Below are 57,671 nucleotides of genomic sequence, written 5' to 3'. Positions count from 1 at the left end.
GTTGTGGGCCAGGTTGATCATGGCGTGCACCAGTTTGCGGTTCTCTTCGCGCTGCTCCATGCCGCCGACGAAGCTCTTGTCGATCTTGAGCAAGGCGATCGGCAGGCTGTTGAGGTGCACGAACGAGGAGAACCCGGTGCCGAAGTCGTCCAGGGAGAAGCGCACCCCCAGGCGGCCCAGGGCATCCATGGTCTGCTTGACCAGTTCGCTGCGGCGCATGACGGCGGTTTCGGTGAGTTCGAACTCCAGCCATTGCGCCTCGACACCCCGCTCGGCAATCAGCCGGCTCAAGGTCGGCAGCAACTGGCTGTCCTGGAACTGCCGGAACGACAGGTTGACCGCCATGTGCAACGGTGCCAGCCCCCGTTCGCGCAGGACCTGCATGTCCCGCAGCGCACGGGAAATCACCCAGTAGCCCAACGGCACGATCAGGCCGCTCTGTTCGGCCAGTGGCACGAACTCACTCGGTGGCAGCAAGCCGCGTTCGCCATGACGCCAGCGCACCAGGGCTTCGAGGCCGACGATGTGGCCGCCATCGAGGTCCAGCCGCGGCTGGTAATGCAACTCCAGCTCGTCACGGCGCAGTGCCCGGCGCAGTTCGCTTTCCAGGTCGGCAAGGCTGCGGGCATTGCGATTGATGCGTTCGTTGAAGATATGAAAGGTGCAGCCCTGGGTGCTCTTGGCCTGCTGCATGGCGATGTGGGCATGCCACATCAGCGGGTCGGCACCGGCCTGGGCGCGAGCATGGGCGACGCCCAGGCTGCAACCGATCAGCAGGCTTTCGCCGTCCACCCAATAGGGTTCGGCCAGGGCTTCGGTAATACGCTCGGCCATCCACTCGGCCCGTTGCGGTGCGCGGCGGGTGTCGATCAGCAACGCAAATTCATCACTGCCCAGCCGCGCCAATTGATCGCCGGCTTCGAGCGAACCCTTGAGCCGCGCCACCACTTGCAGGATCAAGCGGTCGCCGGCCTGGTGACCGAGGGCGTCGTTGGCGTGGCGAAAGTTGTCCAGGTCCAGGTGACCGAGGGCCAAGCCTCGGCCGTCGTTTTCCGCCAGGCGCGCCGCCAGCAATGTCTGGAAACCCTGGCGGTTGGCGATGCCTGTCAATGGATCCTGCTCGGCGAGGCGCTGCAGGGTGTTTTCCAGCACGCCGCGCTCGCGCACATGGCGCAGGCAACGACGCAGGGTCGCGCTGTCGAGGACGTCACGCACCAACCAGTCGCTGGCACCATCGGGGGCAACCGCCGGCTCGTGCTCGAGCAGCAGGATGGTCGGCAGGCTGCAACGGCCCGGCGCCGGTTGCAACGCCGCAACGGTCAGCAACACCGCGTTGCGATTGTCTTCGAACAGGCTGCTGACGGACTCCCAGCTCGGGGCGCTGATCAACACGACCGAGGGCCCCAAGGGCACCAGGCACTCGCGCAGTATCGCTGACCACTCTGGCTCTTGGGCCAATAACAGCAAACGCAAGGGTTCGACAGGCGTTGACAAGCTGACTCCCTAGACTCTGCAAGGTGGTAGGCGCCGGGCATTATGACCTGCCGATGGGCAATGACCAATGCCAACGGTTCTCAAACACGCGCTTTCGGTGGTTTTTCCCGCTCGAAATGCTGCGCGGGACCCAATTGGTTCCCCATCCTGCGTGAAAGTGGCAGAAGCGGCAAATGACAATCCTGCGTGCGTCACAAGTCGGACAGAGCAGCACAATTCTCAGAGCCTGTTAAAATGCCGGCCCATTTCGCAAACGACTCCCTGACTCTGTCATGTCCCGACTCAATCCCCGGCAGCAAGAAGCCGTGAACTATGTCGGCGGCCCTCTTTTGGTGCTCGCCGGTGCAGGCTCCGGCAAGACCAGCGTAATCACCCGCAAGATCGCGCACCTGATCCAGAACTGCGGCATCCGTGCCCAATACATCGTCGCCATGACGTTCACCAACAAGGCCGCCCGAGAAATGAAAGAGCGGGTCGGCGGCCTGTTGCGCGCCGGCGAAGGCCGCGGCCTGACGGTCTGTACCTTTCACAACCTGGGCCTGAACATCATCCGCAAGGAGCACGCGCGGCTGGGCTACAAACCGGGCTTCTCGATTTTCGACGAGACCGACGTCAAGGCCCTGATGACCGACATCATGCAAAAGGAATACTCGGGCGACGACGGCGTGGACGAGATCAAGAACATGATCGGTTCCTGGAAAAACGACCTGATCCTGCCCGCCGAAGCCCTGGAGAACGCCCGCAACCCCAAGGAACAGACTGCCGCCATCGTCTACACCCACTACCAGCGCACCCTCAAGGCGTTCAATGCGGTGGACTTCGACGACCTGATCCTGTTGCCGGTCAAGCTGTTCCAGGACCACGCCGACATTCTCGAGAAATGGCAGAACAAGGTCCGCTACCTGCTGGTGGACGAATACCAGGACACCAACGCCAGCCAGTATTTGCTGGTGAAGCTGCTGATCGGCAAACGCAACCAGTTCACCGTGGTGGGCGACGATGACCAGTCGATCTATGCCTGGCGCGGCGCGCGGCCGGAAAACCTGATGCTGCTCAAGGACGACTACCCGTCGCTCAAAGTGGTGATGCTGGAGCAGAACTACCGCTCCACCAGCCGCATCCTGCGCTGCGCCAACGTGCTGATTTCCAACAACCCCCACGAGTTCGAAAAACAACTGTGGAGCGAGATGGGCCACGGCGACGAGATCCGCGTGATCCGTTGCCGCAACGAAGACGCCGAAGCCGAGCGCGTGGCCATGGAAATCCTCAGCCTGCACCTGCGCACCGACCGGCCGTACAGCGACTTTGCGATCCTGTACCGCGGCAACTACCAGGCCAAGCTGATCGAGCTGAAATTGCAGCATCACCAGATCCCCTATCGCCTGTCGGGGGGCAACAGCTTCTTCGGGCGCCAGGAGGTGAAGGACCTGATGGCCTACTTCCGCCTGATCGTGAACCCGGACGACGACAACGCCTTCCTGCGGGTGATCAATGTGCCGCGCCGGGAAATCGGTTCGACCACCCTGGAAAAACTCGGCAACTACGCCACCGAGCGCAAGATCTCGATGTACGCCGCCACCGATGAAATCGGCCTGGGCGAACATCTGGACAGCCGCTTCACCGATCGCCTGGCGCGCTTCAAGCGTTTCATGGACAAGGTCCGTGAGCAGTGCGCCGGGGAAGATCCGATCTCGGCGCTGCGCAGCATGGTCATGGACATCGACTACGAGAACTGGCTGCGCACCAACAGCTCCAGCGACAAGGCCGCCGATTACCGCATGGGCAACGTCTGGTTCCTGATCGAGGCGTTGAAGAACACCCTGGAAAAGGATGAAGACGGCGAGATGACGGTCGAGGACGCCATCGGCAAACTCGTGCTGCGGGACATGCTCGAACGCCAGCAGGAAGAGGAAGAAGGCGCCGAAGGCGTGCAGATGATGACGCTGCACGCTTCCAAGGGCCTGGAATTTCCCTACGTGTTCATCATGGGCATGGAAGAAGAAATCCTGCCGCACCGCTCCAGCATCGAGGCCGACACCATCGAGGAAGAACGGCGCCTGGCCTATGTCGGCATTACCCGGGCACGCCAGACGCTGGCCTTCACCTTCGCCGCCAAGCGCAAGCAGTACGGCGAAGTGATCGACTGCGCCCCCAGCCGCTTTCTCGATGAGCTGCCGCCGGACGACCTGGCCTGGGAAGGCAACGACGACACGCCGACGGAAGTCAAAGTCGTTCGCGGCAACAGTGCCCTGGCGGATATACGCGCGATGCTAAAGCGCTAGAATCGACTACTTTTTTTCAACGACTTCAGGCGCTGAAGGCGTCATCAGAGGAGGCTTCATGGAAGCCCTGCACCAGAAAATTCGTGAACAAGGCATCGTGCTTTCCGATCAGGTCCTGAAAGTCGACGCTTTCCTGAACCACCAGATCGACCCGCAATTGATGAAGCTGATCGGCGACGAATTCGCCGCGCTGTTCAAGGATTCGGGCATCACCAAGATCGTCACCATCGAAGCCTCGGGCATCGCCCCGGCGATCATGACCGGGCTGAACCTTGGCGTACCGGTGATCTTCGCCCGCAAGCAACAATCCCTGACCCTGACGGAGAACCTGCTGTCGGCCACCGTGTATTCGTTTACCAAGAAAACCGAAAGCACCGTCGCCATCAGCCCACGTCACCTGACCAGCAGTGATCGGGTGCTGATCATCGATGACTTCCTGGCCAACGGCAAAGCCTCCCAGGCACTGATTTCCATCATCAAGCAGGCTGGCGCCACCGTCGCCGGGCTGGGGATCGTGATCGAGAAGTCGTTCCAGGGCGGCCGCGCGGAACTGGATGCCCAGGGCTACCGCGTCGAGTCGTTGGCCCGGGTGCAATCGCTGGCGGGCGGGGTCGTGACCTTCATCGACTGACCCAGTGCCCCCTGTGGGAGCTTGCTCGCGATAGCGGCGTACCTGTTACATAAAATGGGTCTGACAGACCGCCATCGCGAGCAAGCTCGCTCCCGCAGGGGTTTCAGGTTGATTGTTGCGCAGTAGCCTTGAGACCGGCCAGCAACAACCGCTGGAACAGCTCCTCCTTCAGCCCTTCAGGACTGGTCAGCTGCATCCGCTCCAGATGCCCGGCAAACTCCCAGGGCTCCGGCGCATCCAGCGCGGCTTTGCCCAACTCCAGGATCTCGGTGAGCTTGAATTTGCTCTTGAGCCAGTTCAGCGCCCGCAACAGGTCCCGCTCGACCCCATCGAAATCACAGCCCAGCGGGTATTCGGGAAACAGATTCGGATGCCGAGCCTGGATCGCCTGCAACCGCTCCGACGTGTTGTCGGCGAACCGTGGATCGAGGCGGAAATCCTTCGGCAACTTGCCGGCCTTTTGCGCCTGCTCGATCAGCCCGGGCTGGAAGCGTGAGTCGCTGATGTTCAGCAACGCCTCGATCACCGCGGCATCGGTCTTGCCGCGCAGGTCGGCGATGCCGTATTCGGTCACCACGATGTCGCGCAGGTGCCGGGGGATCGTGCAATGGCCGTACTCCCAGACGATGTTCGAGCTGATCTCGCCCCCGGCCTCGCGCCAACTGCGCAGCAGCAGGATCGAGCGTCCACCCTCCAGCGCATGGCCCTGGGCAACGAAGTTGTATTGCCCGCCCACGCCGCTGAGCACCCGCCCGTCCTCCAACTGATCGGCCACCCCGGCCCCCATCAGGGTCATGGTGAAGACGGTATTGATGAAACGGGCATCGAGGCGCTGCAGGCGCTTGAGCGGTTCCTGGCCGTAGAGCTCGTTGATGTAACTGATGCGCGTCATGTTGAATTCGAGAAGACGGCTCTGCGGCAACTCACGCAGGCGCTCGTAAAAACTGCGCGGGCCGAGGAAGAAGCCGCCGTGTATGCAGATGCCGTCGGGTTGTGCCGCCTCGTCGAGGGTCCCGGCGTTGGCTCGCGCCTGGGTCGGCTCGTCGGGGTAGACCTTGCGGCGGATGATCCCGGCCTCGGCCAGCACCAGCAAACCGTTGACGAACATTTCACTGCAACCGTACAGCCCTTTGGCAAACGGCTCGACCCCACCCTCGCGCTCGATCAGTTGCGCCCACTGGCTAAGGTTCAGGTCCGCCAGCAACGCCTGGTAACCGGCGTTATCGGCCTGACGCGCCAGCAGCGCCGCCGTCAACGCGTCGCCCATGGCGCCGATGCCGATCTGCAGCGTCCCGCCGTCGCGCACCAGGGTACTGGCATGTATACCAATCAGATGATCCTGGAAACCCACCGGCATGTTCGGCGTGGAAAACAGCGTGTGACTGTCCTTTTCGTCGACCAACAGGTCAAAAGCGTCGATGCCGACCTCCGCGTCGCCCGGCATGTAGGGCAAATCGTCGTGCACCTGGCCGACCAGGAGAATGGTCTCGCCGGCCGCCCGGCGCTTGGCGATCATCGGCAGCAGGTCGAGGGTGATGTCCGGGTTGCAGCTCAGGCTCAGGCGATCCGGGTGTTCCGGGGCGCTCGCCAACAGTTGCGCCACCAGGTTCAAGCCGGCGGCGTTGATGTCCCGAGCGGCGTGACTGTAGTTGCTGCTGACGTAGCTCTGCTGGGCCGATGTACTGTGCAGCAGGCTGCCGGGTTGCATGAAGAACTGCTGGACGCGGATGTTGGCCGGCAGGCTGTCCTGGTGCAGGTCGACCAGGTAATCCAACTCGGGATAGTCGCCGAAGACCCGTTCGACAAAGGGTTCGAGGAAGCGCTTCTGCAAACCATCGCCCAGGTTTGGCCGGCCCAGGCTCAGGGCGGTGTAGATCGTCAACTGTCGCTCGGGCAGCTGTGCGATACGCCGGTACAACGCGTTGGCGAACAGGTTGGGCTTGCCCAGCCCCAGGGGCATGCCGAGGTGAATATGCGCGGGCAGGCGCTCGAGCACGTCATCCACCGCCTGTTCGATTGAACACAACTGCACCATCGGACCCTCCGGGACATTCCATGAATGTGGGTTGGACCGAGCTTGCCGGGTCTTGGTTGCGATGAACAGTCCCATGAGGGGAAATTCTATCTGTAATCAGCTACTTGGAAGGGAGCATATAAAGCCCAAAACAATTGAATATTTCCAGCATTCAAAAAAATCCTACGCAACATCCTACAAACACCCAAGAAGCAAAGAATATTCTCACCTACAGATTGAGCACGCACTACTTAAACCCTTCAAAATTCACTCAATGTTATCGGCAGCCTCCGATTGATACTCATTGGAGGAGGATTAATATTTATTACTGAAAACATCAAAAAAAATCCAATAGTAAAAAACCGACCACTCATATCACCTTCAATCAATACAAAAGGAACACAAACATGAATACCTCCTGACATTCAACCTTTCACAACCGGCAAAGTCGCCCTCTGCACTTGACTCAGCTAATTACTTTAGAGGTATCCATATGCAAATTGATCTAAAAGCCATACAGAGCGCGAGGAAAATATTGCTCACTGACAGCACCCCGATTTTATCACTAGCTATTCAGGCTTATAGCAACCTAACTGCCGCATCAAGTGGGACACGGCCTTGCACAAGCTGCTGCTCCCAATGTTGGCACCAATGCTGCTGGGCTACTCACAGTTAATTGAAAATGGTGGCCGATGTCTTATCGGCCACCTATATCTACATCTACGGGACGCATCATGATAATACCTTTAGATTTCCTAACCAATTCCGCCTTAGCAAAATCAGTAGACATCAGTACCGACTGCCCCGTATGGCCGTATCTCGCATACTACACATATAAAAGTAAGCAAGCGTTCAATGAATTGCGTGAACTGTCAGACAACGACCAATCAGTCATCATTAATGGTTTTCTTCACAATTTGACCGCTCGAGTCACGGCGACAGCTAACAATGTTCTTTTCGCCGAACGAAGCATTTTGGAGAAAACAGCCCCCACAGCAAGAGTCACTGTAAAAGAGCATTATAAAATCCTCAGGAACACCACGAGTTATCTGCACGACATATTAACCGCCTATCCAGAACTGGACAGACTGCTAGAAACAATTTCCCATAATTTTTTTGAGCAAAGCTTGCGCCTGGCAAAACATCTCATATGTGACAAAAACGCCTTGAGTAAGATAGCTAATATTAATAGCTTTAATTCTCTGAAAAAATGTGAAGTTTCGGAAGGCGAAACTCATAACGGCTCCGCGACGGTGTGCATATTGACCTTCTGTAACGGGGAACGAATAGTCTATAAACCAAGGAATTTAGAGCTTGAGTCTTCGATGTCAGCGTTGCTGCGAAATTTATCGGATAATGCTGGCGGTGATTATAGCGAATGGACAATTCCTAATTATATAATCGGCTCAGATCATGGATGGACACAATATGTACCGCAGCTGCCCGCCCAATCTCAGTTGCAGGTAGCACAATTTTATAAACGATCAGGTTTCTTACTCGGATTCTGCACCGCCTTTACAGCTTCAGATATTACATCCGACAATCTCATCGCCCATGCGAGCAGTCCGATCCCTATCGATTTGGAGACAATTTTTTATAATGTTCTTAATATCGATAGTATTCCCAAGGAGATACGTTGGAATGCTACTCAGACCAGTATATTACCGAACTGGACTTGGAAGGGCACCGACGGGATAGGGGTGGATTTAAGTGCATTAGGTGGCTTAAACGAACAATATGTCAGTTTAAATCTATACCAGCATATAGAGGATAAACATGGCAACGATAGCTTTGGCATGGACGGAGTGAAAATTCTACCTGGAAAAAACGTTCTATACTTTAAGGGGCGAGTTGTAAAGCCTTGGGAGTACTATAAAGAAATAACCGAAGGATTCCATTGCGTCTTCCAGCTGATCGAGAAGAGAAAAGAATCGCTCATTAGCTCTATCAGCCGGCTCTCTGGTCTGCCCTGTAGATACGTACCCAGAGCAACAGCTACTTATCATTATGCCATTCAATGCTCACTTCACGCTTCTCTGATGAGTTCCAGCGAAAACCGAAGAGCTTTTCTAAAAAAAATCCTTGATAACGAGACCGCTCCCGCTATTGGTTTTTTGGAGGCAGAGATCCAAGCATGTATGAACTTAGATATCCCATATGCTAAAAGCCAAGTGGGGCAACTTGAATTTTTCGAACCTTGCTACCTAGGAAAGGGGCATTTGGATTCCCTCGAATACGTGGACGGATTAACCAATAGCGTTGATTACTTGAGAAATCTGTCAACGTGTCGAACAGCTTTCGAAACAAGCTTAATAAAGAACACATTGATTGCCATGCAGAATATGTATGAGCACGACAAGCGCTTGACCGACCATGAATTTCGTCAGCATGATTGCCTGGATAATATAGCTAACCAAAGCTTAGACTCGATACTACACGCCGTCCGACTAGCACAAAATCGAAACGTCGAGTTTATTAACACCCAGATCATCGATGAGTTATCGACAAATGGTTTATGGCTAGGGTTCCATGCGTCTCCTGGCGGATATGTAGAATACTCCGAATTAGGCGACGACTATTACTATGGTTTATCGGGTATCCTTTATGGATGCATATTGGCTGGTCAGTGGGTGGCCATTTCAAAAGATGCTACACACGATTTATTAAATCATGTATATACCAGAGTCCACACAAAACTGACTAACCCAGGCAGTCACTTGGGCGGTCTTCATTTCGGTTTGTCGTCCACCATCCTCCCCTTATACATAAGCCTGAAATTTTATAAAGACAACAGAAGCGATGTTTTGTTATCTATGTACAAAAGCTATTTGAATGACGTCATTACTGACAGTTGGTGGCAGAAATATTTCTGGGGAAACGACCTGCTTTCTGGATCATTTGGAACGCTAACAGTTATTACCAGACTTTATGAACTGACAAATGATTCGGAGTTTTCGTCATTAGGAAAAACTCTTTATAGCAAAATCGAAACCGAATTAAGCATAGTAAACGGACGAAACACGGTGACATTTGGAAAGTCGATAACCACTCGTGACGATGGATTACTCAGCGGCATTTCTCACGGCGTTATGGGCTGCGCATATGCCATTTTCTATTTCTATAACACCATCATGCAAAGCGAATCAATTCACTCAGTATTTTTGGACTTATTGAACTGGGAACTATCTGAGTTTGATTCTGACATCGACAATTGGAAGGACTATAGAAGAAGATCTGCCGACTCATCTCCAGGAGAATTTTCATGGAGCCATGGCTTACCCGGAAACTATCTGGCACTTCGTTACTTTGCATCTAAAGATATTCATGAGGCAATCACATTTCTAGACAAAAATCCACCAAACAAACTATTCACTTTTGATAGCTTATTGAAAAGAAAACGTCCCGTAAACGACTCGCTTTGCCACGGCGCGTACGGATTGCTAAATTTGATTAAGGAACTAAACCCTGAAGCCTTATCGGACTATCGAACGTATATTTGGGCCAACGTACTAAACTTGGCCGAATATGACACACGAGAGTTGAGAACAAGATCGGCGGATCCGTTAGGTTTATGGGTGGGAAAGGTTGGCTCGTTGCTAGGATCAATAGGATTGCTTAACCAGAAATTTAAATTCCCATTTCTCGCCCACGAAATGAAACTCATATGACAATGTTTTTGAATCTGCGAGTCATTTTAATTGGGATAGCCGGTGCTTTAATTGGCATCGCGCCCCCCTACCTCATAGGTCAAGCAATTAACTTTTATACCAAGCATGGAGAAATAGATACATTGATCATTTCTGTCGCCTGTGTACTAATTATCGCCACTCCCTGCGGGAGGCTGGCTTCACACCTATATATCCAAAAGCTTTCTACAGCCACCCGAAAAAGCTTAAAAACCAGACTAACCGAAAAAATCATCCTCAAAACTACCCTTGAAAACCATGGCGAAGCAATCGACTTAATAGATGGCGACGTAGAAGGCAGCATTTATCTATATCACAATATTTACTTAGACATCGCATCAAGCCTTAGCGCTCTACTTCTCGCTCTATTCATAGTGCTTCATTACAACCCATCATTAACTATCGCACCATTATCGGCAATCCTGTACATCGCCACATTCAAAATACTTACACGAAGAGCCTACTTAAGCTCATATAAAAAGTATGTTGAGACAAACACTCAACTGATTTCTAACATCAGCAACCTCAGAAATTCCTCTTCACTGTCAGACCTTGAACTTATTAAAGAAAACAACCGCCAGATCAAGCTTTTATCATTAATTTCCAGGGCAAAAATAGCCTTGCTCGAACTCGCCTCCAACCTTTCTTACTTAATAGGTATAATTTTATTATTCTATATTGGCTCCAATTCCATCGCGAACGATACATTATCTATCGGAGATTTTGTCTCCGCTGCTGTATATCTAGAACGAGTGCTCGTACCAACAGGCGCACTCGTAAGTATATATTATGCAACCGGTGAAGCACGCTATCGCCGGATGAGAATTGATCGGTGCCTTTCAGGAGCAACAGATGGGTAATGTGCTAAAGACGAATTCTTTAATTCTAATGCTGGTCAGCCTATGCCTTGTGTTATCAGCAAGCTGTCAATTGCTCATCCCATATATTATTTCTGAGGGAATAACAAAGATCACGGATACAGCTTATATTCTGGAATCACTAAAGAAACTGGCCTCTGCCTTTATTGCAAGAGCTATTTTGCAAGGCGCTGCTGATAGTTTGAATGCCTATGCCGAGACGAGTCTACGTATGAGCCTCATAGAACATATTTACAACCACCGTAGCTCTACGACACATAGCGCATTTATTACCCGCATCACGGAAGATACGGCGCGCATAGCAGCGGCAATTTCAAGCGCACTTTATCTGTTCGGCTCCGGCTTACTGGTTGTAACGACATCCTACTTACTTATAATAGAAACACCTTATTTTCTAATACCTTTACTGCTCATTTGGTCGCTGGCTGCACTGCAGCTGAAGAAATCGTCCCTTATTATCGCCAAGCTTTATCAAGCTGAAATATTGAAGGAGGAACAATACAAGCTTTCTTTCTTGACACTCATTAATTCAGCCAACATCGCTCGGTATCGCGACAACTATAGAAAACACTGTCAGCGGCTTAACAAGGCGGCGGGCGCCCGCCATGAGCATCAGAAATTAAATTTGATACTTTGCTCCATACCAGAAATTCTAATTGCGATCGCTACTGTATTCATTGTGATTTTTATTGCCTCGGCAACTCCGGAACTACTGGGATCAAAGTATATTTATTTACTGGGATACATTGGTTTATTCGCAATGGCAAGTCGCCAATCACTTGAGACCGCTCTTTCTCTGGTCGGAATCAATGAATCAGTAAAAAGGATATTCGAGGGCGCTCAACATGAATAATTTCTATTTGCGAGAAGTTCGATTAAAACCGGCGGCGAGCATTCCTCCTTGTTTGCGCAACCTGTTTCCAATAAACTTTACGCGACCTATCACCGTCATCATCGGGGAAAATGGATGTGGTAAATCTACTTTACTTGAAGGTATTGCGGTCAAGCTCGGCTGTAACCCTGAGGGTGGGGGGAAGAATTTTATATTTAAGACGGAAGACACGCACTCTGACCTTCATCGGGAACTGATACTATCAAAAGGACATATCAAGGAAAAAGATCTATTTTTTTATCGAGCAGAAACCTTCTATAACCTGAACACGGAAATTCGGCGCCTGGATGAAGAAAATAGCTTTTCACCGGAGATAAAGACCTATTATGGCGGCCGTGACTTACATACCATTTCCCACGGGGAAGCCATGGAGAAACTATTCCAGCTAAGATTTAATGATAAAGGACTTTATATTCTTGATGAGCCTGAAGCTTCCTTGTCGCCGCAGCGGCAATTAGCATTCATTTTACGAATTTTTGAACTTGCCAGCGAAGGCGCTCAATTTATAATTGCGACACACTCCCCCATAATAATGTCCATGCCAGGGTGCGAGTTACTTCAGATTAACGATGGGACTTTAGAAAAAATCGAGCCTGCCGAAACAGAGGCCTATAGCATCTACAAGGCTGTCTTGAACTCTTCAGGTGAGTATTTGAAAAAGCTGGTTCTTGATAAGCATCATGTCTAAGTGCTGATCAACCATCACCTCGAAATCAATGGTTGAGGTAGCCTTACGGCTCACCTCAACGATCTGTTTGATTTACAGGCCAGACATCTCTTTGATAGCGCCCTTGAGGTCGTCATCCGAGCAATCGGCGCAGGTGCCTTTAGGCGGCATGGAGTTGATGCCGGTAATGGCCTTGGCCAGGATGCCGTCGAGACCGCCCTGGTGATCGGCGCGTTCTTTCCAGGCGGCCTTGTCACCGATTTTCGGCGCGCCCAGCAGGCCCGTGCCGTGGCATGCGTTGCAATGCTTTGCAATCACATCAGCCGGTTTCTTGGCACCGCCAGCGCCGCCAGCGGCAGTGGCAACTTCCATACCCTTGCATTCCTTGCCCTGGACGCAGACCTGGCCGACGGGTTCAAGGCGCTTGGCGATTTCGTCGTTCGGCGCAGCTTGAGCGGTCGCAGCCCATAGGGCCAATACGGTTGCTGGTGCAGCCAGCATTTTCATAATTAGGTTCACGCGTACACCCTCAATGGTGGCTAGTCACGCCTGCGGCCACGGTTTGCAGGCGGGCGCAAGTATAGCGGTAAGCCTGTCACTCTGAAACAACCCCAAAGTCGCAAGGGTCTTGTTTGTCATGACAGCCCAACAGGTGGGCGCCTTTGCCACGGGGGCCTGGCGCCTCTTGGTCTAGAAATTGGCCGGCGTGGCTGCGCTGATCAGTCGCGCCGGCACGTCGAACGGATTACGGAAACGGTGGGGCTTGGTGCTTTCGAAATAGTAGCTGTCGCCCGCCTCGAGCACGAAGGTTTCGAGGCCTACCACCAGTTCCAGCCGCCCTTCCACCAGAATCCCTGTCTCCTCGCCCTCATGGGTGAGCATCTCTTCACCGGTATCGGCACCCGGCGGATAGATCTCGTTGAGGAAGGCAATCGCCCGGCTCGGGTGTGCCCGACCCACCAGCTTCATGGTCACGGCACCATCGGAGATGTCGATCAGTTCGTTGGCTTTGTAGACGATCTGAGTCGGTTTTTCCTGAAGGATCTCCTCGGAGAAAAACTCGACCATGGACATGGGAATCCCGCCAAGGACCTTACGCAACGAGCTGATCGAGGGGCTGACGCTGTTCTTCTCGATCATCGAAATAGTGCTGTTGGTGACGCCCGCGCGCTTGGCGAGTTCACGCTGGGAAAGGCCTTTGAGTTTACGAATGGATTGCAGTCGTTCACCGACGTCCAATGCTGGAGCCTCCAGGGAATCAGGTTGTGAGGAAAGTGAGCGTTATCATGGCGACAGCGTTCAGTATTTACAACACTTTGACCCGAATCCTGTGCGGTGAAGCGACTTTCGGTAAGTGGCGCTTCGTCTCAGCCCCCGGAATAGAGCCGTGGCACCCGCCGCAGGTTGCAGAAAATCTGGTAAGGAATCGTGTCGGCGGCCTTGGCGACGTCGCTGGCGAGGATGTTCTTGCCCCACAACTCCACGGTCGAGCCGAGTCCGGCCTGGGGGACATGGGTCAAGTCGACACACAGCATGTCCATCGACACCCGCCCGACCAGTTGGCTGCGCTGCCCATCCACCCGCACCGGGGTGCCGTTCGGCGCCTGGCGCGGGTAGCCGTCGGCATAGCCCATGGCGACCACCCCGACCCGGGTCGGTTGCGTGGTCACGAAGCGAGCACCGTAGCCCACCGGCTCACCGGCGGGCAATTCACGCACGCAGATGATCTTCGATTCCAGGGTCATCACCGGTTGCAGGCGCGAGGCGACCGTGTTGGGTTCGTCGAAGGGGGTCGCGCCGTAGAGCATGATGCCCGGCCGCACCCAGTCGCTCGGCATCTTTGGCCAGCCCAGCACCGCTGGGGAGTTGCGCAGGCTGACCTCTGCCACCAGCCCCTGACGGGCCGCCTCGAACACGGCCAGTTGCTCGGTGCTGCTGGAGTCGTGCAGTTCATCGGCGCGGGCGAAGTGGCTCATCAGGACAATCTTCGCCACTTTGCCGCTGGCCAGCAGGCGACGGTAGGCCGCCTGGTAATCCGCCGGATGCAGGCCGACCCTGTGCATGCCGGAATCGAGCTTGAGCCAGACCGTGATCGGCTGGCTCAGTGCGGCTTTTTCAATCGCTTCGAGCTGCCATAACGAATGCACCACGCACCAGAAGTCGTGCTCGACAATCAAGGGCAGCTCATCGGCTTCGAAAAAACCCTCCAACAGCAGGATCGGCCCACGGATCCCACCGGCCCGCAGCTCCAGGGCTTCTTCGATGCAGGCCACGGCGAACCCGTCCGTCGTGTCCTGTAGCGCCTCGGCGCACCGCACGGCGCCGTGCCCGTAAGCGTCGGCCTTGATCACTGCAAGGGCCTTGGCCCCCGTGACCTCACGGGCCAATTGGTAGTTGTGACGCAGGGCTTGGAGATCGATCAGGGCACGGGCAGGACGCATGGCGGCAGGCTTCTAGGCGGTCATGAAGAAAAAACCGGCGCGGGCTGGCAGGGTGGACCACCCACAGCGCCGGGAGAGGAATCGTTTGGGCCGGTATTAAGGCAGCGCAGCCACGACGGACAGCTCCACCAGGAGCTGCGGTTCACACAGCTTGGCCTCGACCGTGGCCCGGGCCGGGGCGACGCCTTTGGGCAGCCACTTATCCCAGACGGCATTCATGCCTGCGAAATGGGCCTCGATGTCCTTCAGGTAGATCGTCACCGATAGCAGCCGCGTCTTGTCGGTCCCCGACAACTCCAACAAACGCTCGATATTGGCCAGGCATTCGCGGGTCTGCTGTTCAATACCGGCGTTCATGTCGTCGCCGACCTGCCCGGCCAGGTAAACGGTGCCGTTGTGCACGACAACTTGGCTCATGCGGTCATTGGTGAGCTGGCGCTGGATTGACATGTTTTGCAGACTCCTGGGGTTTGCTGCCATAACGGGAAATATCGAGGCCTTCGGCGCTGATCTGCGGCTTTTTCTTCGCCATCAGGTCGGCCAACAGGCGACCGGAACCACAGGCCATGGTCCATCCGAGGGTACCGTGGCCGGTGTTCAGGAACAGATTCTTGAAGGGCGTGGCACCGACGATGGGCGTGCCATCCGGGGTGGTCGGACGCAAGCCGGTCCAGAAACTCGCCTGGGCCAGATCGCCGCCCTGAGGATAAAGGTCGTTGACGATCATCTCCAGGGTTTCACGCCGACGCGGGTTGAGGGAGAGGTCGAAACCGGCGATTTCCGCCATGCCGCCCACCCGAATGCGATTGTCGAAACGGGTGATCGCGACCTTGTAGGTTTCGTCGAGAATGGTCGAGGTCGGGGCCATCGCCGGGTTGGTGATCGGCACGGTCAGGGAGTAACCCTTGAGCGGATACACCGGCGCACGGATCCCGAGGGGCTTGAGCAATTGCGGCGAATAGCTGCCCAGGGCGAGCACATAGCGGTCGGCGGTTTCCAGCTTGCCGTCGATCCAGACACCATTGATGCGGTCGCCAGCGAAGTCCAGGCGCTGGATATCCTGGCCGAAGCGGAATTGCACACCCAGCTTCACCGCCATTTCCGCCAGGCGCGTGGTAAACATCTGGCAGTCGCCGGTCTGGTCGTTAGGCAGGCGCAAGGCACCGGCCAGGATGTCGGTGACATTGGCCAGGGCCGGCTCGACCCGGGCGATGCCTTCGCGGTCGAGCACTTCGAACGGTACGCCGGACTCTTTCAGCACGGCAATGTCTTTTGCCGCGCCATCGAGCTGGGCCTGGGTGCGGAACAACTGTGTAGTCCCCAGGCTACGGCCTTCGTAGGCAATGCCGGTTTCGGCGCGCAGCTCGTCGAGGCAGTCACGGCTGTACTCGGACAGGCGCACCATGCGTTCCTTGTTGATGGCATAGCGGCTGGCGGTGCAATTGCGCAGCATCTGCGCCATCCACAGGTACTGGTCGATATCGGCAGTGGCCTTGATCGCCAGCGGCGCATGCCGTTGCAGCAGCCACTTGATGGCCTTGAGCGGCACGCCCGGCGCGGCCCATGGCGAGGCATAACCCGGCGACACTTGGCCGGCGTTGGCGAAACTGGTTTCCATGGCAGGCGCTGGCTGACGGTCGACCACCACCACTTCAAACCCGGCACGAGCCAGATAATAAGCACTGACGGTACCGATGACGCCGCTACCCAAGACCAGAACGCGCATGTTGATGCCCTCATCGCGGATGAACCGCTGACGTTTGTTGTACACAGCTTAGATGGGCGCAGTGTAAAAAAGATCAGCCAGTGCTTTTCACTATATAAACACCTATATTTGGCGAGAATTCTCGGCAAAACCCCTTTTCATGGAGGCGCATCACCTGTGCGTACCAATACCCAGACCAAACGCGAGCTGGACAAGATCGACCGCAACATCCTGCGCATTCTCCAGGCGGACGGGCGGATCTCCTTCACCGAGCTGGGGGAAAAGGTCGGCCTGTCCACCACTCCCTGTACCGAGCGGGTCCGGCGCCTGGAGCGCGAGGGCATCATCATGGGCTACAACGCCCGGCTCAATCCGCAGCACTTGAAGGGCAGCCTGCTGGTATTTGTCGAGATCAGCCTCGACTACAAATCCGGCGACACCTTCGAAGAGTTCCGACGCGCCGTGCTGAAACTGCCTCACGTGCTGGAATGTCACCTGGTGTCAGGGGATTTCGACTATCTGGTGAAAGCACGGATTTCCGAGATGGCTTCGTATCGCAAGCTGCTGGGGGACATCCTGCTCAAGCTGCCCCACGTGCGCGAATCCAAGAGTTACATCGTGATGGAAGAAGTGAAGGAGAGCCTGAACCTGCCGATTCCGGATTGAGCCTGGCTCCAGACCGCCCTCGCGACTCGGTCTCCTGGCGACTAGACCAACACCTGCCGGGTGCTGGCCATGTACTCATGAATCTGTTTCTCGACCCGCGGATGAATCAGCTCCACCGGCCGCCGGCCATTGGGACACGGCAAGGTCGCCGTGGTGCCGAACAGCCGGCAGATCAGCGGCCGCTCGTCGTAGACGGTGCAACCATCGGGCCCCAGGTGCACGCAGTCCAAGGCTTCCATGGCCGCGTCCTGTTCGGCGCGGGTCTTGCGCGGCAGGCGGGCCATTTCCTCGGGCGAGGTGGTGACCGGACCGCAGCAGTCATGGCAGCCCGGCACGCACTCGAACGAGGGAATCTGCTGGCGTAGCGTGCGGATTTTTTGACTGTTGCAGCTCATCGAGACGATTACCGAGAGGGATAAACCGGGATTCTGCCTCAAAGGCCGCGTGCCAGACAGCGCCAACCGACCGATGTTGCCCAGGAAGGAATCCCCGGCTTATGCTCCGTAAAATTTCTCAAACACAACAATCAGGATTACGCACATGAACGCCCGTGTTCAGCAACCTGTCCCGAACCACGCGCACGCCGCCTCTTACTACGCCGCCAGCAGCCTGCCGCAACCGGACCATCCGCTGCTGCAGGGTGAGTTGCGGGCGGATGTCTGCGTCGTCGGCGGCGGGTTCTCCGGGTTGAACACGGCGATCGAACTGGCCGAGCGCGGCATGAGCGTGGTGCTGCTGGAAGCGCACCGGATCGGCTGGGGGGCCAGCGGGCGCAACGGCGGCCAATTGATCCGTGGTGTTGGTCATGGTCTCGACCAGTTCGCGCCGATCCTCGGCACCGACGGCGTGCGCCAGATGAAACTCATGGGGCTTGAGGCCGTGGAAATCGTCCGACAGCGCGTCGAGCGTTTTCAAATCCCCTGCGACCTCACCTGGGGCTACTGCGACCTCGCCAACAAACCCAGCGACCTGGAAGGCTTCGCCGAAGACGCCGAAGAATTGCGCAGCCTGGGTTATCGCCACCCGACCCGACTGCTGCAAGCCGACGAAATGCACAGCGTCGTGGGTTCGGATCGCTACGTCGGCGGATTGATCGACATGGGCTCGGGCCATTTGCATCCGTTGAACCTGGCCCTGGGCGAAGCCGCCGCGGCGCAGCAATTGGGGGTCCGGCTGTTCGAACAATCGGCGGTCACGCGCATCGACTACGGCCCTGAGGTGAGCGTGCACACCCAACAGGGCTTGGTTCGTGCCAAGACGCTGGTGCTGGGCTGCAATGCCTACCTCAATGGACTCAATCCGCAACTCGGCGGCAAAGTCCTGCCGGCCGGCAGCTACATCATCGCCACCGAACCCTTGAGCCAGGCCCAGGCACAGGCGCTGTTGCCGCAGAACATGGCGGTCTGCGACCAACGGGTCGCATTGGATTACTACCGGCTTTCGGCGGATCGCCGCTTGCTGTTCGGTGGGGCCTGTCACTATTCCGGCCGCGACCCGCAGGACATTGGCGCCTACATGCGTCCGAAAATGCTCAAGGTGTTCCCGCAATTGGCGGATGTGAAAATCGATTATCAATGGGGCGGGATGATTGGCATTGGTGCCAACCGTTTGCCGCAGATCGGCCGGCTCAAGGACCAGCCCAATGTGTATTACGCCCAGGCTTATTCCGGCCATGGGGTGAATGCCACGCACCTGGCCGGCAAACTGTTGGCCGAAGCCATCAGCGGCCAGCACAGCAGCGGTTTCGACCTGTTCGCCCAGGTCCCGCACATGACCTTCCCGGGGGGCAAGCACTTGCGCTCACCGCTGTTGGCGTTGGGGATGTTGTGGCATCGGTTGAAAGAGTTGGTTTAAAGAGCTTCACCAGGACTGACGACGCGATCGCGGGCAAGCCTTGCTCCCACAGGCCATTTCAATCTGTGGGAGCAAGGCTTGCCCGCGATAGCCATCTCCGGGCCGGCACCACTTCAAAGCCGCCAGAACGGTTTGAGCCCCTCCTCCAACGCCTGCTCCCGAGTCAGCCCGATGTCACGCAACTGTTCAGGTGTAAGTTCCAACAAGGCCTTGCGTGTATGCAGACGATGCCAGAACAGGGCCCAGCGGCTCAGGCCGGACGGCGGATTGCGCAATGACGCGCTGCGCAGCCCCTTTTCCTGCCCTGCCACCAGTTCCTGACTGTGTAACGTCAGCCGCACATCGCTCAAGCCGTTCATTTTGATCGCTCCTGTTTACTTGGGTAGCCAGAGGTTTCATGATGCGCGGACGGCTGAAAGCAATACAGATTCAACCTATTTCTTTTATAAGCATACAGATTCGGTATTTCCGCCACTGAATTGTCATTTTCCAACCCAACTGTATCGGTTGCAGTTGTCCATCTCATCGGGAGCGCACCATGACCCTCTACGTGAACCTCGCCGAACTGCTTGGCACCCGCATCGAGCAGGGCTTCTACCGCCCCGGCGACCGGCTGCCATCTGTGCGGGCATTGAGCACGGAACACGGGGTCAGCTTGAGTACGGTGCAGCAGGCCTATCGCGTGCTGGAGGACAGTGGGCTGGCGATGCCGAGACCCAAGTCCGGTTACTTCGTACCCGTGGGTCGCGAGTTGCCGGACCTGCCGGTCGTAGGCCGTCCGGCCCAGCGCCCCGTGGATATTTCCCAGTGGGACCAGGTGCTGGAGCTGATACGCGCCGTACCGCGCCCGGATGTGGTGCAACTGGGACGCGGGATGCCGGACATCAACTCGCCGACCATGAAACCGCTGCTGCGCAGCCTGGCGCAGATCAGCCGCCGGCAAGACATGCCCGGCCTGTATTACGACAACATCTACGGCAACCTCGCGCTGCGTGAACAGATCGCCCGACTGTCGTTGGACTCCGGCTGCCAACTGGGCCCCAACGACCTGATCGTCACCACCGGCTGCCATGAAGCCCTGTCGGTCAGCATCCGCGCCACCTGCGAACAAGGCGATATCGTCGCAGTGGATTCACCCAGCTTTCACGGGGCCATGCAAACCCTCAAGGGCCTGGGCATGAAGGCCTTGGAAATCCCCACCGACCCGCTCACCGGCATCAGCCTGGATGCACTGGAGCTGGCCTTGGAGCAGTGGCCCATCAAGGCCATACAGTTGACCCCCAGCTGCAATAACCCGCTGGGCTACATCATGCCCGACGCCAATAAGCGCGCGCTGCTGAACCTGGCACAGCGCTTCGACGTGGCGATCATCGAAGATGATGTGTATGGGGAATTGGCCTACACGTACCCCCGCCCACGCACCATCAAGTCCTTCGATGAAGACGGTCGCGTCCTGCTCTGCAGTTCATTTTCCAAGACCCTGGCGCCTGGCCTGCGCATTGGCTGGGTCGCGCCAGGCCGTTACCTGGAGCGGGTGCTGCACATGAAATACATCAGCACCGGCTCTACCGCGCCACAGCCGCAGATCGCCATTGCCGAGTTTCTCAAGGGCGGGCATTTCGAACCCCATTTGCGGCGGATGCGTACGCAATACCAGCGCAATCGCGACGTGATGATCGACTGGGTCAGCCGCTATTTTCCACCGGGCACCCGTGCCAGTCGCCCACGGGGCAGTTTCATGCTGTGGATCGAATTGCCCGACGGCTTCGACACGCTGAAGCTCAATCGGGCTCTGCTGGACCAAGGCGTGCAGGTGGCCGTCGGCAGTATTTTTTCGGCATCGGGCAAGTACCGCAACTGCTTGCGGATGAACTACGCTGCCAAGCCAACGGCCCAGATCGAAGAGGCCGTGCGCAAGGTCGGAGCCGCCGCTATCGCGCTGTTGAACGAAACCCAGCGCGACGTCGTCTGAACTTTATCCAGGGAAGCAGCACCCAATAGCCGATCAACGTGAACAAGCGGAACGATCCTACGTGAGATCCAGACCGATCCTGCCTGCGCTACTGTTAGTCGGCTCACTGCTGAGCGGCTGCGCCGGTCTTGATATCACCCGCGAGCCGTCCCAGGCCCTGCCGGCCACCGAATCCTCGTTCGGCCGCTCGGTCCAGGCCCAGGCCGCCGCCCATGAAGGGCGTTCGGGCTTTCGGCTGCTGTCGGACAGCACCGAGGCCTTCACCGCCCGGGCCGAGCTGATTCGCCACGCCCAAGGCAGCCTGGATTTGCAGTACTACATCGTGCATGACGGCATCAGCACGCGGATGCTGGTGGATGAACTGCTCAAGGCTGCCGACCGGGGCGTACGCGTGCGGATCCTGCTGGACGACACCACCAGCGATGGCCAGGATCAGATCATCGCCACCCTCGCCGCCCATCCGCAAATCCAGATCCGCCTGTTCAATCCACTGCACCTGGGACGCGCCACCGGCGTGACTCGCGGCCTCGGGCGCCTGTTCGACCTGTCGTTGCAACACCGCCGGATGCACAACAAGCTGTGGCTGGCGGACAACAGCATGGCCATCGTCGGCGGTCGCAACCTGGGCGATGAGTACTTCGACGCCGAACCCAACCTGAACTTCACCGACATCGACCTGCTCAGTGTCGGTCCGGTGGCCGAACAATTGGGCCACAGCTTCGACCAGTACTGGAACAGCGCCCTGAGCAAACCCATCGAACAGTTCCTGTCCCATCGCCCCACGCCCAAGGACCTGGCCAACAGCCGCCTGCGCCTGCAAGAGTCCCTGGAGCAGACCCACAAGGAAAACCACGCGCTCTACCAGCAACTGACCGCCTACAAGACCCAACCGCGCCTGGACACCTGGCGCGACCAGTTGATCTGGGCCTGGAACCAGGCGCTGTGGGACGCGCCCAGCAAAGTGCTGGCCAAGGACGAACCGGACCCTCAGCTATTGCTGACGACCCAACTGGCCCCCGAGCTGACGGGCGTCAGCAAAGAACTGATCATGATTTCCGCCTACTTCGTCCCCGGCCAGCCAGGCTTGGTGTACCTGACCAGTCGCGCCGATGCCGGCGTGTCGGTGAGCCTGCTGACCAACTCCCTGGAGGCCACCGACGTGCCCGCCGTGCATGGCGGCTATGCACCGTACCGCAAGGCCTTGCTGCAACATGGCGTGCGCCTGTTCGAACTGCGACGACAACCGGGCGACACTGGCGGCAGCCCGCATCTGTTCTACAGCAAATCCTACGGCGAATCGGATTCCAGCCTGCACAGCAAGGCGATCATCTTCGACCAGCAGAAATCCTTCATCGGCTCGTTCAATTTCGACCCGCGCTCAGTGCTGTGGAACACCGAAGTCGGCGTGTTGGTGGACAGCCCGGAACTCGCCAGCCAAGTGCGTGAGCTGGCCTTGCAAGGCATGGCACCGGCCCTGAGTTATCAGGCCAGGCTGGAAGATGGAACGCTTGTATGGACCACCGAAGACAACGGCAAGATCCACGACCTGGACCGCGAACCGGGCAGTTGGTGGCGCCGGTTCAATGCCTGGTTCGCCACGACCATCGGGTTGGAACGGATGCTTTAGAGACGGCCCGCTTTTGTGGCAAGGGATTTGGGTATGCTCAGGCCGCTTGAGTTGCCCCGAACGCCCCTTGGCGCAACAGCAGGATCACCAATCCGAACGCCCCGGCCGCCATGAACAAAGGCAGTGCATGTCCGCTGACCCATTGGCTGCCCGCCCCTGCCACCAATGGGCCAATCAGGCAACCGAGCCCCCACAGCTGCGCGACATGGGCGTTGGCCCGCACCAGCGCATCGTCGCGGTAACGCTCGCCGATCAGGATCAGCGACAGCGTGAACAAGCCGCCCGCGCTGGCACCGAACAGTACCCACAGCGGCCAGATCAACAGGGTATCGATCAACAGCGGAACCGCCAGGCTCGATAACGTCAACGCCACCGCGCACCCCGTCAACAGGGCCCGGCGAGACACGCGATCGGCCAGGGCGCCGATGGGCAACTGCAGCAAGGCATCACCGACCACCACGGTGCTGACCATCGCCAGCGCAATGTCGGCCGTGAAACCCTGGCGAAGGCAATACACCGGCAACAACGTGAGGATCATCGCCTCGAACGCAGCGAACAACGAGACTGCCCAGGCAATCGCCGGCAAGCCACGGCAAAACGTCCACAAATCGCCGAACGTGACGTTGCCGGCCTCGCTGCTCGGCGCACCGCTGCGGCCCAGCAACAGCAAGGGCGCGGCCAACAGCAGGCCGACGCCCACCCAGAACCCGTAGTCATGATCGGTCCCCAGCGCGCCCAGCAGCAGTGGGCCGGACAACTGGCTCAGGGCGTAGCTGCTGCCGTACAGCGCCACCAACCGTCCACGCCATCGTTCAATGACCAGTTGATTGATCCAGCTCTCACCCAGGATGAACACCAAGGTCAGGACCACGCCAATCATCAGGCGCAGCAGCAACCAGACCGGATAGCTGGGCAGCAGCGCCAGCAACCCGATGGACACCGCACCGCCCCAGAGGCACAGGCGCATCAACGCCGCCGTACCGAACCGCGCCGCCAGCCGGCTCGACACCTTGGCCCCGAGCAACACCCCCACGGCCGGCATGGCCGCCATCACACCAATGGCGAACGAGCCATAACCCCAGCCCTCCAGACGCAGCGACACCAACGGCATGCTCACGCCCAGGGCCAGGCCGACGCTCAGGACAGACGCCAGCACGGCGAAATAGGTTGCCCAACGCATTTCCACGCTCCTGTGGACAGTTATCAATCCGAACCATCACCCAAAACATTGTGGGAGCGAGCTTGCTCGCGATGGCGGCGCAACATTCAACAACTTCGTCGATTGTCGTACCGCTATCGCGAGCAAGCTCGCTCCCACAGGGGATTTGTGTTGGCCGCCACTTCCGTCCATCCCCGACCAATGTAGGAGCGAGCTTGCTCGCAATGACGGCGCAACATTCAACAACGTCGTCGATTGTCGTACCGCTATCGCGAGCAAGCTCGCTCCCACAGGGGATTTGTGTTGGCCGCCACTTCCGTCCATCCCCGACCAATGTAGGAGCGAGCTTGCTCGCAATGGCGGCGCAACATTCAACAACGTCGTCGACTGTCGTGCCGCTATCGCGAGCAAGCTCGCTCCCACAGAGGGAATCAGCGCTGCATGAGACCCCGGACAAGATCCGGGGCCGTCACTGTCAGAGCTTGATCCAGGTCGACTTCAGCTCGGTGTATTTGTCGAACGCATGCAGCGACTTGTCGCGACCGTTGCCCGACTGCTTGAAGCCACCGAACGGTGCGGTCATGTCGCCGCCGTCGTACTGATTAACCCATACGCTGCCGGCACGCAGGGCCTTGGCGGTCAGGTGAGCCTTGGAGATGTCCTTCGTCCATACCGCTGCGGCCAGGCCATACGGCGTGTCGTTGGCGATCTCGATGGCCTGCTCGGCGGTGTCGAAGGCGATGACCGACAATACCGGGCCGAAGATCTCTTCCTGGGCGATTTTCATGGCGTTGCTCACACCGTCGAAAATCGTCGGCTCGACGTACGTGCCGCCGGTTTCCTCAAGGATGCGCTTGCCACCGGCCACCAGTTTGGCGCCATCGCTATGGCCAGCCTCGATGTAGGACAGCACTGTATTCATCTGCTGGGTATCGACCAGGGCTCCGACGTTGGTGGCCGGGTCCAGGGGATTGCCCGGCTTCCAGCCCTTGAGGGCTTCGATCACCAGCGGCAGGAACGTGTCCTTGATGGAGCGCTCCACCAACAGTCGCGAGCCGGCGGTGCAGACTTCGCCCTGGTTGAAGGCGATGGCGCTGGCAGCGGATTCGGCGGCAGCTTGCAAGTCCGGGGCATCGGCGAACACGATGTTCGGGCTCTTGCCACCGGCTTCCAGCCAGATGCGCTTCATGTTGGATTCGCCGGAATAGATCATCAGTTGCTTGGCGATCTTGGTCGAACCGGTGAACACCAGCGTATCGACGTCCATATGCAGGGCCAGGGCCTTGCCGACGGTGTGGCCGTAGCCTGGCAACACGTTCAGCACGCCTTTCGGAATGCCGGCCTCGATCGCCAGCGCAGCGATACGGATGGCGGTCAACGGGGATTTTTCCGACGGCTTGAGCACCACCGAGTTACCGGTGGACAGCGCCGGGCCGAGCTTCCAGCAGGCCATCATCAACGGGAAGTTCCAGGGCACGATAGCCCCCACGACACCCACCGGCTCACGGGTCACCAGGCCCAGTTGATCGTGCGGGGTGGCCGCCACTTCGTCGTAGAGCTTGTCGATGGCTTCACCGCTCCAGCTCAACGCTTGGGCCGCGCCGGGCACGTCGATGTTCAGCGAATCGCTGATCGGCTTGCCCATGTCCAGGGTTTCCAGCAGTGCCAGTTCCTCGGCATGCTGCTTGAGCAAGCCGGCGAAACGGATCATGGTGGTTTTGCGTTTGCTTGGCGCCAGGCGCGACCAGACGCCGGAGTTGAAGGTGGCGCGGGCATTTTCGACGGCACGCTGGGCGTCGGCCACGTCGCAGCTGGCGATCTTGCCCAGCAGGCGGCCATCGACCGGGCTGAGGCAATCGAACGTTTCGCCGGACACCGCATCGGTGTACTCACCGTTGATGAAGGCGCGGCCTTCGATCTTCAGGTCGCGGGCGCGTTGCTCCCAATCGGTACGAGTCAGGGTGGTCATGCGTGTGTCCTCCTCTTATTGAGTACGAACGCCGCGCAATGCGCAGCGCTCAAAAGAATTCTGCCCGGCCAGCCTGTTTTCGGCGCTGTTTTCGGCATAGGGCACCCGCCACCCTAAACCAGCGGCCGGTCATGTTTCAATATATTTGACACATCAGTGGCAAACGGCCTTGCGATGTTCGTTTTAATAAACATAGACTCGAGGCCTTCCAAGCGATCACTGGGGATCACCCGCATGAGCATTCAGGACATCGTCGACTTCAGCCAGGCCAATACCACCGCCGAGCGTTATCGCCCGGACCCGGCCAAGGTGTTCAAGGGCGATCCCGAGCAAACCGTGTTCAACCACTACAGCAGCCCTTGTGGGCAAATGAACGCTGGCGTATGGGAAGGCGCCGTCGGCCAGTGGACGGTCAATTACACCGAGCATGAATACTGCGAGATCGTCCAGGGCGTTTCCGTGTTGCGGGACAACGATGGCAACGCCAAGACCCTGCGGGCCGGCGACCGCTTCGTGATCCCGGCCGGGTTCAAGGGCACCTGGGAAGTGCTGGAGCCGTGCCGCAAGATCTACGTGGTGTTCGAGCAGAAGGCCTGAGCCCGACTGAAAAAGCAGCTGACACTCCAGGGCTGGTCAATCACCCGCGAAACAGATGAGACTGCTGGCGGGCGTCACACATTTTATCGTCGCGACGGCTACGCACAGGACGTGCGGTCAGCCCGACGGGTGAACGCCCTGACCTATCATTTGCAAGGAGGCAAACATGCCCGTCTTACCCGATCAATGCGACCTGGCCATCGCCCGATACACCATCGGCCAAAAATGCACCCCCGAACTGCTTGAAGAGGTCCGCGCCCTGGCCAACGGGGCTCCCGTACGCGCCACGGGGCCGAAGTATCCTTCGAGCTGGGACCTGCGTCCGCGACGCATCAACCTGCACACCAATGCCGACAGAATCATTGTCAGCATCCACTGCGGCTGATCGGCAGCTTCGCCGACCCAACAAAAAAGGCCCGTATCTCGCGATACGGGCCTTTTTTGTAAGAGGGAAAAATCAATTACTTGATTTTGCCTTCCTTGTAGATCACGTGCTTGCGAACAACCGGATCATATTTCTTGATCTCGATTTTGTCCGGGGTAGTACGCTTGTTCTTGTCGGTAGTGTAGAAGTGACCAGTACCGGCGCTCGAGATCAAACGAATCAATTCACGCATGATTAGCTCCCTTAAACCTTGCCATCGCGACGAAGTTCGGCCAGCACGACACTGATGCCACGCTTGTCGATGATGCGCATGCCCTTGGCAGATACGCGCAGACGCACAAAACGTTTCTCTTCTTCAACCCAGAAGCGGTGATGCTGCAGGTTCGGCAGGAAACGACGACGGGTTTTGTTGTTTGCGTGGGAAATGTTATTCCCAGTCACCGGACCCTTACCGGTAACTTGACAGACTCTCGACATGCCTCAGCCCTCTAAAACCACATGCCCAACCCGGCATGGGTTGGCCGCTTAATCTCTCAGTCATTTGGCGCCAGGCGCCGCGTTTCTTTAAGGGTCTTACCGGCTACACCTACAGTGAAGGAACCGGGCCCCTAGAAAAGAGCGCTGCTTTATACCAGAAAGACCACCGTGCAACAACAGTCGATGTGATTTGTCTTCCTGAAGAAACATCGGCTCACCGCCCCGGACGGCAGGGGCAGAGGCTGGCACGGCCCCTGACCGCTCGTCGCTGCACACAGGTTTTTTTTCACATGCGCCAGGTTCTGGCCACCCATACCGTCGCCGCAGAGTGCCGGAAAATGCAAAAAGGGGATAGTCATTTGGCAGCGAGCCCACTAGGGTAGGCCTTTTCCAGACTGCACTCGCAGATGGGCCTCCGACTTGCACAGGAAACCGACCATGCGCCTCGCTGCCCTACCGTTGTTGCTCGCCCCTCTGCTGATCACCCCGCAGGCCTGGGCCGCCGCCCTGAGCGTCTGCACCGAAGCCAGCCCGGAAGGGTTCGATGTCGTCCAGTACAACTCCCTGACCACCACCAACGCCTCCGCCGACGTGCTGATGAACCGCCTGGTGGATTTCGATACCGCTAGCGGCAAAGTGGTCCCCAGCCTGGCCGAACGCTGGGAGATCTCTACCGATGGCCTGACCTACGTGTTCAAGCTGCGGCCACAGGTCAAGTTCCATCACACCGAGTACTTCACGCCGCGCCGCGACCTGACCGCCGAGGACGTGAAGTTCAGCTTCGAACGCATGCTCGACCCGGCGAACCCGTGGCACAAGGTTGCGCAAAGCGGCTTCCCCCACGCCCAATCCATGCAATTGCCGGCGCTGATCAAGAAAATCGACGCCCTGGACCCGCTGACCGTGCGGTTCACCCTCGATCACGCCGATTCGACCTTCCTGGCAACGTTGAGCATGGGCTTTGCCTCCATCTATTCGGCCGAATACGCCGATCAACTGATGCAGGCCGGCACGCCGGAAAAACTCAACAACCAGCCGATCGGCACCGGCCCGTTCATCTTCAGCCGGTTCCAGAAGGACGCCTCGATTCGCTACAAGGCCAATGACGCCTATTTCGGCGGCAAGCCCAAAGTGGACCCGCTGGTCTTCGCCATCACGCCGGATGCCAATGTGCGCCTGCAGAAACTGCGCCGCAACGAATGCCAGATCGCCTTGTCGCCCAAGCCGCTGGACGTGCAGGCCGCCCGGCAGGAGCCGACCCTGAGCGTGGCCCAGACCGACGCCTTCATGACCGCGTTCGTGGCGATCAACAGCCAGCATCCGCCACTGGACAAGCCTGAGGTGCGCCAAGCCATCAACCTGGCCTTCGACAAGGCCAGCTACCTCAAGACCGTCTTCGAAGGCACCGCCGAAGCCGCCAACGGCCCCTACCCGCCCAACACCTGGAGTTATGCCAAAAACCTGCCCGGCTACGCCCATGACCCGGCGAAGGCCCGTGACCTGCTGGCCAAGGCCGGCTTGAAGGAAGGCTTCCAGACCACCATCTGGACCCGCCCTTCCGGCAGCCTGCTCAACCCCAACCCCAGCGTTGGCGCCCAGTTGCTGCAATCCGACCTGGCGCAGATCGGCATCCAGGCGGAAATCCGCGTGATCGAATGGGGCGAACTGATCCGCCGCGCCAAGGCCGGCGAACATGACCTGCTGTTCATGGGCTGGGCCGGCGACAACGGCGACCCGGACAACTTCCTCACCCCGCAGTTTTCCTGCGCGGCACTCAAGTCCGGGACCAACTTCGCCCGCTACTGCAACCCGGACCTGGACAAACTGATCAGCGCCGGCAAGACCACCGGCGAACAAGGCGTGCGCGCCAAGCTCTACGAGCAGGCCCAGGCCCAGATCCAGCAGCAGGCCCTGTGGCTGCCCCTGGCGCACCCCACCGCCTTCGCGCTGACCCGCAAGGATGTGCAAGGTTATGCGGTGAGCCCGTTTGGGCGGCAGGATTACTCCAAGGTGAGCCTCAAGTAACCACAGCCCCTCTGTGGGAGCTTTGCTCCCACAAGGGATTATTCAAGCATGACCCTGCCTACATCCACCCATACTCCGCCATCGACAGCGGCTCCCCATCGCCAACAATGAAGTGGTCGAGCACCCGCACGTCGATCAATTCCAGGGCCTCCTGGAGCCGCTCGGTGAGCACCCGGTCGGCCTGGCTGGGCTCGGTGTTGCCGGAGGGGTGGTTGTGGCACAGGATCAACGCAGCGGCGTTGTGGGCCAGGGCGCGCTTGACCACCTGCCGGGGATGGACACTGGCGCTGTCGATAGAACCGCGGAACAGCGCCTCGAAGGTCAGCACCTGGTGCTTGGCGTTGAGAAACAGGCAACCGAACACCTCGTGGGGTTCGTGACGCAGCATGGACTTGAGGTATTCACGAACCGCGAACGGGCTTTCCAGCATGGTCTTTTCCCGCGCCCGTTCAGCCAAATGCCGCCGACTCATTTCCTGAGCCGCCTGCAGTTGGGCAAACTTCGCCGGCCCGAGCCCCATGTGACTACTGAATGTGATCTGATCCGCTTCAAGCAGCGCGCGCAGGCTGCCAAATTGAATCAACAGTTGTCGCGCCAGATCCACCGCGCTTTTGCCGGACACGCCGGTTCGTAAAAAAATCGCCAGCAGCTCGGCGTCCGAAAGACTCCCAGCCCCCAGCGCCAATAACCTCTCCCGCGGCCGCTCGGCCGCAGGCCAATCGCGAATACTCATGGCATCTCCCTGATTGTGGGCGCCGCTGTTCCGTAGCGGTCGCTGTGATATCGTAGCCCATCTTTTTTGCAGGCGATTTGCACCCTGGCAGCTGCTGCCAAGGGGTTCGCCCTGCACTGACCACTGAAATCGAAAGGCAGGCCTATGCAGCGGCTGTATCGGAAACGCATCGTTCTGGGCGTCGGCGGCGGCATTGCCGCCTACAAGAGCGCCGAGCTGGTTCGCCGACTCATCGACCAGGGCGCGGAAGTACGGGTCGTCATGACCCGTGGCGGCAGCGAGTTCATTACCCCACTGACCATGCAAGCCCTATCGGGGCACCCGGTCCACCTGGACTTGCTCGACCCGGCGGCCGAAGCCGCCATGGGCCATATCGAACTGGCCAAGTGGGCCGACCTGGTGCTGATCGCCCCGGCCACGGCTGACCTGATCGCCCGCCTGGCCCAGGGCATCGCCGACGACCTGTTGACCACCCTGGTGCTCGCCACGGACGCCGTGGTGGCCGTCGCCCCCGCCATGAACCAGGCCATGTGGCGCGACCCGGCCACCCAGGCCAACCTGCAATTGCTGGAAAGCCGCGCCCTGAAAGTCTTTGGCCCGGCCTCCGGCAGCCAGGCCTGCGGCGATGTCGGCATGGGCCGCATGCTCGAAGCCACGGACCTGGCCCAGTGCGCCGCAGACTGCTTCCAGCGCCAGGCCCTGACCGGCAAGCACGTGCTGATCACCGCCGGGCCGACCCAGGAAAACATCGACCCGGTGCGCTACATCACCAACCACAGCTCCGGGAAAATGGGCTTCGCCCTGGCCGAAGCCGCCGTGGAAGCCGGCGCCCGGGTCACTCTGATCACCGGTCCCGTGCACTTGCCAACCCCGGACCGGGTCACGCGCATCGACGTGGTCAGTGCCCGGGACATGCTCGCGGCCTGTGAAGCGGCCATCCCCTGCGACCTGTTCATCGCCTCGGCTGCGGTAGCGGACTACCGCCCCGAAGTCGTTGCCCCGCAAAAATTGAAGAAAGACCCTGCAAGCGGCGACGGCCTGCTACTGCAAATGGTGCGCAACCCGGACATCCTGGCCAGCATCGCCACCCGCCCCGACCGTCCGTTCAGTGTCGGCTTCGCCGCCGAGACCGAACACCTGCTCGATTACGCCGCCCGCAAGCTCAAGGACAAGAACCTCGACTTGATCGTCGCCAACGACGTCGCCAATCCGAGCATCGGCTTCAACAGCGAAGAAAACGCCTGCAGCGTGATCGACCGCCAGTTGCACGCCACGCTTTTCGCCCAGACCAGCAAGAGCAAGATTGCCCGCCAGCTGATCACTTTTATCGCCGAACGTCTGAACCAGGTTTAATGTCATGCACGCCTTACAAGCCAAGATCCTCGACCCACGCATCGGTAGCGAATTCCCGCTGCCGCAATACGCCACACCGGGCTCCGCCGGCCTCGACCTGCGGGCGATGCTCAAGCAGGACACGATCCTGGAACCAGGCCAGACCCTGCTGATTCCTACCGGCCTGTCGGTGTACATCGGCGACCCGGGCCTGGCCGCGCTGATCCTGCCGCGCTCGGGCCTGGGCCACAAGCACGGCATCGTGCTGGGCAACCTGGTGGGCCTGATCGATTCCGACTACCAGGGCGAATTGATGGTGTCGTGCTGGAATCGCGGCCAAACGGCCTTCAATATTGCCGTGGGCGAGCGCATCGCGCAGCTGGTACTGGTGCCGGTGGTCCAGGCCCACTTCGAACTGGTCGAGGAATTCGACGAGAGCCAGCGCGGCGCCGGTGGATTCGGGCATTCCGGCAGCCATTGACCGTGCGGTTCCGGGCTGGGCGTCCTGCCCGGCCCGTTTGTGAAGCTTCTGTTTCAGGACAAAAAATGCGCAATGGCTTTCTGCTAGGTTTCCCATCCGGAATCAATGTATTAGGCGAGGAAGACCGGGGTAACGCTGTCTCATGGCAATTTCCCACCACGAACTCTCTGTCAAAAACGCCGTCATACCCTTCAGCTTGAGCCTGCCGACGCCCAGCGTCGGCCTGTCCAGTCACTTTCCTGATAGAGCGCCCCGCCCATGAACACCCCAGCCGCAATCGCCCCGATCTTCCCTGATAGCATCTTCCGCGCCTACGACATCCGTGGCGTGGTACCGGAAACCCTCACCGCCGAAACCGCTTACTGGATCGGTCGCGCCATTGGCTCCCAGAGCCTGGCCCAGGGTGAACCGAACGTGTGCGTCGGCCGCGACGGCCGCTTGTCGGGCCCCGAGCTGGTCGAACAATTGATCAAAGGCGTCGCCGACAGCGGCTGCCACGTCAGTGACGTGGGCCTGGTGCCCACGCCAGCGCTGTACTACGCCGCCAACGTGCTGGCCGGCAAGTCCGGGGTCATGCTCACCGGCAGCCACAACCCGTCGAACTACAACGGCTTCAAGATCGTCATCGCCGGCGACACCCTCGCCAACGAGCAGATCCAGGCCCTGCATACCCGCCTCAAGACCAACGACCTGAGCAGCGGCCAGGGCAGCGTGACCAAGGTCAACATCCTCGAGCGCTACAACGATGAGATCGTCAAGGACGTGAAGCTCGCCCGACGCCTGAAAGTGGTGGTCGACTGCGGCAACGGTGCGGCCGGCGTAATCGCTCCGCAACTGATCGAGGCCCTGAACTGCGAAGTCATCCCGCTGTTCTGCGACGTGGACGGCAACTTCCCTAACCACCACCCGGACCCGGGCAAACTGGAAAACCTGCAAGACCTGATCGCCAAGGTCAAGGAAACCAACGCCGACCTGGGCCTGGCCTTCGACGGCGACGGCGACCGCGTCGGCGTGGTGACCAATACCGGCAGCGTGGTGTTCCCCGACCGCCTGCTGATGCTGTTCGCTCGCGACGTGGTGGCGCGCAATCCGAACGCCGAAATCATCTTCGACGTTAAGTGCACCCGTCGCCTGGTCCCACTGATCAAGGAATATGGCGGTCGCCCGCTGATGTGGAAAACCGGTCATTCGTTGATCAAGAAGAAAATGAAACAGAGCGGCGCCCTGCTGGCCGGTGAAATGAGCGGCCACATCTTCTTCAAGGAGCGCTGGTTCGGTTTCGACGACGGTATCTACAGCGCCGCGCGCCTGCTGGAGATCCTCAGCAAGGAAAAATCCACGGCCGAAGAACTGTTCGCGACCTTCCCGAACGATATTTCTACGCCGGAAATCAATATCCATGTGACCGAAGAGAGCAAATTCAGCATCATTGATGCACTGCACGACGCCCAGTGGGGCGAAGGCGCCGAACTGACCACCATCGACGGTGTACGGGTCGACTACCCACAAGGCTGGGGCCTGGTCCGCGCGTCCAACACCACCCCGGTGCTGGTGCTGCGTTTCGAGGCCGACAACGAGGCCGAACTGCAGCGCATCAAGGACGTGTTCCACACCCAACTCAAACGTGTTGCACCTGATCTCCAACTACCGTTTTGATTTTTTGAAGCACTACCGGAGCCCTGAATGACCCTCGAACGCGAAGCCGCCGCCAACACCGCCAAGGTCCTGTCCGAAGCGTTGCCTTATATCCGACGCTACGTCGGCAAGACCCTGGTGATCAAATACGGCGGCAACGCGATGGAAAGCGAGGAGCTGAAGACCGGCTTCGCCCGCGACATCGTGCTGATGAAGGCCGTGGGCATCAACCCGGTGGTGGTCCACGGCGGCGGCCCGCAAATCGGCGACCTGCTCAAGCGCCTGTCGATCGAGAGCCACTTCATCGACGGCATGCGCGTGACTGACGCACAGACCATGGATGTGGTGGAAATGGTCCTCGGCGGCCAAGTCAACAAGGACATCGTCAACCTGATCAACCGCCATGGCGGCAGCGCCATTGGCCTGACGGGCAAGGACGCCGAGCTGATCCGGGCGAAGAAACTCACCGTCACCCGCCAGACGCCGGAGATGACCCAGCCGGAAATCATCGACATCGGTCATGTGGGCGAAGTGGTCGGCATCAACACCGACCTGCTGAACCTGCTGGTCAAGGGCGATTTCATCCCGGTGATCGCGCCTATCGGCGTGGGTGCCAACGGCGAGTCGTACAACATCAACGCCGACCTGGTGGCGGGCAAGGTTGCCGAGGCACTCAAAGCTGAAAAGCTGATGCTGCTGACCAACATCGCCGGCCTGATGGACAAGACCGGCAAGGTCCTGACCGGGTTGTCGACCCAGCAGGTAGATGACCTGATCGCCGATGGCACCATCTACGGCGGCATGCTGCCGAAGATTCGTTGCGCGCTGGAAGCGGTGCAGGGCGGCGTCGGCAGCTCGCTGATCATCGACGGCCGGGTGCCGAATGCGATTCTGCTGGAGATCTTCACCGATACGGGTGTGGGTACGCTGATCAGCAATCGCAAGCGTCCTTAAGCGATACCGGTAAAAAAAGACCCTGCTCAACCTGGTTGAGCGGGGTCTTTTTTTGTCTGACTACCTACTGTGGGAGCGAGCTTGCTCGCGATAGCGGTGGGTCAGTCAATTAAATGCTGAATGATAAGCCGCTATCGCAAGCAAGCTCGCTCCCACAAGGCTTGGCGCAGGCCTTTTAGACACCGAACTGCGCGCGATAAGCCTCAACCGCCGGCAAATGCTGCTTGAGCTGCGAGTCGTCGGCCAAAAACTCCAGCACCTGGTTCAGCGACACGATGCTGATCACCGGAATGCCGAAATCGCGCTCCACTTCCTGGATCGCCGACAACTCACCGTTGCCGCGCTCCTGACGGTTCAGGGCGATCAGTACACCGGCCGCCTTGGCGCCTTCCTGGGAAGCGATGATCTGCATCACTTCGCGAATGGCGGTGCCGGCGGTGATCACGTCGTCGATGATCAACACATCGCCGGTCAGCGGCGCGCCGACCAGGCTGCCGCCTTCGCCGTGGGCCTTGGCTTCCTTGCGGTTGAAACACCAGGGCAGGTCGCGGCCGTGGTGTTCGGCCAGGGCGACGGCGGTGGTGGCGGCCAGCGGGATGCCTTTGTAGGCCGGGCCGAACAATACATCGAACGGGATGCCGCTTTCGACGATGGCCGCCGCATAAAAACGGCCCAACTGCGCCAGGGCGGTTCCGCTGTTGAACAGGCCCGCATTGAAGAAGTACGGGCTGGTGCGCCCGGACTTGAGGGTGAATTCACCGAAGCGCAAAACCCCGCGATCGATGGCAAAGCGAATGAAATCGCGCTGATACGCCTGCATGAAAAAAGCCTCAAATACCGCGGATTTAGCTAAATAGGTACACGGCGTGTATCATACACGCACGTGATTTTTGGGGCCATTTATGCGGATCATCAGTGTGAACGTCAATGGTATTCAGGCTGCAGTGGAGCGTGGTTTGCTCAGTTGGCTGCAAGCACAGAATGCCGACGTCATCTGCCTGCAGGACACCCGCGCCTCCGCCTTTGAACTGGACGATGCAGCCTTCCAACTGGATGGTTACTTCCTTTATGCCTGCGATGCCGAAGTCCCCGCCCAGGGTGGCGTGGCTTTGTACTCGCGGCTGCAACCGAAGGCTGTCATCAACGGTCTCGGTTTCGAGACGGCGGACCGCTACGGGCGCTACCTGCAAGCCGATTTCGACAAGGTCAGCATCGCGACCTTACTGCTCCCTTCGGGGCAGAACGGCGATGAAGATTTGAATCAGAAATTCAAGTTGATGGACGACTTCGCCCGTTACCTGGATAAACAGCGGCGCAAACGTCGCGAGTACATCTATTGTGGCTCGCTGTACGTGGCGCAACAGAAGCTGGATATCAAGAACTGGCGCGACAGCCAACAATCCCCGGGTTTCCTGGCGCCGGAACGGGCCTGGATGGACGAGATCATTGGCAACATGGGCTATGTCGATGCCCTGCGCGAAGTCAGCCGCGAAGGCGACCAGTACAGCTGGTGGCCGGACAACGAGCAGGCCGAAATGCTCAACCTCGGTTGGCGTTTCGACTACCAGTTGCTGACGCCTGGGCTGCGCCGCTTCGTACGCAGCGCCCGCCTGCCGCGCCAGCCACGGTTCTCGCAGCATGCGCCGCTGATCGTGGATTACGACTGGACGCTGACCATCTAAGCGTATCGGCGACAGCCTTCAGGCCGACCGCCCCAAAAAATGCCCGTATCGCAAGATACGGGCATTTTTCATGGAGCGCGCTAGCGCCTCGATCATCAAGCCGCGGCAAAAAACGGCAGGGCCAGGTACAACTTGATGACGATGACGTTAATGATGTCGATGAAGAACGCCCCCACCATCGGCACCACCAGAAACGCGATCTGCGAAGGTCCGTAGCGCTGTGTCACGGCTTGCATGTTGGCGATGGCCGTTGGCGTGGCGCCCAGTCCGAAACCACAATGCCCCGCCGCCAATACCGCGGCATCGTAGTGACTGCCCATGAGCCTGAACGTCACGAAAATCGCAAACAGGGCCATGACCAATGTCTGGGCCGCCAGAATGATGAAGATCGGCAGGGCCAATGACGCCAGGTCCCACAACTTGAGTGACATCAAGGCGATCGCCAGGAACAGTGACAAGCTGACATTGCCGAGCACGGACACTTCTCGCTCGAATACTTGATACAGGCCGAGTGCCGAAAGCCCATTGCGCAGGATCACGCCCACGAAAAGGACACAAACGAACGTCGGCAACTCGAATGCGGTGTCGTGGAGCTGTCCATTCAGGAGCGTGCCGGCCAACAGGCTGACCGCGATCAGGGCGAGCGTCTCGATAAACGAAAATGGCGTAATCGAGCGTTCCTTGTTTGGCTGTTCGAAGCCCTTGGGTACGCGGGGCTTTTCTGGCTCGAGGCTGCCGGGCGATTGCACACGTTTGATGAGCAGGCGCGCAACCGGCCCACCGATCAGGCCACCCAACACCAAGCCAAACGTCGCAGAAGCCATCGCAAGTTCGGAGGCGGAAGCCAGACCGAACTTCTCGCTGAACACCGTCCCCCACGCCGCGCCGGTGCCGTGACCGCCCGCCAAGGTAATCGAACCGGTCAGCAATCCCATCAACGGATCGAGCCCCAGTGCTTTTGCGAGTCCGATGCCCATGGCATTCTGGACCACCAGCAGACCGGTGACCGCCAACAGGAAAATCCCCACCACGCGCCCGCCTTTCTTCAAGCTGGCGAAATCCGCGCTCAGGCCAATCGTGGCAAAAAACGCCAGCATCAAGGGTGTTTGCAATGAAGTATCAAAACGCACTTCAACTTCAAGCCCCCGTAACGCCAGGAGAATCAGGGCAACTACCAACCCTCCCGCCACGGGTTCGGGAATATTGTAGGCGCGTAGAAAGCCGACACGTGTAACAAGACCGCGCCCCAGCAAAAGCACTAAAGAGGCGGCGACAAGGGTTCCATAGAAATCGAGCTGAAACATAAGTGTTTATTCTTTGAATATATCTATTCAGGGCGAACTTTTTACCTGGGCACGCCGCTTGAACAGGTTGATTGCCTCAACACTGATTGGCTTTGAATTCAAGGACCTTCAATGGTCTGAATATATCGAAATATTTCTAAAGGAATATAACTTGGGGCAACTCTATCAATCGATCAGTGCTATTGCCAAGGACATAGACCGCCTTGAAACTTCATGAGTTGTGACTAAAAGTTTAAGAGCGGTACATGTATGCGCACGATAACGCGCCGGGCAATTTTAATGCCCTGCATTGAGAGAAACATTTCTGCTTAAAAAAGAATGCCCCGATAAATCGGGGCATTCCATGAGTCATGACATTGGTCGTTATTTGACCAGCCGCCAGGTGAACGGATACCGATACGGCTGCCCTTCATTGGCCTTCACGCCACCTATGATGGTCAGCACCAGCGCACCGATGGCCACCAGGCCGAACAGGAAGAAGCCAATCACCACGATCATCAGCAGCAGGCAAATCGCCGAAGCAATCGCCACAGTGATCTGGAAGTTCAGCGCTTCCTTGCCCTGGGCATCGATGAAAGGGTCGGATTCACGCTTGAGCTGCCAGAGTACCAACGGCCCGATCAGCGTGCCAAACGGAATCCAGATCCCCAGCAAGGCGGACAGGTGACAAAACATCGCCCATTGACGCGCCTCTTGGCTCGGCCGGGGCAGCAGGATTTGCTCATCACTCATGACGCTCTCCTTGTTGTCTTGAAGCGGGAATCGATCAGTCGGCCAACGCGGCCTTTTGCAATTCGAAGATCTCGTTCATGCCTTTCTTCGCCAACTCCAGCATAGCGTTCAAATCTTCCGGCTGGAACGGCGCGCCTTCGGCGGTACCCTGGACTTCGATGAAACCGCCGGCGCTGGTCATGACCACGTTCAGGTCGGTCTCGGCGGCGGAGTCTTCCAGGTAATCCAGGTCCAGCACCGGCTCGCCTTGGTACATGCCCACGGACACAGCGGCGATCATTTGCTTGAGCGGGTCGCCGCCCTTGAGGCCGCCGCGCTTCTTGATCACTTTCAAGGCATCGACCAGCGCAACCATGGCCCCGGTGATGGAGGCCGTACGGGTGCCGCCATCGGCCTGGATCACGTCGCAATCGACATACAGTGTCACGTCGCCCAGCTTGGACATGTCCAGCGCAGCGCGCAGCGAACGGCCGATCAGCCGTTGGATCTCCAGGGTACGACCGCCCTGCTTGCCACGGCTGGCCTCACGCTGGTTCCGTTCGCCGGTGGCGCGCGGCAGCATGCCGTATTCGGCGGTCAGCCAGCCCTGGCCCTGGCCCTTGAGGAACCGCGGCACGCCGTTTTCGACGCTGACGGTACAGATGACCTTGGTATCACCGAATTCGACCAGTACAGATCCCTCGGCGTGTTTGGTGTAGTTGCGGGTAATGCGGATCGAGCGAAGCTGATCGGCAGCGCGACCACTTGGACGTTTCATAGGGAACACCTGTACAGAGGACGGAAAACTGCCTGGCATTATAGAGCCGTGAACCGTCAGAGGGCAGTTAAAACGTCACACAGCGCTAAAAAGCTGGCGCGGGTGAGCGCCCTCAAAGCCCCGGCCGACGGGCTGCGCCGCTTTGTTACCGGAGCTGTTTGGGCGCTTGCGCCCCACTGCGCTACAATCCTGCGCCTTTGCTGCCCTCGGGCTTTTATCCACAGATCCCAGGCCCACGACCACCGTCGGGCGGCCTGCATTGCGAGGAACCTCCATGGTGCACAGCATGACCGCCTTCGCCCGCGTCGAAAAAGCCGGGGCCCAAGGCACGCTGAGCTGGGAACTGCGCTCGGTCAACAGCCGTTACCTGGAGCCGCACCTGCGCTTGCCCGAGTCCTTCCGCGACCTGGAAGGCGGTGTGCGCGAAGCGCTGCGCCAGGGCCTGTCCCGGGGCAAGCTGGAATGCACCCTGCGTTTCACCGAAGAAAATACCGGCAAGACCCTGCAAGTGGACCGCGAGCGTGCCGCGCAATTGGTTGCCGCCGCCGAAACCGTCGCCAGCCTGATCAAGAACCCCGCCGCCCTGAACCCGCTGGAGGTCCTGGCCTGGCCCGGCGTGCTGGTGGGTGACGCGAGCGACCCGCAAGCGCTGAACGCCGAGGCGCTGGCGCTGTTCAACCAAGGCTTGCAAGAACTCAAGGCCGGTCGCGAGCGTGAAGGCGCGGAGCTGGCCCGGCTGATCAACGAGCGCCTGGCCTCCATTGAAGAAGACGTCAGCACCCTGCGCGAGCTGGTCCCGCAGATGCTCGCCACCCAGCGCCAGAAAGTCCTCGATCGCTTCGCCGACATGAAGGCCGAGCTGGACCCGCAACGACTGGAACAGGAAATGGTCATGCTCGCGCAAAAGAGCGACGTGGCCGAAGAACTGGATCGCCTGAGCACCCACATCATCGAAGTTCGCCGGGTGCTCAAGTCCGGCGGTGCGGCCGGTCGCCGCCTGGACTTCCTGATGCAGGAGCTCAACCGCGAAGCCAATACACTGGGCTCCAAAGCCTTCGACCCGCGCAGCACCCAGGCGGCGGTCAACCTCAAGGTGTTGATCGAACAAATGCGCGAACAAGTGCAGAACATTGAGTAAGGCTAACCCGACATGACCCACAGCACTGGCACTCTCTACATCATTTCCGCGCCCTCGGGCGCCGGCAAGACCAGCCTGGTCAAGGCCCTGGTCGACGCCGAGCCGCAGATCCGCGTCTCGGTCTCGCACACCACCCGTGCCATGCGCCCGGGCGAAGTGAACGGCGTGAACTATCACTTCGTCGACCGCGAAGAATTCGTGAAAATGGCCGAACACGGCGACTTCCTGGAACGCGCCGAAGTCTTCGGCAACCTCTACGGCACCTCGCAAAGCTATCTGCAGCAGACCCTCGACGAAGGCCATGACCTGATCCTGGAAATCGACTGGCAAGGCGCCGAGCAGGTACGCAAGCTCATGCCCCAGGCCCGTTCGATCTTCATCCTGCCGCCGAGCCAGCAGGCGTTGCGCCAGCGCCTGACCAACCGCGGCCAGGACAGCGACGAAATCATCGAAGGCCGGATGCGTGAAGCGGTCAGCGAAATGAGCCACTACGTCGACTACGATTACCTGATCATCAACGACGATTTCGCCCACGCGCTGGACGACCTGAAGGCGATTTTCCGCGCCAGCCAGCTGCAGCAGAAACGCCAGCAGCAACGTTTCGGTAAATTATTGGCCGAACTGCTGGGCTGAACAGCCCTTCCCAAAACCGCTGCGACGGCTTTACATTGGTACTCGCAGCGCGCCGAGGGGTTTGGTTAAAAAATCAGCGCTTCCCTAAACGCTGGTGTTTTTTTAAACTGTCGAGTCCGCTCGCCCAACCGGGCAGCGCGCATATTGCATTCGCTCCGAGGAATACCATGGCCCGCGTAACCGTTGAAGACTGCCTAGAACACGTGGAAAACCGCTTTGAGCTGGTCATGCTCTCTACCAAGCGTGCCCGTCAACTGGCCACCGGCGGCAAAGAGCCATTGGTCCAGTGGGAAAACGACAAGCCTACCGTGGTAGCGCTGCGTGAAATCGCCGAGGGCCTGATGAGCTACGAGTTCATCGCCAACGCTGAAATCGTCGAAGACGAACCGCTGTTCGCAGCGTTCGAGGACGAGTCCAACGAGGCGGTCTAAGCCTATGCCTGGTCGACGTAGCACGGCGCGGGGTCACAGCGAACGGCAGGAGTCATCATGCCGAGCATAGACGCCCTCGCCGATCGCTTATCGGCCTACCTCGGCACGGACCAGGTCAACCTGGTCCGCCGAGCCTATTTCTACGCCGAACAAGCCCACGACGGCCAACGCCGCCGCAGCGGCGAGGCGTACGTCACGCATCCGCTTGCCGTGGCGAACATTCTGGCCGACATGCACATGGACCATCAGAGCCTGATGGCGGCGATGCTGCATGACGTGATCGAAGACACCGGCATTGCCAAGGAAGCGCTGCAAGCGCAGTTCGGCGAAACCGTGGCCGAACTGGTCGACGGGGTCAGCAAGCTGACCCAGATGAACTTCGAGACCAAGGCCGAAGCCCAGGCCGAGAACTTCCAGAAGATGGCCATGGCCATGGCGCGCGACATCCGCGTGATCCTGGTCAAGCTCGCCGACCGCCTGCACAACATGCGCACCCTGGAAGTGCTGTCCGGCGAAAAACGCCGGCGCATCGCCAAGGAAACCCTGGAAATCTACGCCCCCATCGCCAATCGCCTGGGCATGCACGCGATCCGCATCGAGTTCGAAGACCTCGGCTTCAAGGCCATGCACCCGATGCGTTCGGCGCGGATCAACCAGGCCGTCAAGCGCGCCCGGGGCAACCGCAAGGAAATCGTCAACAAGATCGAAGAGTCCCTGAGCCACTGCCTGGCCATCGACGGCATCGAAGGCGAAGTCAGCGGCCGGCAGAAACACCTCTACGGCATCTACAAGAAAATGCGCGGCAAGCGTCGGGCCTTCAACGAGATCATGGACGTCTACGCGTTCCGGATCATCGTCGACAAGGTCGACACCTGCTATCGCGTACTGGGTGCTGTACATAATTTGTACAAACCGTTGCCGGGGCGCTTCAAGGATTACATCGCGATCCCCAAGGCCAACGGCTACCAGTCGCTGCACACCACGTTGTTCGGCATGCACGGCGTCCCGATCGAAATCCAGATCCGTACCCGCGAAATGGAAGAGATGGCCAACAACGGCATCGCCGCCCATTGGCTCTACAAATCCAGCGGTGACGAACAACCCAAGAGCACCCACGCCCGCGCCCGGCAGTGGGTCAAGGGTGTGTTGGAAATGCAGCAGCGCGCTGGCAATTCCCTGGAATTCATCGAGAGCGTGAAGATCGACCTGTTCCCGGACGAGGTCTATGTCTTCACCCCCAAAGGCCGGATCATGGAGCTGCCCAAAGGCTCCACGGCCGTGGACTTTGCCTATGCGGTGCACACCGACGTCGGCAACAGTTGCATCGCCTGTCGCATCAACCGGCGCCTGGCACCGCTGTCCGAACCGCTGCAAAGCGGCTCCACGGTGGAAATCGTCAGTGCCCCCGGCGCACGGCCCAATCCGGCATGGCTCAACTTCGTGGTCACCGGCAAGGCCCGTACGCACATCCGGCATGCGCTGAAACTGCAACGCCGCTCCGAATCCATCAGCCTCGGCGAACGCCTGCTGAACAAGGTCCTGAACGGTTTCGACAGCTCCCTGGACAAGATTCCGGGCGAGCGCGTGCAGGTGATGCTCCACGAATACCGCCTCGAATTGATCGAAGACCTGCTCGAAGACATCGGCCTGGGCAATCGCATGGCCTATGTCGTCGCCCGCCGCCTGCTTGGCGAAGGCGAACAACTGCCAAGCCCCGAAGGCCCGCTGGCGATTCGTGGCACCGAAGGCCTGGTGCTCAGCTATGCCAAGTGCTGCACGCCGATCCCGGGCGACCCGATTGTCGGCCACCTGTCCGCCGGCAAGGGGATGGTGGTGCACCTGGACAACTGCCGCAACATCAGCGAAATCCGCCACAACCCGGAAAAATGCATCCAGCTCTCCTGGGCCAAGGATGTCACCGGTGAATTCAACGTCGAGCTGCGGGTCGAGCTGGAGCACCAGCGCGGCCTGATCGCGCTGCTGGCCAGCAGCGTCAACGCCGCCGACGGCAATATCGAAAAAATCAGCATGGACGAGCGCGATGGCCGCATCAGCGTCGTCCAATTGGTGGTCAGCGTGCACGACCGTGTGCACCTGGCCCGCGTGATCAAGAAGCTGCGCGCCCTGACCGGCGTTATCCGCATCACCCGCATGCGCGCATAGCGCCTCAATAGCTCTATTCCTTACAAGGAGTCCTCAATGACCAAGACCGTTATCACCAGCGACAAGGCCCCAGCCGCCATCGGCACCTACTCCCAGGCGATCAAGGCCGGCAACACCGTGTACATGTCGGGCCAGATCCCGCTGGACCCGAAGACCATGGAGCTGGTGGAAGGCTTCGAAGCCCAGACCGTGCAGGTGTTCGAAAACCTCAAGGCCGTGGCCGAGGCCGCCGGTGGTTCCTTCAAGGACATCGTCAAGCTGAACATCTTCCTCACCGACCTGAGCCACTTCGCCAAGGTCAACGAGATCATGGGCAAGTACTTCGACCAGCCTTACCCTGCCCGCGCCGCCATTGGCGTGGCGGCCCTGCCAAAGGGCGCGCAGGTTGAGATGGATGCCATCCTGGTCATCGAGTAATAAGGTCGGCGCAGCCTCCCCCGCTGCGCCGTTTTCGTCTTGAAAGGATTCCACCATGCGCAAAGCGCTTGCTTTCTCGCTGCTCGCCCTTTTCCTGGGCGGCTGCGCCAGCGACCCTGCCGACCGTGACATCAGCGGCACCTGGATCAACCAGGCGGCCATCGACGCTGCCGCCAAGGGCGGCCCGCTGCGCGAAGCGCTGCAAGGCTATGGCCCGAACCTGGAATGGGACATCAACACCCGGGCCGGCCAGGCGCGCTACACCAATGGTTTTGAAAACGTCGAAGGCAAGCTGCTGGGCGAAGAAGACGGCACGTGGAAAGTCGATTTCTACGGCAGCTCCGCCAGCGAACTCAAGCGCGACGGCAATCAATTGAGCCAGGCCGCCACCGAGAACGAACCGCAGCAGGTGTTCGACCGCGCGCAACTCCAGGTACCGGAAGGCGCCCCCATCGGTGCCAGTTTCGAACGCGCGCTGTATGCCGCCTACCTGGGCGGCACCTGGAACATCGCCAGCGGCCCCGGCCAGGGCGCCACCGTGCAATTCCAGCCCGACGGCCAGGTCAGCGGCCTGCCGGGCGCCGACCGTTACGCCCTGTGCCTGGCCGGCGATTGCGCCTCCATGAGCGGTGGCAACGACAACATCTGGCTGCAACAGAACGGCCAGGGCAACACCTGGATCTTTGCCCGCAACGGCAAGACCCTGGAAATTTTCCAGACCGTGAATGCGGCGCTGGCCGATGAAATGCCGTCGTTCACGCCGGGCAACCGGCAGTGGGTGCTCGAAAAGCAGTAGCCCGATACCTTGAGGGAGCGAGCTTGATCGCGATAGCGGTATAACAGCCAACCTTGATGTTGACTGTCAGGGCCTCATCGCGAGCAAGCTCGCTCCCACAGTTTGTTTTGGGGGGTGTCAGGCGAATCAGCAGCGCCCTTCCAGAATCGCCGCATACCCCTCGCGAAAACTCGGATAACGCGGCGACCAGCCCAGGGCCTTGGCCCGGGCGTTGCTGCAGCGTTTGCTACCGGCGCGGCGGACGCTGGCGTTTTCGGCCCATTGGGTGACACCCAGGTAGTCGCGCAGCCAGCCCACCACGTCGGCCAACGCGGCGGGAGCGTCATCGACGCCGATGTAGCAGTCTTCCAGGGGCTTGCCCTGGCGATCGGCTTCCAGCAGAAAGGCCAGCAGGCCCGCCGCGTCGTCGGCGTGGATGCGGTTGGCGTACAGGGGCGGATCCTCCACCACGCTGTAGCCCTGGCGTACCTGGTTCAGCAGCCATTCGCGGCCCGGCCCATAGATGCCGGTCAGGCGCACGCGGCTGGCGGGTATGCCACTGTCCAGGGCCACTTGTTCGGCTTCGAGCATCAGCCGGCCGGAATAGCCACCGGCCACGGTGGGCGAGGTTTCATCGACCCATTCCCCCGCCTGCTGCCCATACACACTGCTGCTGGACACGAACAGCAGGCGCTTGGGCCGTTGCCCGTGCTGCTCCAGCCAGCCCAACACATGCTGCAACCCTTCGACATAAGCCGTGCGATAGCCCGCTTCGTCATGGTCGGTGGCCGCGGCGCTGTACACCAGGTAATCCAGCGACCCGGTGGGCCAATCGGCAGGACATTGCTCGCTGAACAAATCCCCCGCCACCCCGATGACGCCGGCCGGCAGGCTCGAAACCGTACGCCGCAGGCCATGGACCTGCCAATGTGCGGCCAATAACTGGCGGGCCAGGCGGCCGCCGATATCACCGCAGCCGGCGATCAAAACAGAAGGCGCGGACATCAAGAACTCCTCTGGCAAAGCCGCAGACTAGCCTCCGAGATGGACGAGCGGCTAGCCATCGGACAAAAAAAGTAACTGTATTACTTTTGTTAACAAGAATTACTTGCAATAATGCCTGCCACTTTTGTTCTCGGCCCACGAGGCCTGGAAGAACATCAACCTTCTTTTTTTCTCAGGTCCGGCCAGCATGAAACGCTCTCTATCCCCCGCTTCGCCAACCAACCGACCTCGTGCCTGGAGCACGGTAGCCGCCCTGCTGTTCAGCCTGCTGCTGGCGCCTGTCGCCGCGCTCGCCGATGCGCAGACGCCCGCCACGTCCCCAGCCACGACCCCGGCCGCCGTCCAGGCACCGGCAGACCCGGCCGCTCCCGCTGCGACGCCGGTCGCCACCGATCCGGCCCAAGCCGTCGAGGCCCAGGCACCTGAAGCGCTCGAAGCCGACAACTCGCTGGGCATGGCCCACGACCTGTCGCCATGGGGCATGTACAAGAACGCCGACATCATCGTGAAAATCGTGATGATCGGCCTGGCCATCGCCTCGATCATCACCTGGACCATCTGGATTGCCAAAGGCTTCGAGCTATTGGGTGCCAAGCGTCGCTTGCGCGGTGAAATCGCCGCCCTGAAAAAAGCCGCCACCCTCAAGGAAGCCAGCGCCACCGCCGCGAAGGAAGGCACCCTCGCCAACCTGCTGGTGCATGACGCGCTCGAAGAGATGCGCCTGTCGGCCAACAGCCGCGAGAAAGAAGGCATCAAGGAGCGCGTGAGTTTCCGCCTGGAGCGTCTGGTCGCCGCCTGCGGTCGCAACATGAGCAGCGGCACCGGCGTGCTCGCCACCATCGGTTCCACCGCCCCCTTCGTCGGCCTGTTCGGCACCGTGTGGGGCATCATGAACAGCTTCATCGGCATCGCCAAGACCCAGACCACCAACCTCGCCGTCGTCGCTCCAGGCATCGCCGAAGCCCTGCTGGCAACGGCACTGGGCCTGGTCGCGGCCATTCCAGCCGTGGTGATCTACAACGTCTTCGCCCGCTCCATTGCCGGCTACAAGGCCCAGGTCTCCGACGCTTCGGCGCAAGTCCTGCTGCTGGTCAGCCGTGACCTCGATCACCTGCCGTCCGAGCGCAGCTCGCAACCGCACATGGTGAAAGTGGGGTAATCGGCCATGGGCCTGCATTTGAAAGAAGGCGCAGACGACGATCTGGCCGAGAACCACGAAATCAACGTCACGCCGTTCATCGACGTGATGCTGGTGCTGTTGATCATCTTCATGGTGGCCGCCCCGCTGGCCACCGTGGACATCAAGGTCGACCTGCCGGCGTCGACGGCCAAGCCTTCGCCGCGGCCGGAAAAACCGGTGTTCCTCAGCGTCAAGGCCGACCAGCGCCTGTTCCTGGGTGAAGACGAGGTCAAGGCCGACACCCTCGGCGCGACCCTCGACGCCAAGACCCAGGGCAAGAAAGACACGACGATCTTCTTCCAGGCCGATAAAGGCGTGGACTACGGCGACCTGATGAGCGTGATGGACGCCCTGCGAAGCGCCGGCTACCTGAAGGTCGGCCTGGTCGGACTCGAGACGGCGCCCAAGAAATGATCACGACGCGCCAAAAGCTGACGCGTTACAGCGGTAGCCTGGTGGTGGTACTGGGCGTGCATGCGCTCGCCATCGCCCTGGCGCTGAACTGGACCTCGCGCGCGCCCATCGAGTTGCCACCCCAGGCGATGATGGTCGAACTGGCGCCAGTGCCAGCCCCGCCACCGCCGGCACCGCCAAAAGTCGTCACACCGCCGCCGCCGCCCGAGCCGGTCGAAGAGCTGCCGCTGCCCAAGCTTGCCGAAGCGCCGAAGCCGGAAATCGCCGTGCCCAAGCCGGTCAAGCCCAAGCCCAAGCCCAAGCCTCAACCGCCCAAACCCAAGCCCGTGGTCGAGAAAAAGCCGGAGCCGCCGAAGGAACAGCCGTCGGAGCCGAAACCGAGCGACACCCAGCCGACCCAGGCACCGACCGAGAAGTCCGCGCAACCGGCGCCCGGACCGTCACCGGCGCAAATGGCCGCCAAGGCCAATTGGCAGGGCACGCTGCTGGCGCACTTGGGCAAGTACAAGAAGTACCCGCCCAGGGCCCAGCAAATGAACAAGGAAGGCACCAACCGCTTGCGTTTCGTGGTGGATGCCGACGGCAACGTGCTGTCATTCGAGTTGGTGGGCAGTTCCGGCACGGAGTTGCTGGACCGGGCCACCCTGGAAATGATCCGCCGCGCCCAACCGCTGCCCAAGCCACCGGCGGAGTTGCTGACCAACGGCACCATCGAACTGACGGCACCGTTTGTGTACTCCATCGACAAGCGCCGGCGCTGATCGCATATTTGCAAGCCCCTTAACAGGGGCTTTTTTGTTTCTGGTGAAGAGGCCTTCTGGAGCAAAGGCAATGTGGGAGCCGCGGCATCTGTGGGCACCAGGGCATCTGTGGGAGCAAAGCTTGCTCGCGATACAGGCACCTCGGCTCCAGCGAACACCGCGTCAACTTCATCGCGGGCAAGCCTTGCTTCCACAGACAATTCCATATCCTTGAATAAATCCCTGACCACACACACATTCGACAGTGTCACACCGCGCCCCCAGTCTGATAACGTGCGTCTATCGATTGCAGCCGGTATGCTTGGCTCGCAACTTCACGGACGCTCGCCATGACCCTCACAGAATTACGCTACATCGTGACCCTCGCCCAAGAGCAGCATTTCGGCCATGCGGCCGAGCGTTGCCACGTCAGCCAGCCGACGCTATCGGTGGGCGTGAAAAAACTTGAAGACGAACTCGGTGTACTGATTTTCGAGCGCAGCAAAAGCGCCGTGCGCCTGACCCCGGTGGGTGAAGGCATCGTCGCCCAGGCACAAAAGGTCCTGGAGCAGGCCCAAGGCATCCGCGAACTGGCCCAGGCCGGCAAGAATCAACTGACCGCCCCGCTGAAAGTCGGCGCGATCTACACCGTCGGCCCATACCTGTTCCCGCACCTGATTCCACAACTGCACCGGGTCGCCCCGCAGATGCCGTTGTACATCGAAGAAAACTTCACCCACGTGCTGCGCGACAAGCTGCGCAACGGCGAGCTGGACGCGATCATCATCGCCCTGCCGTTCAACGAAGCCGACGTCCTGACCCTGCCGCTCTACGACGAACCCTTCTACGTCCTGATGCCGGCAGAGCACCCCTGGACCCAGAAAAAAACCATCGACGCGGCCCTGCTCAACGACAAGAGCCTGCTGCTGCTCGGCGAAGGCCATTGCTTCCGCGACCAGGTGCTCGAAGCCTGCCCGACCCTGACCAAGGGCAGCGAAGGGGCCAAGCACACCACGGTGGAGTCCAGCTCCCTGGAAACCATTCGCCACATGGTCGCATCCGGCCTGGGCATCTCGATCCTGCCGCTGTCGGCGGTGGACAGCCACCATTACTCCCCCGGCGTGATCGAAGTCCGCCCGCTGACGCCGCCCGTGCCGTTCCGTACCGTCGCCATCGCCTGGCGCGCCAGTTTCCCGCGGCCCAAGGCCATCGAAATCCTCGCCGACTCGATCCGCCTGTGCTCCGTGGCCAAGCCGCCCGCTGGCAAGTAAGCCGCTGTCATGACTGAGCTGTCGAAGGTGCCGGTCACGACACTCAAGGGTGTCGGTGAAGCCATGGCCGAGAAATTGGCCAAGGTCGGCCTGGAAACCCTCCAGGACCTGCTGTTCCACCTGCCGTTGCGCTACCAGGACCGCACCCGCGTGGTGCCCATCGGCCATCTGCGTCCGGGACAGGACGCGGTGATCGAAGGCACCGTCAGCGGCGCCGACGTGGTCATGGGCCGCCGCCGCAGCCTGGTGGTGCGCCTGCAGGACGGCACCGGCGGGCTCAGCCTGCGCTTCTATCACTTCAGCAATGCGCAAAAGGAAGGCCTCAAGCGTGGCACCCGCGTGCGCTGCTACGGCGAGGCACGGCCCGGGGCGTCGGGGCTGGAGATCTATCACCCGGAATACCGCAGCATTACCGGCGACGAACCGCCGCCCGTGGATGAAACCCTGACCCCGGTCTATCCGCTCACCGAAGGCCTGACCCAGCAACGCCTGCGCCAGCTCTGCCAGCAAACCCTGACATTGCTCGGCCCCAGCAGCCTGCCCGACTGGCTGCCCACGGAACTGGCCCGGGACTACCACTTGGCGCCGCTGGCCGACGCGATCCGCTACCTGCATCATCCACCCGCCGACGCCGACGTGGACGAACTCGCCCTCGGCCATCACTGGGCCCAGCATCGCCTGGCGTTCGAAGAGCTGCTGACTCATCAACTGTCCCAGCAACGCCTGCGCGAGAGCCTGCGTTCCCTGCGCGCCCCGGCCATGCCCAAGGCCAGGGACCTGCCGGCCCGTTACCTGGCCAACCTCGGCTTCACCCCCACAGGCGCCCAGCAACGGGTCGGCAACGAAATCGCCTACGACCTGAGCCAGCCCGAGCCAATGCTGCGGCTGATCCAGGGCGATGTCGGCGCCGGCAAGACCGTGGTCGCCGCCCTCGCCGCGCTGCAGGCCTTGGAGGCGGGTTATCAGGTGGCGCTGATGGCGCCCACCGAGATCCTCGCCGAACAACACTTCATCACCTTCCAGCGCTGGCTCGAACCGCTGGGCATCGAAGTCGCCTGGCTGGCCGGCAAGCTCAAGGGCAAGAACCGCGCCGCCGCCCTGGCGCAGATCGCCGAGGGCGCACCGATGGTGGTCGGCACCCATGCGCTGTTCCAGGACGAAGTGCAGTTCAAGAACCTGGCCCTGGTGATCATCGACGAACAGCACCGCTTCGGCGTGCAACAGCGCCTGGCCCTGCGGCAGAAAGGCGTCGGTGGGCGGATGTGCCCTCATCAATTGATCATGACCGCCACGCCGATCCCGCGGACCCTGGCGATGAGCGCCTACGCCGACCTCGACACCTCGATCCTCGACGAACTGCCTCCCGGCCGCACGCCGGTCAATACCGTGTTGGTCACCGATACCCGACGGGTGGAAGTGATCGAGCGCGTGCGCAGCGCCTGTGCCGAGGGTCGGCAGGCCTATTGGGTGTGTACGTTGATCGAAGAATCGGAAGAACTGACCTGCCAGGCGGCCGAAACCACCTTCGAGGACCTCACCGCCGCCCTCGGCGAATTGAAGGTCGGGTTGATCCACGGCCGCATGAAGCCCGCCGAGAAAGCCGCGGTGATGGCTGAATTCAAGGCCGGCGCCCTGCAACTGCTGGTCGCCACCACGGTGATCGAGGTGGGCGTCGACGTGCCCAATGCCAGCTTGATGATCATCGAAAACCCCGAGCGCCTGGGCCTGGCGCAGTTGCACCAGTTGCGCGGCCGGGTGGGCCGGGGCAGCGCCGCCAGCCATTGCGTCTTGCTCTATCACCCGCCGCTGTCGCAGATCGGCCGCCAACGGCTGGGGATCATGCGCGAAACCAACGACGGTTTCGTCATCGCCGAAAAAGACCTCGAATTGCGCGGCCCCGGTGAAATGCTCGGCACACGCCAGACAGGTCTGCTTCAATTCAAGGTAGCCGACCTGATGCGCGACGCCGATCTGCTCCCCGCCGTACGCGACGCCGCCCAGGCCCTGCTGGAACGCTGGCCCGACCACGTCAGCCCGCTGCTGGATCGCTGGCTGCGTCATGGGCAGCAATACGGCCAAGTGTGAGCACGCGCTCAGTTTTCCAGACCCGCGTGCAGGACAAGCTGGTTATACTGACCAACTTGTAGGAAAACGGATACAGACCATGACAGAAGCTGCCCTCGTCCCCGAAGCCCCGCACGCTCCGTCTGTTATTCGGCTGTTGCTCGAGAAATTGGGCATCGGCTATGACGAAGTACTCGAACGACCCGGCCTGAACCCTGCCCGCAAAGTGCAGGCGGTGTTGCTGCACGATGCCGTTGGCGCGCTCATGGTGCTGTTTCCGCAAAGCCAGCTGCTGGACCTCAACCGCCTGGCCGAACTCACCGGCCGCAAGCTCACGGCGGTGCCGACCGAACGCCTGGAGCGCATGCTCGGCAAACACAGCCTGAGCCTGCTGCCCGGGCTGCCGGCGCTGACCAGCTCACCGTGCCTGTACGAAGAAAGCCTGCTGCGCGAACCGAAGCTGCTGATCAACTCCGGCGAGCCGGGGCTGCTGCTGGAAGTGACCAGCGAAGCGTTCAAGACCATGCTCACCAAGGCCAGCGCCGCGACGTTCGGCGAAGCCGTGAGCAACATCACCCCCAACCTGGACCGCCCGCACGACGACCGCGCGGAAATCACCCAGGCGGTGCAGGCGTTCACCGCCCGGCGTATCCAGCAGCGGCTGGAAGAAACCATCGAGATCCCGCCACTGGCTGAAACCGCGCAAAAAATCATCAAGCTGCGGGTCGACCCTGACGCCACCATCGATGACATCACCGGCGTGGTGGAAACCGACCCGGCCCTGGCCGCGCAAGTGGTGAGCTGGGCCGCCTCGCCCTACTACGCGTCGCCGGGCAAGATTCGCTCAGTGGAAGACGCCATCGTGCGGGTACTGGGCTTCGACCTGGTGATCAACCTGGCGCTGGGCCTGGCCCTGGGCAAGACCCTGAGCCTGCCCAAGGACCACCCGCAACACACCACGCCGTACTGGCACCAGTCGATCTACACCGCCGCCGTGATCGAAGGCCTGACCCGCGCCATGCCGCGCGCCCAGCGGCCCGAAGGCGGCCTGACCTACCTGTCCGGCCTGCTGCACAATTTCGGCTACCTGCTGCTGGCCCACGTGTTCCCGCCGCACTTCTCGCTGATCTGTCGGCACCTGGAGGTCAACCCGCACCTGTGCCACAGCTACGTGGAACAACACCTGCTGGGCATCAGCCGCGAGCAGATCGGCGCCTGGCTGATGCGCTACTGGGACATGCCCGAAGAACTGGCCACCGCCCTGCGCTTCCAGCACGACCCGCATTACGACGGCGAATTCGCCGCCTACCCGAACCTGGTGTGCCTGGCCGTGCGCCTGCTGCGGGCCCGCAGCATCGGCTCGGGCCCAGATGAAGACATCCCGGATGCCCTGCTCGAACGCGTCGGCCTGACCCGGGAAAAGGCCAACGACGTGGTCAGCAAGGTGCTGGAAGCAGAAGTGCTGCTGCGGGAACTGGCTTCGCAGTTTCACAGCTGAGCGCCGCACCGGGTCGCTGTGTCACCGAGCTTTTGTGGCGAGGGAGCTTGCTCCCGCTCGACTGCTTAGCAGTCGCTCGCTCCTTCGTCACGGAGGTTTACCTGGCTTTGCTCATGGCTCAAGCCAGGTAACGAATCACCCACCCTCCCCCAATACCGGCCCAGGGGTCCAAATCTATCCACGTTAACCCACACCCGACGATCCGCCCGTCTGGCATCCTGGTCATGTCTTGCAGGCTTTCAAACGTCAAGTCTTCGTCGAAAATCGTAAAACCGCTGCCATTGAATGCTGGGTCCAAGGCCCCATCAGAAAGAAAACGTGCCGTCAGCACCTTCGCCTCTTCGGTAGCAAACCCCCTGCCCGTGGTTCCGGCGACGATGATCGAACCATCTGCTTGCAATACACAACGCCACCATTCCAAGCCCTGAGGCACCAGCGAAGAGAACAGCGGCTGCCCACGATTGAAATTGAAATCGAAGAATCCACCCTCGCTTAATACGAATATGAATCCATTGCGTACACCAGCGCGCGCTGCGCTACCTACCGCGACAATAGTGCCGTCGGCCTCTCTTATGCCTATAGCCCTCAAGTACATAAGGCTAGAGTTGCGAACGGTCACAGTCCCGCCATTGAAGCTTCTATCGAGGCGTCCCATGGCATCGAAGCGCGTCACATACACGCCTCCGACATTTTGCCCTGCCAAATCAAAGTCACCACCGACCAGCACCTTGCCATCCGCCTGGACAGCCACCACATTGGCAACGTTGTCCCCAGCACCAATGCCTTCAAGCTCGACAATCGCAACGCCCGACCCGTTGAACGTGTAGTCGGTTGAACCATCCGGGTTAAGACGCAGTACAGTCCCTTTCCTCTGGCCAGACTCGGTTCTCATCCCCCTGACCAAAAGGATTTTCCCATCCAATTGCTGGACCGCAGTGGCTCCGTTACCGCCGGAGGTTCGTGGCGCTCCCGTGGAATGCCCTTTATCCCTCGACCCAAGTGCCTCCCTGCCTATCCCGACATCCCCGGGGTCGTCCATGCCAGTGCTGGGAAGCAAGCGCACACCTTCTTCCCCGAATGACGTGTCCACCTGCCCATCTTCGCGATATCGCACAAGGTACAGGCCTGAAGAGCCAGGCAGCGCGTACCGGCCCATTACCAGCCAACCGCCATTGCCCAAGCCGCAGAGCTTTCTGATATCCAACTCCGCTCCTTCTATAGGAATCTCGACGAAACCGGACCCCTTACTACCAAATTCAGTGTCGAGCGAACCATCCTCATCCAGTTTCATTACTACGGTGGGGCGTTGGCCAATTTCTCCCAATAAAGTCATACCCAGGAGCATTTTTTTATTGGGCAACGCCAGGAGGGCCTCCGTATAAACCCCAGAAATTTCGAGAGTTGGAAACTTCAATACACCCTTATCGGCAAAACTCGGATCCAGAGTGCCTGCTGCTCCGGTGCGTGTTGGTTGAGTCATGGTTCTGTGTCTCTTGAGGTGGATATAACCTCATGAAATCCCTAAACAGGCGCGTCTACACCTGTCAGGGATGACAGTTCGCATTACTTTTTAGAGATAAGGTCCAGGCCCGTTAAGCCAAACCCTGGCTCAATTTGATTGAGTGATTGCGGCTTTCACCTTGCTCCCTCGCCCCACTCAAGCCAGATAGCGAAGGATCCAGCTTCCAATAATGCGGGACCAAACCGGGCCGGGTAGCCGCGCAAAACCGCCAACGACGATCCGTCCGTCTGGCATTAGCGCCATATCCTCGACCGTCTCGTACTGTCCTTCTTCGTCAAAAAGCACAAAGCCAGTGCCGTTGAAGGTCAGGTCCAGCGAACCATCGGAACGGAACCGCGCGGTGAGCGCTGACACGCCCTCTTCCACAACCCCTCTGCCGGTACTGCCCCCGACAAGAATGGAACCGTCTGCCTGCCATGCGCAGCAATACCAGTCATGCCCCTGACCCACCAACCTAGAGAACAGCGGCTGCCCGCTATTGAACGCAAAATCGAAGAATCCATCGCGACTCAACACGAACATCAGCCCATGCCTGTATTGGTCGCGCCAAATATCCCCGACAACAACAATCGCGTCGTCGCTTTCTCGTAGCGCCATCGCATTCGCATTCATGAAAGTAGGATTCGCAACGGTCACAACGCCGACACCGCCATTGAAACTGGTATCGAGACGTCCCGTTACATCCAGACGTATTACATAAATACCGTTGGAATCCGGAGTGTCTTGGGAAGAATACTCCCCGCAAACCAGCACCTGGCCATCTGCTTGAAGGACAACACTTCTGATACTGGCAGGGGTACGGGGAATACCGGGAAGTTCGATAACCACGAATCCACTCCCGTTAAACGTGTCGTCGGTAGAGCCATCCGGGTTAAGACGAAGCACCGCCCATTGCCCTGGCGAAGAGCCGAACTCTACCCAACTGGGCAGAACGATCTTTCCATCCGGCTGCACAACGGCAGAGACGCCCTGATTGCCTGAAGATCGCGCAACCCCTGCGGAGGGCTCTGGGTCCCGCCGACTGAAAGTCACCGGGCCATCTTCCTTACCTTCATCCCTTGGCTCATTACGATACGGAAGCAAGCGCACACCGTCCTCGCCAAAGAATGTATTCAGCCGCCCATCCTCCAGGAATCGCACGACATAAGCGCCGCTCTGCTCGAACGATGAAAATTGACCGATCACCAACCATCCACCATCGCCCAGGCCGCAGAGTTGGTAGACCTCCATATCTGTATTTTTGATGGAGAATTCCACCAAGCCCGTCCCGGCGCCACCAAACTCCATATCGAGCGATCCATCCTCGTTCACTTTCGCCAGTCTGATAGGGGCGGGGTCTCCCGGTAAAAGCACGGTGATCAGCAGTTTGTTTTCAGCCAGCGGCAGGATGGCTAGCGTGCGATAGCCTGTTAAATCGGGAGTCGGCAGTGTCAGCACCCCCTCTTCGGCAAAGGTCGGGTCGAGCGTGCCAGCCTGAACGGCGCTTGGTGCCTGGGCCATGATCGTCACTCCATCAAGGTGTATGAAACCACGCGGGTTTCATCAATGGAGCGCCCAAACACCGATCCGCACACCTGTCAGAGCTGACAGTCACCATGATCCCTGACGGCCAAATCAATGGCCTTTCAGGCCAAACCCGATCAAGCCTTAGGCTTGGCCTTCTTCGGCTTCAGATACTTGGTCAGCCCCTGGAACCAGATCACCAGCGCCGGGTTGCCCTTGATCTGGATCGACTTGTCCTGGATCCCTGTCATGAACGCCAACTGCTTGTTCTTGGCCTGCATCGTGGCGAAGCCATAGGCGGCGTCCTTGAAGGCGATGGCAAAGGCCGGGGTCGGATAATTGCCGGACTGGCTGGTGATGCGCTGGTTTTTCACGGTGAAATGCCGGGCGACCTTGCCGTCCAGGGTTTGCAGCTGGAACACCAGCTCCTTGTCGCCCAACTGCTGCTGGAACGCCGGATTGGTCCGGCTGGCCTTGCCCATCAACAACCCCAGCATCCACAGCAGAAAACGAAATTTCATGGGCACAGCCTCGTGAGAAAAGATCAATGGCTGGCAGTTTAGCGATTCCTCGGCACAACGCCATCATCGGATCGCATTGTCGGAAGATAAGCTGGTTTTCGCGAAAGATGACTGCCAAGTCACGAAACCTGAAGTCAAAAGATCGCAGCCTTCGGCAGCTCCTACATCGGTTTCTGTAGGAGCTGCCGAAGGCTGCGATTTTTTGATCCCTTTCCCCTGCCCAACCCTCGGACATTTCCTTCAACACGCCGGGCTGTTCGTGAACTAGGCAGGGCTCTGGGGCACCGCTAACCTTTGTTCGTCATCGCAAAAAACGGTGACACGGACGTGCAAGTCCGGATTGGTACGCAATTGGTCATGGCTATTGACCGAGCATTTTTCTATGCTCGCGTCCGTTATGGCGATTGTGCGTGGGAGACCTTCGGGTCTGCCGGGGGTACCAGCCGGTCTTGCACACCTACGCACAGTTGCCACCTCTTCGAATGCAAGCGAAAGGATGTCTACCCCAACTCTGGTACATAGATATGTTCAAGGTCACTCCAAATCCGCCACAAAACGGCCACAAATCCCGCGTCGAAGCGCAAGAAGAAAAAAAGCTCGAAGACGCCGCCACTCGCGCCCTCGATTACTACCTCAACCCCAAACCCTCTGCCCCACCCGAAACCGACAAAAGCCAGCTCTTCATCGTTGCTCCTCACATCGACACCGAAACCCTGCTCGCCAACGCCTCCGAAGACCTGCTGTCCATCAGCACCATCGCCGCCGACCTGGCTGACGACGTGGATGACTCACGCCGCTGCGTCGCCCTGGCAATCAGCCGCATGGCCGATGGGGTGCAGTTGTTGGTCGAGCGGGCGTTGGATCATCTGGAAACCAGGGAGATAGCGGCGCCTGATGCCAAGGGCTAGCGCTTTCATTGATGCAGGCTGAGCCGACGCCATCGCGAGCAAGCTCGCTCCCACAATTGGATCGGGGACGGCCAAGAGCCAGGTCGGCTATAAGGCCGCCTCGCGAGCAAGCTTTGCTCCCACAGTTGGATCGGGGGACGACCAAAGAACCAGGTCGGCTATAAGGCCGCCTCGGCGGGCTTTTGATCTGGGGGCCCCGTTGACCACGCTGGCCGAACGCAGGTATTGCGCAGTGGGCATCCCGGCATGGATGCCGGGATAGCCGCGCTGGGCCATGGATGGCCCTTCGCGGCGGGCCCACGGAGCAATGCCGGAGTGAGGGCACACCGAGCCTAGGCGAGGTGCCGAGTGGTGGGGCAAAGACTTTTTGGTTACTTTTGGGGCGTTTGCCAAAAGTGACCCGCTGTAAGAGCGGAACCATAAGCCGCCGTTACCGCAGCAATGGATATGTACTCCG

The 57,671-nt window shown here is 59.6% G+C and carries 52 protein-coding genes and 1 pseudogene (1 of these 53 running past the window's edge); 31 read left to right on the top strand and 22 right to left on the bottom strand.

Annotated elements, in window-relative coordinates; all coding sequences use genetic code 11:
* A protein-coding gene (locus BLU85_RS26830; RefSeq protein WP_092204749.1) for a putative bifunctional diguanylate cyclase/phosphodiesterase crosses the window boundary here: on the bottom strand, positions 1-1,494 show its 5' portion. 180 nt of this gene lie to the left of the window's left edge; 1,494 of the gene's 1,674 nt are visible here — the first part of the coding sequence; its start codon is at positions 1,492-1,494; its stop codon lies beyond the left edge, outside the window.
* 272 nt (positions 1,495-1,766) lie between these two features.
* Here BLU85_RS26830 and rep point away from each other — a divergent pair, with 272 nt between their 5' ends.
* Together rep and BLU85_RS26820 are read left to right on the top strand one after the other, a co-directional pair.
* Positions 1,767-3,776, top strand: a complete 2,010-nt coding sequence (gene rep, locus BLU85_RS26825) for a DNA helicase Rep (protein WP_092204750.1) — start codon at positions 1,767-1,769, stop codon at positions 3,774-3,776.
* A gap of 58 nt (positions 3,777-3,834) precedes the next feature.
* Positions 3,835-4,407, top strand: coding sequence for a xanthine phosphoribosyltransferase (locus BLU85_RS26820; protein ID WP_014340844.1), 573 nt, complete (start codon positions 3,835-3,837; stop codon positions 4,405-4,407).
* Between the two features lie 103 nt (positions 4,408-4,510).
* On the opposite strand, the gene BLU85_RS26815 is transcribed toward BLU85_RS26820, so the two are convergent.
* The gene (locus tag BLU85_RS26815; RefSeq protein WP_092204751.1) at positions 4,511-6,442 is read right to left on the bottom strand and encodes an acetyl-CoA hydrolase/transferase C-terminal domain-containing protein; all 1,932 of its coding nucleotides are present in this window, start codon (positions 6,440-6,442) and stop codon (positions 4,511-4,513) included.
* 713 nt (positions 6,443-7,155) lie between these two features.
* Here BLU85_RS26815 and lanM point away from each other — a divergent pair.
* From lanM to BLU85_RS26795, 4 genes are read left to right on the top strand one after another with little or no spacing between them, the layout of a single operon-like run.
* Positions 7,156-10,089 (top strand): type 2 lanthipeptide synthetase LanM, encoded by a 2,934-nt coding sequence (lanM, locus tag BLU85_RS26810; RefSeq protein ID WP_170847658.1) that lies wholly within the window; start codon positions 7,156-7,158, stop codon positions 10,087-10,089.
* The gene (locus tag BLU85_RS26805; RefSeq protein WP_092204753.1) at positions 10,086-10,967 is read left to right on the top strand and encodes an ABC transporter transmembrane domain-containing protein; all 882 of its coding nucleotides are present in this window, start codon (positions 10,086-10,088) and stop codon (positions 10,965-10,967) included. The genes lanM and BLU85_RS26805 overlap by 4 nt, the downstream gene beginning before the upstream one ends.
* On the top strand, positions 10,960-11,838 hold the full coding sequence (locus tag BLU85_RS26800) for an ABC transporter ATP-binding protein (protein WP_092204754.1): 879 nt from the start codon (positions 10,960-10,962) through the stop codon (positions 11,836-11,838). Before BLU85_RS26805 ends, BLU85_RS26800 begins: the two co-directional genes overlap by 8 nt.
* Positions 11,831-12,565: an AAA family ATPase gene (locus BLU85_RS26795; RefSeq protein ID WP_092204755.1), complete on the top strand. Its 735-nt coding sequence runs from the start codon at positions 11,831-11,833 to the stop codon at positions 12,563-12,565. Before BLU85_RS26800 ends, BLU85_RS26795 begins: the two co-directional genes overlap by 8 nt.
* A 72-nt stretch (positions 12,566-12,637) precedes the next feature.
* On the opposite strand, the gene BLU85_RS26790 is transcribed toward BLU85_RS26795, so the two are convergent.
* The 5 genes from BLU85_RS26790 to dadA form a co-directional block, all read right to left on the bottom strand.
* A complete protein-coding gene (locus tag BLU85_RS26790) occupies positions 12,638-13,051 on the bottom strand; it encodes a c-type cytochrome (protein WP_092204756.1) in 414 nt (137 codons plus the stop codon).
* Between the two features lie 183 nt (positions 13,052-13,234).
* Complete coding sequence (locus BLU85_RS26785) at positions 13,235-13,783, bottom strand: cupin domain-containing protein (RefSeq protein WP_017135864.1); 549 nt, start codon at positions 13,781-13,783, stop codon at positions 13,235-13,237.
* Positions 13,784-13,911: 128 nt separating this feature from the next.
* The gene (gene alr / locus BLU85_RS26780) at positions 13,912-14,985 is read right to left on the bottom strand and encodes an alanine racemase (protein ID WP_092204757.1); all 1,074 of its coding nucleotides are present in this window, start codon (positions 14,983-14,985) and stop codon (positions 13,912-13,914) included.
* A gap of 96 nt (positions 14,986-15,081) precedes the next feature.
* Positions 15,082-15,435, bottom strand: a complete 354-nt coding sequence (locus BLU85_RS26775) for a RidA family protein (protein ID WP_092204758.1) — start codon at positions 15,433-15,435, stop codon at positions 15,082-15,084.
* Positions 15,407-16,711 (bottom strand): D-amino acid dehydrogenase, encoded by a 1,305-nt coding sequence (gene dadA, locus BLU85_RS26770; protein ID WP_092204785.1) that lies wholly within the window; start codon positions 16,709-16,711, stop codon positions 15,407-15,409. Before dadA ends, BLU85_RS26775 begins: the two co-directional genes overlap by 29 nt.
* Before the next feature lie 156 nt (positions 16,712-16,867).
* Here dadA and BLU85_RS26765 point away from each other — a divergent pair, with 156 nt between their 5' ends.
* Positions 16,868-17,356: an Lrp/AsnC ligand binding domain-containing protein gene (locus BLU85_RS26765; protein ID WP_003206849.1), complete on the top strand. Its 489-nt coding sequence runs from the start codon at positions 16,868-16,870 to the stop codon at positions 17,354-17,356.
* Between the two features lie 41 nt (positions 17,357-17,397).
* Here BLU85_RS26765 and BLU85_RS26760 read toward each other — a convergent pair whose 3' ends face one another.
* Positions 17,398-17,751: a YkgJ family cysteine cluster protein gene (locus BLU85_RS26760; RefSeq protein ID WP_092204759.1), complete on the bottom strand. Its 354-nt coding sequence runs from the start codon at positions 17,749-17,751 to the stop codon at positions 17,398-17,400.
* A 145-nt stretch (positions 17,752-17,896) separates the two neighbouring features.
* On the opposite strand from BLU85_RS26760, the gene BLU85_RS26755 reads away from it, so the two are divergent.
* Positions 17,897-19,210, top strand: a complete 1,314-nt coding sequence (locus BLU85_RS26755) for an NAD(P)/FAD-dependent oxidoreductase (RefSeq protein WP_092204760.1) — start codon at positions 17,897-17,899, stop codon at positions 19,208-19,210.
* 113 nt (positions 19,211-19,323) lie between these two features.
* On the opposite strand, the gene BLU85_RS26750 is transcribed toward BLU85_RS26755, so the two are convergent.
* Positions 19,324-19,569: a DUF1127 domain-containing protein gene (locus BLU85_RS26750; protein ID WP_092204761.1), complete on the bottom strand. Its 246-nt coding sequence runs from the start codon at positions 19,567-19,569 to the stop codon at positions 19,324-19,326.
* Between the two features lie 179 nt (positions 19,570-19,748).
* Here BLU85_RS26750 and BLU85_RS26745 point away from each other — a divergent pair, with 179 nt between their 5' ends.
* The gene (locus tag BLU85_RS26745) at positions 19,749-21,182 is read left to right on the top strand and encodes an aminotransferase-like domain-containing protein (protein ID WP_092204762.1); all 1,434 of its coding nucleotides are present in this window, start codon (positions 19,749-19,751) and stop codon (positions 21,180-21,182) included.
* Between the two features lie 61 nt (positions 21,183-21,243).
* The gene (locus BLU85_RS26740; RefSeq protein ID WP_092204763.1) at positions 21,244-22,809 is read left to right on the top strand and encodes a phospholipase D family protein; all 1,566 of its coding nucleotides are present in this window, start codon (positions 21,244-21,246) and stop codon (positions 22,807-22,809) included.
* Positions 22,810-22,846: 37 nt separating this feature from the next.
* Here BLU85_RS26740 and BLU85_RS26735 read toward each other — a convergent pair whose 3' ends face one another.
* On the bottom strand, positions 22,847-23,989 hold the full coding sequence (locus BLU85_RS26735) for an MFS transporter (protein WP_092204764.1): 1,143 nt from the start codon (positions 23,987-23,989) through the stop codon (positions 22,847-22,849).
* A 454-nt stretch (positions 23,990-24,443) separates the two neighbouring features.
* Positions 24,444-25,937, bottom strand: a complete 1,494-nt coding sequence (locus BLU85_RS26730) for an aldehyde dehydrogenase (protein ID WP_060740066.1) — start codon at positions 25,935-25,937, stop codon at positions 24,444-24,446.
* 234 nt (positions 25,938-26,171) lie between these two features.
* On the opposite strand from BLU85_RS26730, the gene BLU85_RS26725 reads away from it, so the two are divergent.
* Positions 26,172-26,534, top strand: coding sequence for a cupin domain-containing protein (locus BLU85_RS26725; protein ID WP_046064464.1), 363 nt, complete (start codon positions 26,172-26,174; stop codon positions 26,532-26,534).
* 166 nt (positions 26,535-26,700) lie between these two features.
* A complete protein-coding gene (locus BLU85_RS26720; protein WP_092204765.1) occupies positions 26,701-26,919 on the top strand; it encodes a peptidase inhibitor in 219 nt (72 codons plus the stop codon).
* A gap of 76 nt (positions 26,920-26,995) precedes the next feature.
* Here the strand turns inward: BLU85_RS26720 and rpmG are convergent, their stop codons facing one another.
* A complete protein-coding gene (gene rpmG / locus BLU85_RS26715) occupies positions 26,996-27,151 on the bottom strand; it encodes a 50S ribosomal protein L33 (RefSeq protein WP_003177274.1) in 156 nt (51 codons plus the stop codon).
* 11 nt (positions 27,152-27,162) lie between these two features.
* Complete coding sequence (gene rpmB, locus BLU85_RS26710) at positions 27,163-27,396, bottom strand: 50S ribosomal protein L28 (protein WP_003177273.1); 234 nt, start codon at positions 27,394-27,396, stop codon at positions 27,163-27,165.
* Positions 27,397-27,834: 438 nt separating this feature from the next.
* Here rpmB and BLU85_RS26705 point away from each other — a divergent pair, with 438 nt between their 5' ends.
* Entirely contained in the window at positions 27,835-29,421 is a 1,587-nt protein-coding gene (locus BLU85_RS26705) for an ABC transporter substrate-binding protein (protein WP_092204766.1), read from the top strand.
* A 58-nt stretch (positions 29,422-29,479) separates the two neighbouring features.
* Here the strand turns inward: BLU85_RS26705 and radC are convergent, their stop codons facing one another.
* Entirely contained in the window at positions 29,480-30,154 is a 675-nt protein-coding gene (gene radC / locus BLU85_RS26700) for a RadC family protein (RefSeq protein ID WP_092204767.1), read from the bottom strand.
* A 144-nt stretch (positions 30,155-30,298) separates the two neighbouring features.
* Between radC and coaBC the strand changes: the two genes are divergently transcribed.
* From coaBC to argB, 4 genes and pseudogenes are all read left to right on the top strand, one after another.
* Positions 30,299-31,507 (top strand): bifunctional phosphopantothenoylcysteine decarboxylase/phosphopantothenate--cysteine ligase CoaBC, encoded by a 1,209-nt coding sequence (gene coaBC / locus BLU85_RS26695; protein WP_046064467.1) that lies wholly within the window; start codon positions 30,299-30,301, stop codon positions 31,505-31,507.
* A gap of 4 nt (positions 31,508-31,511) precedes the next feature.
* A complete protein-coding gene (gene dut, locus BLU85_RS26690) occupies positions 31,512-31,967 on the top strand; it encodes a dUTP diphosphatase (protein ID WP_053126549.1) in 456 nt (151 codons plus the stop codon).
* A gap of 252 nt (positions 31,968-32,219) precedes the next feature.
* A pseudogene (locus tag BLU85_RS26685) lies at positions 32,220-33,623 on the top strand (phosphomannomutase/phosphoglucomutase); the annotation flags it as partial.
* 27 nt (positions 33,624-33,650) lie between these two features.
* Positions 33,651-34,556 carry an acetylglutamate kinase gene (gene argB / locus BLU85_RS26680; protein ID WP_025216133.1) on the top strand — a complete coding sequence of 302 codons (906 nt, stop codon included), beginning with the start codon at positions 33,651-33,653 and terminating at the stop codon, positions 34,554-34,556.
* Between the two features lie 175 nt (positions 34,557-34,731).
* On the opposite strand, the gene pyrE is transcribed toward argB, so the two are convergent.
* Positions 34,732-35,376, bottom strand: a complete 645-nt coding sequence (gene pyrE, locus BLU85_RS26675) for an orotate phosphoribosyltransferase (RefSeq protein WP_092204769.1) — start codon at positions 35,374-35,376, stop codon at positions 34,732-34,734.
* A gap of 82 nt (positions 35,377-35,458) precedes the next feature.
* Here pyrE and BLU85_RS26670 point away from each other — a divergent pair, with 82 nt between their 5' ends.
* Entirely contained in the window at positions 35,459-36,238 is a 780-nt protein-coding gene (locus BLU85_RS26670) for an exodeoxyribonuclease III (RefSeq protein ID WP_013694557.1), read from the top strand.
* A gap of 95 nt (positions 36,239-36,333) precedes the next feature.
* Here BLU85_RS26670 and gltS read toward each other — a convergent pair whose 3' ends face one another.
* The 3 genes from gltS to rph form a co-directional block, all read right to left on the bottom strand.
* Entirely contained in the window at positions 36,334-37,542 is a 1,209-nt protein-coding gene (gene gltS, locus BLU85_RS26665) for a sodium/glutamate symporter (RefSeq protein WP_092204770.1), read from the bottom strand.
* 363 nt (positions 37,543-37,905) lie between these two features.
* A complete protein-coding gene (locus BLU85_RS26660; protein WP_092204771.1) occupies positions 37,906-38,274 on the bottom strand; it encodes a DUF4870 domain-containing protein in 369 nt (122 codons plus the stop codon).
* Between the two features lie 34 nt (positions 38,275-38,308).
* Positions 38,309-39,031 (bottom strand): ribonuclease PH, encoded by a 723-nt coding sequence (rph, locus tag BLU85_RS26655; RefSeq protein ID WP_060740056.1) that lies wholly within the window; start codon positions 39,029-39,031, stop codon positions 38,309-38,311.
* 274 nt (positions 39,032-39,305) lie between these two features.
* On the opposite strand from rph, the gene BLU85_RS26650 reads away from it, so the two are divergent.
* From BLU85_RS26650 to BLU85_RS26625, 6 genes are all read left to right on the top strand, one after another.
* On the top strand, positions 39,306-40,169 hold the full coding sequence (locus BLU85_RS26650; protein WP_092204772.1) for a YicC/YloC family endoribonuclease: 864 nt from the start codon (positions 39,306-39,308) through the stop codon (positions 40,167-40,169).
* Positions 40,170-40,181: 12 nt separating this feature from the next.
* Entirely contained in the window at positions 40,182-40,802 is a 621-nt protein-coding gene (gene gmk / locus BLU85_RS26645) for a guanylate kinase (protein ID WP_092204773.1), read from the top strand.
* A gap of 167 nt (positions 40,803-40,969) precedes the next feature.
* A complete protein-coding gene (rpoZ, locus tag BLU85_RS26640; RefSeq protein WP_003177259.1) occupies positions 40,970-41,233 on the top strand; it encodes a DNA-directed RNA polymerase subunit omega in 264 nt (87 codons plus the stop codon).
* Positions 41,234-41,290: 57 nt separating this feature from the next.
* Positions 41,291-43,396 carry a bifunctional GTP diphosphokinase/guanosine-3',5'-bis pyrophosphate 3'-pyrophosphohydrolase gene (gene spoT / locus BLU85_RS26635; RefSeq protein WP_053126562.1) on the top strand — a complete coding sequence of 702 codons (2,106 nt, stop codon included), beginning with the start codon at positions 41,291-41,293 and terminating at the stop codon, positions 43,394-43,396.
* Positions 43,397-43,432: 36 nt separating this feature from the next.
* Positions 43,433-43,813: a RidA family protein gene (locus tag BLU85_RS26630; protein WP_014340863.1), complete on the top strand. Its 381-nt coding sequence runs from the start codon at positions 43,433-43,435 to the stop codon at positions 43,811-43,813.
* A gap of 55 nt (positions 43,814-43,868) precedes the next feature.
* On the top strand, positions 43,869-44,609 hold the full coding sequence (locus tag BLU85_RS26625; protein ID WP_092204774.1) for a hypothetical protein: 741 nt from the start codon (positions 43,869-43,871) through the stop codon (positions 44,607-44,609).
* Positions 44,610-44,735: 126 nt separating this feature from the next.
* On the opposite strand, the gene BLU85_RS26620 is transcribed toward BLU85_RS26625, so the two are convergent.
* On the bottom strand, positions 44,736-45,593 hold the full coding sequence (locus BLU85_RS26620) for an SDR family oxidoreductase (protein ID WP_092204775.1): 858 nt from the start codon (positions 45,591-45,593) through the stop codon (positions 44,736-44,738).
* Between the two features lie 187 nt (positions 45,594-45,780).
* Here BLU85_RS26620 and exbB point away from each other — a divergent pair, with 187 nt between their 5' ends.
* From exbB to BLU85_RS26590, 6 genes are all read left to right on the top strand, one after another.
* Positions 45,781-46,752, top strand: a complete 972-nt coding sequence (gene exbB / locus BLU85_RS26615) for a tonB-system energizer ExbB (protein ID WP_092204786.1) — start codon at positions 45,781-45,783, stop codon at positions 46,750-46,752.
* 6 nt (positions 46,753-46,758) lie between these two features.
* Positions 46,759-47,187, top strand: coding sequence for a TonB system transport protein ExbD (exbD, locus tag BLU85_RS26610; protein ID WP_060740040.1), 429 nt, complete (start codon positions 46,759-46,761; stop codon positions 47,185-47,187).
* Positions 47,184-47,948, top strand: a complete 765-nt coding sequence (locus tag BLU85_RS26605) for an energy transducer TonB (protein ID WP_092204776.1) — start codon at positions 47,184-47,186, stop codon at positions 47,946-47,948. Before exbD ends, BLU85_RS26605 begins: the two co-directional genes overlap by 4 nt.
* 329 nt (positions 47,949-48,277) lie before the next feature.
* On the top strand, positions 48,278-49,198 hold the full coding sequence (locus BLU85_RS26600) for a hydrogen peroxide-inducible genes activator (protein ID WP_053126577.1): 921 nt from the start codon (positions 48,278-48,280) through the stop codon (positions 49,196-49,198).
* 9 nt (positions 49,199-49,207) lie between these two features.
* On the top strand, positions 49,208-51,283 hold the full coding sequence (gene recG / locus BLU85_RS26595) for an ATP-dependent DNA helicase RecG (RefSeq protein WP_092204777.1): 2,076 nt from the start codon (positions 49,208-49,210) through the stop codon (positions 51,281-51,283).
* A gap of 79 nt (positions 51,284-51,362) precedes the next feature.
* A complete protein-coding gene (locus BLU85_RS26590; protein ID WP_092204778.1) occupies positions 51,363-52,760 on the top strand; it encodes an aminoacyl-tRNA deacylase and HDOD domain-containing protein in 1,398 nt (465 codons plus the stop codon).
* Between the two features lie 118 nt (positions 52,761-52,878).
* Here the strand turns inward: BLU85_RS26590 and BLU85_RS26585 are convergent, their stop codons facing one another.
* The 3 genes from BLU85_RS26585 to BLU85_RS26575 all read right to left on the bottom strand — a co-directional run bounded on the left by BLU85_RS26585 (position 52,879) and on the right by BLU85_RS26575 (position 56,306).
* Positions 52,879-54,240 (bottom strand): hypothetical protein, encoded by a 1,362-nt coding sequence (locus BLU85_RS26585; protein WP_092204779.1) that lies wholly within the window; start codon positions 54,238-54,240, stop codon positions 52,879-52,881.
* A gap of 177 nt (positions 54,241-54,417) precedes the next feature.
* On the bottom strand, positions 54,418-55,782 hold the full coding sequence (locus BLU85_RS26580) for a delta-60 repeat domain-containing protein (protein WP_092204780.1): 1,365 nt from the start codon (positions 55,780-55,782) through the stop codon (positions 54,418-54,420).
* Between the two features lie 140 nt (positions 55,783-55,922).
* Complete coding sequence (locus BLU85_RS26575; protein WP_092204781.1) at positions 55,923-56,306, bottom strand: helicase; 384 nt, start codon at positions 56,304-56,306, stop codon at positions 55,923-55,925.
* Between the two features lie 524 nt (positions 56,307-56,830).
* Between BLU85_RS26575 and BLU85_RS26570 the strand changes: the two genes are divergently transcribed.
* Positions 56,831-57,214: a DUF6124 family protein gene (locus BLU85_RS26570; protein WP_092204782.1), complete on the top strand. Its 384-nt coding sequence runs from the start codon at positions 56,831-56,833 to the stop codon at positions 57,212-57,214.
* Positions 57,215-57,671 lie beyond the last annotated feature (457 nt).

Source organism: Pseudomonas sp. NFACC14, from assembly GCF_900106885.1.
GTDB classification, from domain to species: Bacteria; Pseudomonadota; Gammaproteobacteria; order Pseudomonadales; family Pseudomonadaceae; genus Aquipseudomonas; species Aquipseudomonas fluorescens_AA.
The sequence above is the reverse complement of the archived record's forward strand: the minus strand, read 5'-3'. Positions and strand labels throughout refer to the sequence as shown.

Coding starts and splice junctions, on each gene's coding strand:
- rep (WP_092204750.1), top strand. CDS start 1,767: ATGTCCCGACTCAATCCCCGGCAGCAAGAAGCCGTGAACTATGTCGGC.
- BLU85_RS26820 (WP_014340844.1), top strand. CDS start 3,835: ATGGAAGCCCTGCACCAGAAAATTCGTGAACAAGGCATCGTGCTTTCC.
- BLU85_RS26815 (WP_092204751.1), bottom strand. CDS start 6,442: ATGGTGCAGTTGTGTTCAATCGAACAGGCGGTGGATGACGTGCTCGAG.
- lanM (WP_170847658.1), top strand. CDS start 7,156: ATGATAATACCTTTAGATTTCCTAACCAATTCCGCCTTAGCAAAATCA.
- BLU85_RS26805 (WP_092204753.1), top strand. CDS start 10,086: ATGACAATGTTTTTGAATCTGCGAGTCATTTTAATTGGGATAGCCGGT.
- BLU85_RS26800 (WP_092204754.1), top strand. CDS start 10,960: ATGGGTAATGTGCTAAAGACGAATTCTTTAATTCTAATGCTGGTCAGC.
- BLU85_RS26795 (WP_092204755.1), top strand. CDS start 11,831: ATGAATAATTTCTATTTGCGAGAAGTTCGATTAAAACCGGCGGCGAGC.
- BLU85_RS26790 (WP_092204756.1), bottom strand. CDS start 13,051: ATGAAAATGCTGGCTGCACCAGCAACCGTATTGGCCCTATGGGCTGCG.
- alr (WP_092204757.1), bottom strand. CDS start 14,985: ATGCGTCCTGCCCGTGCCCTGATCGATCTCCAAGCCCTGCGTCACAAC.
- BLU85_RS26775 (WP_092204758.1), bottom strand. CDS start 15,435: ATGTCAATCCAGCGCCAGCTCACCAATGACCGCATGAGCCAAGTTGTC.
- dadA (WP_092204785.1), bottom strand. CDS start 16,711: ATGCGCGTTCTGGTCTTGGGTAGCGGCGTCATCGGTACCGTCAGTGCT.
- BLU85_RS26760 (WP_092204759.1), bottom strand. CDS start 17,751: ATGAGCTGCAACAGTCAAAAAATCCGCACGCTACGCCAGCAGATTCCC.
- BLU85_RS26755 (WP_092204760.1), top strand. CDS start 17,897: ATGAACGCCCGTGTTCAGCAACCTGTCCCGAACCACGCGCACGCCGCC.
- BLU85_RS26750 (WP_092204761.1), bottom strand. CDS start 19,569: ATGAACGGCTTGAGCGATGTGCGGCTGACGTTACACAGTCAGGAACTG.
- BLU85_RS26745 (WP_092204762.1), top strand. CDS start 19,749: ATGACCCTCTACGTGAACCTCGCCGAACTGCTTGGCACCCGCATCGAG.
- BLU85_RS26735 (WP_092204764.1), bottom strand. CDS start 23,989: ATGCGTTGGGCAACCTATTTCGCCGTGCTGGCGTCTGTCCTGAGCGTC.
- BLU85_RS26730 (WP_060740066.1), bottom strand. CDS start 25,937: ATGACCACCCTGACTCGTACCGATTGGGAGCAACGCGCCCGCGACCTG.
- BLU85_RS26725 (WP_046064464.1), top strand. CDS start 26,172: ATGAGCATTCAGGACATCGTCGACTTCAGCCAGGCCAATACCACCGCC.
- BLU85_RS26720 (WP_092204765.1), top strand. CDS start 26,701: ATGCCCGTCTTACCCGATCAATGCGACCTGGCCATCGCCCGATACACC.
- rpmG (WP_003177274.1), bottom strand. CDS start 27,151: ATGCGTGAATTGATTCGTTTGATCTCGAGCGCCGGTACTGGTCACTTC.
- rpmB (WP_003177273.1), bottom strand. CDS start 27,396: ATGTCGAGAGTCTGTCAAGTTACCGGTAAGGGTCCGGTGACTGGGAAT.
- BLU85_RS26705 (WP_092204766.1), top strand. CDS start 27,835: ATGCGCCTCGCTGCCCTACCGTTGTTGCTCGCCCCTCTGCTGATCACC.
- radC (WP_092204767.1), bottom strand. CDS start 30,154: ATGAGTATTCGCGATTGGCCTGCGGCCGAGCGGCCGCGGGAGAGGTTA.
- coaBC (WP_046064467.1), top strand. CDS start 30,299: ATGCAGCGGCTGTATCGGAAACGCATCGTTCTGGGCGTCGGCGGCGGC.
- dut (WP_053126549.1), top strand. CDS start 31,512: ATGCACGCCTTACAAGCCAAGATCCTCGACCCACGCATCGGTAGCGAA.
- argB (WP_025216133.1), top strand. CDS start 33,651: ATGACCCTCGAACGCGAAGCCGCCGCCAACACCGCCAAGGTCCTGTCC.
- pyrE (WP_092204769.1), bottom strand. CDS start 35,376: ATGCAGGCGTATCAGCGCGATTTCATTCGCTTTGCCATCGATCGCGGG.
- BLU85_RS26670 (WP_013694557.1), top strand. CDS start 35,459: ATGCGGATCATCAGTGTGAACGTCAATGGTATTCAGGCTGCAGTGGAG.
- gltS (WP_092204770.1), bottom strand. CDS start 37,542: ATGTTTCAGCTCGATTTCTATGGAACCCTTGTCGCCGCCTCTTTAGTG.
- BLU85_RS26660 (WP_092204771.1), bottom strand. CDS start 38,274: ATGAGTGATGAGCAAATCCTGCTGCCCCGGCCGAGCCAAGAGGCGCGT.
- rph (WP_060740056.1), bottom strand. CDS start 39,031: ATGAAACGTCCAAGTGGTCGCGCTGCCGATCAGCTTCGCTCGATCCGC.
- BLU85_RS26650 (WP_092204772.1), top strand. CDS start 39,306: ATGGTGCACAGCATGACCGCCTTCGCCCGCGTCGAAAAAGCCGGGGCC.
- gmk (WP_092204773.1), top strand. CDS start 40,182: ATGACCCACAGCACTGGCACTCTCTACATCATTTCCGCGCCCTCGGGC.
- rpoZ (WP_003177259.1), top strand. CDS start 40,970: ATGGCCCGCGTAACCGTTGAAGACTGCCTAGAACACGTGGAAAACCGC.
- spoT (WP_053126562.1), top strand. CDS start 41,291: ATGCCGAGCATAGACGCCCTCGCCGATCGCTTATCGGCCTACCTCGGC.
- BLU85_RS26630 (WP_014340863.1), top strand. CDS start 43,433: ATGACCAAGACCGTTATCACCAGCGACAAGGCCCCAGCCGCCATCGGC.
- BLU85_RS26625 (WP_092204774.1), top strand. CDS start 43,869: ATGCGCAAAGCGCTTGCTTTCTCGCTGCTCGCCCTTTTCCTGGGCGGC.
- BLU85_RS26620 (WP_092204775.1), bottom strand. CDS start 45,593: ATGTCCGCGCCTTCTGTTTTGATCGCCGGCTGCGGTGATATCGGCGGC.
- exbB (WP_092204786.1), top strand. CDS start 45,781: ATGAAACGCTCTCTATCCCCCGCTTCGCCAACCAACCGACCTCGTGCC.
- exbD (WP_060740040.1), top strand. CDS start 46,759: ATGGGCCTGCATTTGAAAGAAGGCGCAGACGACGATCTGGCCGAGAAC.
- BLU85_RS26605 (WP_092204776.1), top strand. CDS start 47,184: ATGATCACGACGCGCCAAAAGCTGACGCGTTACAGCGGTAGCCTGGTG.
- BLU85_RS26600 (WP_053126577.1), top strand. CDS start 48,278: ATGACCCTCACAGAATTACGCTACATCGTGACCCTCGCCCAAGAGCAG.
- recG (WP_092204777.1), top strand. CDS start 49,208: ATGACTGAGCTGTCGAAGGTGCCGGTCACGACACTCAAGGGTGTCGGT.
- BLU85_RS26590 (WP_092204778.1), top strand. CDS start 51,363: ATGACAGAAGCTGCCCTCGTCCCCGAAGCCCCGCACGCTCCGTCTGTT.
- BLU85_RS26585 (WP_092204779.1), bottom strand. CDS start 54,240: ATGACTCAACCAACACGCACCGGAGCAGCAGGCACTCTGGATCCGAGT.
- BLU85_RS26580 (WP_092204780.1), bottom strand. CDS start 55,782: ATGGCCCAGGCACCAAGCGCCGTTCAGGCTGGCACGCTCGACCCGACC.
- BLU85_RS26575 (WP_092204781.1), bottom strand. CDS start 56,306: ATGAAATTTCGTTTTCTGCTGTGGATGCTGGGGTTGTTGATGGGCAAG.
- BLU85_RS26570 (WP_092204782.1), top strand. CDS start 56,831: ATGTTCAAGGTCACTCCAAATCCGCCACAAAACGGCCACAAATCCCGC.